Here is a 57,671-nt window from a genome sequence, read left to right as displayed (position 1 = left end):
GCGCCCACCCGGTAAAATCGCCATTTTCACACGGTCAACTGGATGACGTTTGATAGGTTCATCAATAGTACCGCCAGCAATAATATTTCCATAAACAACTAAGTCGTATACGCGGTAAACCGATTTATTTGCCAATTGTTTACTTAAAGAAAATTGTGCCTCAAGACTTTTAGCAACCACTAACAAACCGCTTGTATCTTTATCAATACGATGTACTAAACCAGCGCGAGAAAGTTCCGACAATTTTGGGAAGTGATAAAGCAAGGCATTCACTAAAGTTCCAGAGCTATTGCCCGCCCCTGGATGTACTACCATGCCGACAGGTTTATTGATGACTAAAATGTCGTCATCTTCATAGACAATATTAAGTGGAATATTTTCAGGTTGGCTCGTGGTCTGAGCTTCGAGCTCAACTTCGAGTGTAAGCAGTTCTGTCCCTTCACAACGGTGCTTTGGCTTGACAATGTTACCATTCACCAACAGATGGCCATCCTTCAACCATTGTTTAAGCTTTTCACGTGAAAACTCATTCCACACCAAGGCTGCTACCTGATCGATACGTTGCCCCAGATAGCTTTCATCTAGCTGAACTTGCAACGATAAACGTGTTGCAGTTGTATCAGAAGTATGGTTATCTGCATCCTCAGAATCTTCAAGTAAATTGAAGTCGGTTTCAGATAAGTTTGTGTTTGAAGATTGTGCTGAAGTCATTTGATCATTGAGATAAAAGTGGTTTAATAGCGCAATTGTAGCTCATTGCCCAACATAACAGAGGAGTTTTTATGTCGCTACCACGTTATAAAATTACGATGCTTGCCTTATCTTTAGGTTTAGCGTCTGCATTTGTGGGCTGTAGCAGCAATCCAAGTAAAAAAGAAGTGGTCGATAGTGGCCCACAATCTAGTGAACAAGCTTACTTCGAAAAGGCCCAAAAGTCGCTTGACCGTGGTCAATATCTTGATGCGACCAAGTCTTTAGAAGCAATCGATACTTATTATCCGACTGGACAATACGCACAACAAGCACAACTTGAACTTCTCTATTCGAAATTTAAGCAAAAAGATTATGAAGGCGCGATTGCCTTAGCGGAACGTTTTATTCGTTTAAATCCTCAGCATCCAAATGTGGATTATGCTTATTATGTTCGTGCTGTATCGAATATGGAGCAAAACTACGACAGTTTAATGCGCTATACATCTCTGCAACAATCTCATCGTGATGTGAGTTATTTAAAAGTTGCTTATCAGAACTTTGTTGATTTAATTCGTCGTTTCCCAAGTAGCCAATACTCTGTTGATGCCGCTCAGCGCATGAAATTTATTGGACAAGAACTTGCTGAAAATGAAATGACTGCTGCGCGTTTTAACGTTAAACGTAAAGCGTGGATCGCAGCTGCCGAACGTTCGCAATGGGTAATTGAACACTATCCACAAACTCCTCAAGTTCCAGAAGCATTAGCGACTTTGGCATATAGCTATAACCAATTAGGTGATAAAGCGACTTCACAACAATATATTGAAGTTTTAAAACTTAATTACCCTAACTTGGTGAAAAAAGACGGCACAGTTAACATGCGTGCTGCTCGTAAAGAAGGTAACTGGATTAACCGTGCAACCTTAGGTATTTTTGGTCGTGAATCTACTGCCGCAACACCAGAAAGCACAAGTGAATCAGAAGCTCCAAAACGTGGCTTCCTTAATCGTGTTAGCTTCGGTTTAATTGGCAATTCAGATAAAGAAGAAACTGCTGAACCAGAGAAAACACAAGTTGAAGCACCGAAATCAGAACGTAGTTGGACAAACCGTTTAAGCTTTGGTTTATTAGACAAACCTGAGCCACAAGCAGCAGAAAATACAACTGTTGCTCCTGCTGTTACCTCTACAGATACATCAACTGATTCTCAATCAGATGATGCGAAACAAGGTGCAGATGACGCTGCTCACTAAGTTTAAGCTTTAAAAAACACCAACAAACAGGCAAGTGATATCACTTGCCTGTTTGTTTTTATAAAATATTAAAATATTTATTGGATAGATCTTGCCTCATCATGTCAGAATATTCTGAATCACTCTCTCATCAGTTTTAATACGGTTATCTGAATTATGGCAATTCCACAACATACGATTGATCAAATTTTAGATCGCACAGATATTGTCGATCTGATTGGTCAGCGTGTGAAACTGAAAAAGACGGGACGTACATATTCCGGCTGTTGCCCTTTTCATCAAGAAAAATCTCCATCGTTCCACGTCTATCGAGACAAGCAGTATTATCACTGCTTTGGCTGTCAGGCCAACGGTAACGCGATCCGTTTTCTGATGGACATTGATAACCGAAACTTTATAGATGTAATGAAAGAGTTATCGAGTAGCGCTGGAGTCGAACTGCCCAAAGATAATACCGAAAACAAAAAACTATCTTATACCCGTCAGGTTACCAAGCCACCAGTTGCTAAAGCAAATACGGCGGAGCCCGTGGCTCCTCAGCAACCAATAGATGACAGCTACAACTCGCTTGAACCAGTATTTTTTGACGACCCTTTTGCCCAATTTGAACAGCCTTTCAACTTTGAGGAACCTGTTCAAGAAGGTAATTTATATGACTTACTGGAAAATATTGCCCAGTTCTATGAACACCAATTACCTAACAGTCAAAAAGCAAAAAACTATTTTAAACAACGTGGCTTAACTAATCAGACGATTCAATTTTGGCGCTTAGGCTATGCACCAGAAGATTGGCAACACCTAGAAAAAGCTTTTCCTTATGACATTGATGGTTTAAAGCAGCTTGGACTTATCCGTTCAAGCGATAATGGTCGTGATTTTGACTTATTACGTGACCGTGTGATTTTTCCGATTCGAGACCCGAAAGGCCGCGTCGTTGGTTTTGGTGGACGTGCCTTGAATGATGAAACAAAACCCAAATACATTAACTCGCCTGACTCAGAGGTCTTCCATAAAAATCAGCTACTTTACGGGCTTTATGAAGGTAGAAAACTCAAATCTAGCGACTGGTTAATGGTTGAAGGCTATATGGATGTCATTGCACTTCAGCAATATGGCATTACAGGGGCTGTAGCGACTTTAGGGACTGCAAGTAATACCGAACACCTTAATATTTTATTTAAACAAAATAGCCGTATTACCATTGCTTTTGACGGTGATGCTGCAGGTCAAAAAGCAGCACGCAGAACGTTAGAAATCGCTTTACCACTTCTCAATGATGGACGCGAACTCAAGTTTTTCGTACTACCGAATGACCACGACCCCGACTCTCTGATCCGTCGTGAAGGGCTTGAAAATTTCCAAAAACTATTACAACAGTCCCCTCTTTTGTCTGATTTTGTCTTTGCCCATTTAACAGGTCAACATGACATTAGTACACCTGAAGGCAAAAGCTTGGTCATGGGTGAGCTCAGAGAACTGACTGAACTATTACCCAAACAGGGCTCTTTCCGTTATTTACTCAATCAATCTTTCCGTGAAAAACTTGGACTGGGTAAACGTTTTACACCACAAATCAGTCATGATGCCTCGCTCTCATTTAACATTCATACTAAAGATGAAGACTTTGCGATCGCAATTTTGATGCACCACCCTTTTCTTTATATTCATTTTGAAGGGTTACGTGCTTATATTCATCAAGATGAATTATTAGCAAAAGTACTGGCAATTTTAAATCGTATTTTTGATGACTTACCGGATGATCAAGAGCTGGCAACATATTATGTTTTAGGTGCTTGTAGCAGCTATTGCCATGAAATTGCCGATATTATGCAAAGAACCAATATTCAGGCATTAACTCAGGCACCAGAAGTGGCCGACAAGTTAGCCCAAGAATATGCTTTAGGCTTAAAAGAAAGATATTTACGTCAGAAACTTAAATCACCAATTTCTCTAATTGAATCACGAAATTTAAGACAACAGCTTAATGAATTAACCAAACAAATTAGTTTAAGACTCTTGTCTTAATGTTTTGACTTACGCTCATGATCAAACACATCCTGTAAATGCTGTTGTAACCATTCAAAATAATCAGGATTTTCTGCCTTGGCAGCTTCGCGTAGCAAAATAGATGTTGGATGCATAAGCTTTTGCGTCAAACGATGCGCGAATTGCTGCAATACCTGCTCAGCATTCTCACCGTGATGCAAAGCCTCTAATGCATGCGTCAGCTCTTGTTGACTAACTTCTTCACTATGTTGGCGATAAGCATGAATTGTGCTGCCCGCCTCTTTAACTTTTTGATGAGTAATAAGCTGAGTAGCTAATTGATTCACCATCACTTCCGCTTCAACAGCCGCCTGACGACGTTGAGCTAGGTTTTCCTCAATCACACTTTGTAAATCATCAACACCATACAAATAGACGCCATCAAGCGCTTCAACTTTAGGATCTATATCACGGGGTACAGCTAAATCAACCATTAACATTTGTTGATAGCGACGTTTCTTTAATGCGGCCTTAACATCAGGATAAGCAATCACTTGATATAGACTACCAGTACAGCTAGACACAACATCAGCACGATACAAGTTTTCAGCCAATGCTGAAAAATCAATAATTTCAACTTCAGCCTGATGTGAAATCTCTTGAGCCAGTTGATCAGCACGCTCACGGCTACGATTACAAATAATAATTTTAGCGACGCCCATTTCAGCCAAATGTTTAGCAACCAAGCTATTCATTTCACCCGCAGCAACAACCATCACAGTAAGTTTTTCGGGCTTACTAAAAACCTGTAAAGCTAATTGTGCAACCGCATACCCCATCGAAACGGCATGGCTGCCCACCGCAGTTTCGGAACGTACACGTTTAGCTGCATAAAAAGCATATTCAAAAACACTGTTTAATTCAGGAGAGACCGTTTGGGCTTCTTTAGACAATGCCAAAGCACTTTTAACTTGCCCTAAAATTTGCGGCTCACCGAGCATGAGAGAGTCTAAGCCGCTCGCTACTCGCATTAAATGTGTAATTGCCTGCGTGTTCTCGTAACGATAAACATGATGAATTAAGTGCTGTACATCAATATTATTGGCATCAGCTAACCATTTCAGAAGGCTTTCAGCATTTTCCGCCATGGCATAAACTTCTGTACGGTTACACGTCGAAACGACCACCAAATCCTTTAAGCTTTGGTGATGGCTTTGTTCGGCAAGCAAACGACTTAATCGCTCTGCATTGAAAGCAATTTGTTCGCGGAGTTCGACAGAAGCTGTTTGATGGTTGACACCCAATGCAAAGAAAGACATATCAGATCATCATTTCGCTAAATTTATGCTATTGTGCAACATCGGTGTCATAAAAAGCATTACTTTGGATCAATAAAAATTGCGTCAAATGAATAGCCGTATTAATTTTAACGGTGCTTCGATAAGACAGTATTCTACCACATTCTTATTGTTAGGTAGCATGTCCTCGCATGTCTATGCACGCCCTGTGCAAGAGACCTATGCCGTGCATTCATTTGATCAGGCATTAGAGCAAACTATGGTCGCTGAATTTGCTCTGGCTTATGATGACATTCCTAACGCTTTGCACAATTACACAGTACTCGCAATTAAAAGTAACTCTACTTCAATTAAACAACGAGCTTTAGATGTTGCGCTTGAATATAATGATTTTCAAGCCGCTTTAAACATTGCTACACATTGGGTAGCCCAAGAACCCAAAGATGTACCTGCTTTATTCTATTTGTCACATATTGCTTTAAAAACACATGAATACCAGCTTGCCGCTGAAACATTAGATAAAATTTTAAAAATAGATCCTACTGCCGATTTAGAACAAATTTTAGCGAGTATTGCCCCAGAAAATGCTCAAGATCGAGAAGTATTATTAACAGCTTTACGTTCTAGCTCTGAAAAAAACAACCCTTCTATTTTAGCTCTTATCGCCAACCTAGAAGCCCAAAATGGCCAATTAGAATCTGCTCTAACCAACATTAACAAGGCACTACGCCGACGTCCTAAAGTGACGAGCTTTATTTTAATGAAAGCAAACCTACTCATTGCTCTTAGCGATCAAGAAGGTGCGCTTAAATGGTATGCAAAGTCCAGCCGTAAATATAAGAAAAATTTAGATATTCGTTTAGCTGAAATCCGTTACCTTATACAACTTAATCAATCTCAACTGGCTTTAGAAAAGCTTGAAAACGTTATAGAGGCTAATCCCAAAGCTGAAGAAGCATTGTTTATTGCAGGCTTAACCAGCATTGATTTAAAACAATATGACAAAGCAGAACAATATCTTGTTGACCTACGAAACTCTGCAAAATACCAAAATGAGGCTTATTACTATTTAGCAATTAATGCAGAACGCAAACAACATTATGAATCAGCAAAAGCTTACTATCGCTTAGTTGATGGCAGTTTATACGTTGTTTCAAGACGTAATTTGATTGCGATTTATGATAAGCAGGATAATTTACACGATGCTTTACGGTTCCTCACTCAAGAACGCGTAAATTACCCTCAACATGCAAGCTTCTTATATCAAGCTCAAGCTGAAATTTTAAAGAAAATGGGCAATAAAAAAGCTGCCTTAAATTTATTAGATGAAGCGATAAAGAATTTACAGGATGATCCAGAACTCATTTATGCAGAAGTTTTATTACTTGATCCATATACTGACCGCGATAAACTCGATAAAACATTAAAGCAATTATTACAACTTGAGCCCAATAGCCCAACTTACCTAAATGCGTATGCCTATACACTAGCCCTGCAAAACCGTAGGTTAAAAGAAGCACGTCAATATGCAGAACAAGCATTAGAATATGCGCCGGAACAAGCCTCAATTCTAGATACACTTGGCTATATTGCATTTTTACAGAATGATTATGAAGGTGCAGCAGAAGCTTTAGGCAAGGCTTATGAACTCAGCCATAATGTAAATATTGGCGTTCGTTATGCTAAAGCATTGTATATGCAAGGATCATTAACTCAATTTAGCGCGGTGTTACAACAACTGAAACAAAAACATGCCAATGATCCACAATTACAACAGCTTGATGCGTTAATTTTACCTACATCTGCAAAAAAGAGTTAAACATATGAGCAAATTTGCCCAACTGTGCACAGCGATCTGTGGATCAAGTGTATTATTTCTAACCGGTTGTCAGCATTTTACTCAACCTAAACCCGCGGTTACCCAGCAAGTTCAAGATGAAAAACACTTTAATTTACAAGGTAAGATCGGGGTTCGCACGCCACAGCAAACTGGTAGTGCATTTTTCACGTGGGTTCAACAACAAGATAATTTTGATATTGAATTAAGCGGCATTTTAGGTGTAGGAAAAACCCAAATTCAGGGTAAACCCGGTGAAGTGAAGTTAAATAGTGCTAAAACAGGGTTAATTACTGCGGCCTCTCCAGAAGAACTTTTAGAGCGTGCAACTGGTTGGCAAGCACCAATTACTCACTTAACAAGTTGGATATTGGCCAAACCCGCAACTTTAAGTGCTCAAATCAGTAAAGATAATGAAAATCGTGTAAACCAACTCATTGAAGACGGCTGGACAGTTAATTTCAGTTATGATGGTGAACAAACTTTGCCAAACAAACTGGTTTTAAAGCAAGCTCTTGCTGAAGATAAAGAAAACCGTATTACAATGGTCATCCAAAACCGCTAAGTCTAATTATATAAATCTATGATTCGAGTTCCTTCTCCAGCTAAGCTCAACCTGTTTTTACATATTACAGGACGTCGTGAAAATGGTTATCATGAATTACAAACCATTTTCCAACTCATTGATTTATATGATTGGATGATATTTACACCGACTTTAGATGAACAAATCGAAATTGATGGATTGAGTGAAGTTCAACCTGAAGAAAACCTGATTTATCGGGCTGCTCAAATACTAAGACCGCATGCAAAAAAATTCTGCGGTCTAAACATCAAAATTGAAAAAAATATTCCAATGGGTGCAGGTCTGGGCGGAGGTTCATCCAATGCTGCCACAACCCTGATTGTGTTAAATCAATTATGGAAATGTGGTCTAAATAAAGAACAACTTGCAGACTATGGCGTAAAGCTCGGTGCCGATGTTCCTATTTTTATTTATGGTAAAAATGCATGGGCTGAAGGTATTGGTGAACATTTATCATTCATAGACTTAGATCAAAAACAGTTCATTATTTTAAAACCTGATTGTTTTATCAGCACTCAATTGCTTTTTTCACAAAAAACATTGACAAGAGACTCTAAGACCACTAAATTTTGCGCCTATCAGTTAGAACCTTCTAATTTTGGAAATAACTTTGAGCCATTGGCCCGACAGTTATACCCTGAAGTAGAAGAAGCAATGCAATATTTAGATCAGTTTGGTCAAGCAAAGCTTACAGGTACAGGTGCTTGTGTTTTTATTGAAGTAACGAATGAAATGAATATTGATGAAATTCTTAAACATTCACCATGTAAATCTTACTTGGTAAATAGTTTAAAAGAATCTCCTCTTAATCATTTTAAGGTTACACGTTAGGGGCGTCGCCAAGTGGTAAGGCACCGGGTTTTGATCTCGGCATCCGTTGGTTCGAATCCAGCCGCCCCTGCCAACCTCACCTGTAATGATGATTATATTAGGGGCGTCGCCAAGTGGTAAGGCACCGGGTTTTGATCTCGGCATCCGTTGGTTCGAATCCAGCCGCCCCTGCCATCATATATATCATCGAATTTAGGGGCGTCGCCAAGTGGTAAGGCACCGGGTTTTGATCTCGGCATCCGTTGGTTCGAATCCAGCCGCCCCTGCCATTCTCTTATTTTAAAGACAGACTTAATTGCTATGCTTTTTGTTGATTCATCTTGACATTGCATTGCAAAAATATTAAAGTTCTGCCGCATTAGGGGCGTCGCCAAGTGGTAAGGCACCGGGTTTTGATCTCGGCATCCGTTGGTTCGAATCCAGCCGCCCCTGCCATCTATTTAATTACATACCAACCGCCAAGGGTGCTTCATGCCCAATCTTGTCGTTTTTAGTGGAAATGCTCATCCACAGTTCGCTCAAAAAGTCGTAAGTCACTTACATATCCCTCTAGGTGCGGCATCAGTCGGTCACTTTTCTGATGGAGAAATTTCAGTAGAAATTACTGAAAATGTTCGTGGTAAAGACGTATTTATCGTTCAGCCTACTTGTGCCCCTACCAATGATAACCTTATGGAAATCTTGGTTATGGCAGATGCTTTGCGTCGTGCAAGTGCTGGTCGTATTACAGCCGTTATCCCGTATTTTGGTTATGCTCGCCAAGACCGTCGCCCACGTTCTGCACGTGTGCCGATTACAGCTAAAGTTGTTGCAGACATGCTTACCACTGTTGGTATTGATCGTGTCGTAATGATTGACTTACATGCTGACCAAATTCAGGGTTTCTTCGATATTCCAGTCGACAACATCTATGGTACTCCTGCTTTACTTGCTGACTTACGTCAACAATCGCATGATAACCTTATGGTGGTTTCTCCTGACGTTGGTGGCGTAGTACGTGCTCGTGCCGTTGCCAAACAGATGGGTGACATCGATTTAGCAATTATTGATAAACGTCGTCAAAAAGCCAATGAATCGCAAGTTATGCATTTAATTGGTGACGTAAAAGATCGTGATTGCGTTATCGTAGATGACATGGTTGATACTGCCGGTACATTGTGTAAAGCAGCTGATGCGCTTAAGCAATTTGGTGCACGCCGTGTAGTTGCATACGCAACTCACCCTGTACTTTCTGGCAAGGCTATTGAAAACTTACGTAATTCAGTTATTGATGAATTAGTTGTCACTGACACTATTCCTCTTTCTGAAGAAGCATTAACCTTGGGCAAAATCCGTCAGGTTTCTGTTGCTAGCATGGTTGCTGAAACGATTCGTCGTATTAATAACGAAGAATCTATCAGTGCGATGTTCGATAGTTTATAATATCGCAGCTTTTATGAACCCTGGCCTTGGCTGGGGTTTTCTATCACTAAACTGGTCGCAAGTTTAGTCTATTTAACTTTAATGAGGATTTACTCATGTCAAACTTCGTATTAAACGCTCAAGCGCGTGCTGAAGACAAACAAGGGAAAGGTGCGAGCCGCCGCCTTCGTCACGAAGCATTAATTCCAGCTATCATTTATGGTGGCAATGCTGAGCCTGTAGCTATTACTTTAGAACTTCGTCAGCTTGTAAAAGCTTTAGAAAACAATGCTTTCTTTGAAGAAGTTATAGAAATCCAAGTTGGCGACAAAGTTGAAAACGTTAAAATCCAAGCGTTACAACGTCACCCAGCTAAAAACACTCCTATGCACGCTGACTTCAAACGCGCATAAGTGTTGAAAGGCGTAGATTAGTGTCAAATATTTCGCTAATTGTTGGTTTGGGCAATCCTGGTTCAGAATATGCCCAAACCCGCCATAATGCAGGCTTTTGGTTCATTGAACAGCTTGCTAATAAATATGGCATTACATTAAAAAATGATCCGAAATTTCACGGAATCAGCGGACGTGGTAATATAGAAGGACACGATGTCCGTCTACTTCTACCCACTACATTTATGAACCGTTCTGGACAAAGTGTAGTTCCATTTGCAAAATTTTATCAAATTGCTCCTGAAGCAATTTTGATTGCTCATGATGAACTTGATATGAACCCTGGTGTAATTCGTCTAAAAACAGGCGGAGGACATGGTGGTCATAACGGTTTACGTGACATTGTCCCTCATATTGGTCCAAATTTTCATCGTTTACGTATTGGTATCGGACATCCTGGCTCAAAAGAGCGAGTTTCAGGTCATGTACTTGGGAAAGCACCAAGTAGTGAACAAAGTCTGATGGATGCAGCAATTGATCATGCCCTTTCTAAAGTGAAATTACTTGTTCAAGGACAAGTTCCACAAGCCATGAATCAAATTAATGCGTATAAACCAACTTAAATTGTTGAACAATCAAGCTTGCTATCTTGCTTTTTTAGGAGCAAAATGCGCATCAGCCACTTTGCCAAAAGCTAAAGATTTCACCATAAGATCTTATTCTTAGGTCTACTCAGGAGACGCTAGCCATGCTATCTCGTTTATTAAAATGCAAAATTCACCGCGCAGTTGTAACCCATGCTGAACTTCACTATGAAGGTTCTTGTGCAATTGATGGCGTATTGATGGACTTAGCTGGTATTCGTGAATATGAAGAAATTCATGTTTGGAATGTAACCAATGGCAAACGCTTCACGACCTATGCAATTCGTGGTGAAGATAACTCTGGAATTATTTCAGTAAATGGTGGTGCTGCCCATCAAGCAGATGTCGGTGATTTAGTGATTATTGCTACATTTGGTGATTTTACTGAAGCTGAAGCAAATATTCATAAACCACGTTTGGTCTATGCTAACCCAAATAATACAGTCAACCACACAGCGAATTGTATTCCTGTTCAAGTTGCCTAATTTATTCTTAGAATAAAAAAAGCCCGCATTGACGGGCTTTTATCATTTTATAAATCCTTAATAGTTCCTTCCCACCAATTCTTTTGCTGTTTACAATTCAAAGGCTGAAGCTCCTCTCCTCGCAAATCAAACAGAATCGCCTCTCCTTTTGTATTTACCTTAAATTCAGCATACTTTGCTTTCTGATAGCATTGAGCTAGACCTTCGGCAAATAAGAAACTCCGAGATGCAGGATATAAAGCTTGATATCGGTTTTCAGGATTTTTTAAAATTAAGCTCTGCTCAGCAGATAAATTGTTAGGTTCTAGAGTGGTACGAATTACTTTATTGTGTGAATCCAAAATAACTTTTGTGTAAATAGATGCATGATTAAAGATTCTCTGATTTAGAGTTTCATTTTCAGCAAGAGGTTTAGAAGTTTGCAAATTTAACTCATAAGCCAGTGCCATATAGTCACCTTGTAAAATTGAACGCGGATCAACTGGCTTAAGCTCAATAAAAATACTTTTACTATGATCCAGATGCCATTCATTTTTCGCTATCAATCCCACAAAAAATAATGTGGTAGCTATAGCCAGAATAAGAGAAAAATATTTCTTCATTATTTTTCTCCTTCAATAAGATGGCGTTGATTTTCTTGGTGGAGCAACCAATATAAAGCCCATAGAACAAGACCAGAAATCAAAATCGATGCACTCTTTGCCAAAAAAGTTATTTGTAAGTTGTAATAAAGCTGCCAAAGTACTAAAGCAAATACTGCTAGAGTGACACCATAAACAATATAATCTTTCTTTTTTATCGCCCATGTTAGAATGATAAATAAAATGAAAACTTCAAAATAGCCAAGTGCAATGAGCAATACACCAAAAAGTAAGAATGCGAAAAACACTACTCCATGCAACTGCTTATACAAATAAAAAATACCAAAGCAAAGCAACCAAAGACTAGGTAATAAATAGAAAATCCATATCTGCCGATCTTCCGAACTATCTAGAACCAGTCCCATAAAAGTATCAAAGAAAGAAGCTACCACAACTACCGCAAGCACACATAAATAGATACTACGCTCATATTGAACTATCGATTTAGCCTTCGGCAAGAACACCAAACTAAAAACAAAATAGCTGAGCAGGGTTAAATTTAAATAGGTCTGAGTGGAGTTTACCGACCACAATGAGTGATCCATTTGTAATAAGTAAATAAATGCTATGCCATAAGTAGCAAGCATTTGAATTAAAATAAAGAACCAATGGGGTTTAAAAAAATAACTTATACAGAGAATAAAAATCTGTGCAATTAGCACCCATAACATCTGATCTGTTTCAGACTCTAGATGAAACAAAAAAGCAGTCTGACCACTTATGAATAAACAATAGGCAAATTGCCGAATGAAGTAGTGTTGAGATTTTTTCAATAAAATAGAAGCTATACAAACAAAAACAACTCCTACAATTAAAGAAACAGCTTCCCAGAACACGAGAGTAAAAGCAGCAAGGGCCAATCCAGCAAGCCAAGCTCCAATAGCTAAAGGAATTATATAAAAGCGGCTTTGACGAAAAATTTTTATTAAAAAATAACTAATCAGCGCAAACCAGATAAAAATAATGCTTGCAATGAATAAAAAAATGAACTCATTTGAATCTTTAAATAAGTCATTGATTCTACCTACAAGCCATATTGTTGCAGTCACGCCAAGAACAGCGGCCATTAAGCTGGCACATAATTGATCATCTTTTTTGAAGAAATAATAAAAACCGATTATTCCTGAAAAGAAAGCAGAGATCAGATAAGGAATATTTTCACCAGATAGATATTGGATCATTCCAATGATTGAAATGACTGCAAACCAAGCGATAAAGACGAAACGTAAAGCACGATACTTCTTTATACATACCCAAAATTCTATAAGGCTTAATAAATTTAAAGCAAACAGATATAAATAAGGAAACTTTTCCAACCAAAAAGTCTGCTTAAAAAATAAAAAAAGTGTAAGTTGGCTAGTAATACAAATTAAAGCAAAGATTCCAATATTTGGTCGATATAGCCAAGGTAATAACAGCAATGTCCAAATCAGGAAAAGTAAATAACTGTCTGCCCCAGTTTGATAGACCTGCCCGATTACAGCCAAACTTAAGCCTACCATCAAGCCGCAAATACCATGTAAAGTCTGCCTAACTCCTTCACTTAAAGTATCTTTTATACTGATCCATGCTGTCACAAGTAATATAAGTGGCGGGATGGTTAGCTGGATGCTGTCTGGAAGCATTAGCCAATTAGCAGCAATTAAATAAAGAATACTGACCGCCATAAATACATAACTAAAAATATGGAGATGCTGAATAAATAAAGTATTCCTAAGGGGATAATCATCTCTTATCTGCATGAAACACCTATTTTATTTATAATTTTCTATAAAAAACATAGCATTCCATTTTCATATCAACAAGTAAGCTCTTGTTAAAAAGCCTATTTCGATTTATGAAAATACTTATTCATAAAGAAACTTAGCATTCTACAAAAGCATCTAGCCAATTTTATCAAGCGCGCTATAATAAAACCCATCGCTTCAGGGCGGGGTGTAATTCCCCACCGGTGGTAAAGTTAATTTTTATTGATAAATTAACAAGCCCACGAGCTTAAATTTTATAATTTGAGCAGATTTGGTGAGACTCCAAAGCCGACGGTATAGTCCGGATGAAAGAAGACGACGAACTGGGATAAATCCGTTTTATTTCAGTGCCAGCCTGTTTTTACATCAGTCCTGAAATGTTCAACCGTATTTTTACGAGAGCGTTTCATTATGTCTAGCTTAATTCAACCAGAACTTTTTTTCTCAGCCCTCTCTCCTGCTGAACAACGTATTCAACAAGCATTAGAAGATATCCGTCAAGGCAAACCTGTCTTGGTTATGGATGACTTCGATCGTGAAAATGAAGCAGATTTAATTGTTGCAGCCGAAACTCTAACTGTTGAAACAATGGCACGTATGATTCGTGATGGCTCAGGTATTGTATGTTTATGCCTTACAGAAGAGTTAGCAGATCATTTAGAACTTCCTCCAATGGTTTCTCAAAACTCAAGCCAGTTTCATACGGCTTTCACAGTGACTATTGAAGCAGCCCAAGGTGTTACGACAGGTGTTTCGGCTAAAGACCGTGTAACAACTATTCAAACTGCTATTAAAGATGGTGCTGTTGCAAGTGACTTAAATCGTCCGGGTCACGTTTTCCCATTACGTGCACGTAATGGTGGAGTCCTTACTCGTCGAGGTCATACTGAGGGAACAATTGATCTAGCAAGACTAGCAGGGCTTAAACCTGCTGGCGTGTTATGTGAACTAACCAACCCAGATGGCACGATGGCATCAGGTATTCAAGTTTTGGCATATGCCCAAACTCATCATTTAACCGTGATTACGATTGAAGAACTCGTTCAATACCGCCAACAACACGGTATTTAAATAAAAAAGGTTTGGCTTTAGATCAAAGCCAAACCTTCAAATTAAAATTTACTAATATTTAAGATACTTTCTTTTGTGTTGCCTGATCTTCAACGTATTCCAAAAGTTCAGAAAATTGCTTAATCATTGCTTTAGGTTGTGCTTGCTTAAGTTCCTCTGGTGTTCCGTAACCATAAGTCACAGCGACCGCCTCAATACCATTGTGGCGAGCACCTAAAACATCATATTGACGGTCACCTACCATTAAACATTCTTCTGAGTTTAATTGCTCACGTTCAAGAATATAATGAATAAGTTCAGCTTTATTGGTACGTTCTCCAGTTAACTCACTACCATAAATATTTACAAAATATTGGCTTAAATCAAAATGATCTAAGATACGTTTTGCATAAATAGTTGGTTTAGCGGTTGCGACGAATAAACGATACCCATCTTCTTTCAATGCATTAAGTGTTTGCGCAACTGATGGATATACTTCATTTTCAAATAAACCTGTAACTGAAAAACGCTCACGATAAGCAAGTAAAGCTTGTTCAGCCAAAGCATCATCATGAGTGGCTAATAGTTTTGCTAATGAGGCTTTTAAAGGAGGCCCAATTGTCCAGTCAATATTTAAATCGGCAGCCAATGGAAAGCCCAACTTATCCATTGCATAACGAATTGAAGTATGAATACCAACTTTTGGGTCTGTTAGTGTTCCATCCAAATCAATCAAAATATGTTTTATAGCCATTCAATCATTAACCCAGTAAAGTATTTAATTCAATTAGTCGAGAGTTTAATCAAACTCTCTTATACTAACGTAAATTTAAATTGAAAAGGAAATAACCGTGCGTCCAACCGTACTTTGTTTCTCGGGTTTAGACCCTTCAGGTGGTGCAGGTTTACAAGCTGATATTGAAGCGATTGGACAAAGTGGTGCTCATGCAGCCATTGCATGTACAGCCCTCACCATACAAAACTCACAACAAGTATTTGGCTTCGAAGCAACCTCAAAAGAACTATTATTAGCTCAAGCAAATGCAGTTGTAGGTGATTTACCGATTAAATGCGTTAAGTCAGGCATGCTTGGCACCACAGATAACATTGCTGCTTTAGCGAAGTTTCTTCGTGCCCATCCAGAATATCAATATGTACTCGATCCTGTTTTAGTGGCAAACAGCGGGGGTTCTTTAGGTGATCAAGCAACTCTTGTCAAAGCTTTCGTTGAGCTTATTCCCCTAGCCACTATTATTACTCCAAATACAGTCGAATTACGTGCTCTCACGGGCATCGATGACTTAGAACAAGCAACGCAAAAGCTATTTGAAATGGGCGCAAAAGCTGTCTTAGTCAAAGGTGGACACGAAGATACACCAGATTATATTAAAAATAGTTTATATATTAATGGTGAACTTGCGGCGAGCAGTAGTTGCCCCCGCTTAGACGGTGAGTATCACGGATCAGGATGTTCTTTAGCCAGTTTTATTGCTGGTCGTTTGGCTTTAGGTGATTCTTTAAAAATTGCGGTACAGCATGCCGAAACATGGTTATTTGGTGTCTTAAAGAACGCCGAGACTCCTGTAGCAAATGGGCAAAAAATACCAAAAAGATTCTAGAAAAAGAAAAAGGCGCTAAAAGCGCCTTTTTTATTACCCTCGATTATTGAGGAATACGTAAAACCTGTCCTGGGAAGATTTCATCTGGATCTTTAAGCATTGGTTTGTTTGCTTCAAAGATTTTTTGGTATTGATTCGCATCACCATAAAATTCTTTCGCAATTTTTGAAAGGTTATCACCAGATTTTACTGTGTAGAATTTACTTTCTGGTTCAGGAGTTGCAACGGTCATTTGATCATCTACCTGTGCAACATGATCAATATTCCCAACAATAAGAATAATTTTCTCTTTATCCGCTTGGCTTTTTACCTGTCCTTTAATGATTGCGGTATCAGTTGCACCGTTATACGTTACAGATAAACCCTCCACCCCTAGGCCCAAACTTTTAATTAATCCTAATAATTTATTTGCGATTTCTTGTGCAGAAGGTTCTGCTGGTGTTGCCGGAGCTGGTTGTGGTTCTGCTGGTGCGGTATTTTTCTTACCAATACCTTTTACAAAATCAAAAAGACCCATCTTTTAGTCCTCATATTATTGTTTATAGTAAAGTCATTAAACTGACCTTTATTGTTATACTTCAAAAAAGACAAGCCTCTGCTATCAATTGAGGTTGATCTTGTAAAAATATGTATCTCTTTTATTTTACTCAAATAAAAAAAGCCACCTTACGGTGGCCTTCTTTTTATTCAGCAATATGCGAATTAACCAAGTTTTTTAGTTACATAGTCAATTGCAGATTGAACTGTAGTGATTTCGTTTGAATCTTCATCAGGGATAGTGATGTCGAAGTCGTTTTCGAAAGACATTACAAGTTCAACTAAATCTAAAGAGTCAGCACCTAAGTCATCCATAAAAGATGCTTCGTTTTTAATCTCTTCAGCTTTAAGACCAAGTTGTTCTGCAACTGCTTGCTTAACGCGTAGTTCGATATCGCTCACAGGAATTCTCCTCATTGCTCGTGGCGTTTGATTTGCCACTAGTTTAATTGAATATAAAAATTTTTAAAAGTTATACATCAGCCCTAGGCCATGTATAAACCACCATTTACATGTAATACCGTACCGGTAATGTAACCTGCTTTATCACTTGCAAGGAAACTCACCGCATTTGCGATATCTTGTGGCTCGCCTAAGCGATTTAAAGCCACTTGATCACTCATTTTTTTGCGAATTTCTTCACTAAGTGCATCTGTCATTTCTGTTGCAATGAAGCCTGGTGCCACACTGTTCACAGTGATTTGGCGGCTACCCATCTCTTTTGCAAGACTACGGCTAAACGCTTCAATACCTGCTTTTGCAGCAGAGTAGTTCGCCTGACCTGGGTTTGCAAAATGTGCAACAACAGAACTAATATTAATAATGCGGCCAAAGCGCGCTTTTGTCATACCTTTAAGCACACGTTTAGATAAACGATATACGGCTTTAAGGTGAATGTTGAGAATGTCATCCCAATCATCTTCTGACATACGTAGCAATAAATTGTCTTTCGTGATACCCGCATTATTAACCAAAACAAGCACAGGGCCATAGTTCTGTTCAATATGAGAAACGACTGCTTCAATCTCATCGAGATTACGCACATCGAGAGCTAAACCTGCACCTTGCTCACCAAAGCTTTCACTTAACTTTTGTGCACCAGATTCAGATGTCGCAGTACCTACAACAAAATAACCGTCTTGAATAAGTTGCTGGGCAATTGCAGCGCCAATGCCCCGACTCGCGCCCGTTACTAATGCAACTTTGCGTTCTTGTGTCATGCAATTTTTCCTTCTGCCACTAAAACAGCATTTAGGGCATCTTCCATTTTACTCTTGCTATCAATAGCAAAAGCTTTTTCTATATTTGGTAAACGCTTCGCGAGATTACTCAATACTGTACCAGGCCCACACTCAACAACGTAGTGAATACCTTGGTCTTGTAAAAACTGCATCGTGTCTGTCCATTGTACAGATTGGTACAATTGAGCAGTTAACGCCTGACGCAATTGAGCAACATCGGTAGCTATTCCCGCGTTGACATTTTGTATTACAGGTATGGTAGGCAGCTCAATGGCAGTTTGTTCCAAAGCTTCTGCAAATTTTTCAGCAGCAGGTTTCATCAATGAACAATGCGAAGGAACCGACACAGGTAAAGCAATTGCTTTAGCAGACTGCTCTTTTGCCAAAGCCATCACTTGTTGTACAGATGCTGTACTTCCAGCAATCACGACTTGGCCTTGTGAATTATAGTTTGCAGCTTCTACTGAACCTTGACCTTCTGCATTCACGATTTGGCAAAGTTCAACCACTTTTTCATCAGCCAAACCAAGGATTGCAGCCATAGCCCCTTCCCCTTGAGGAACAGCACTTTGCATGAGTTTGCCACGCAAATTCACTAGTTTCACTGCATCTGCCAAGCTCATAGATTCTGCAGCAACCAAAGCACTGTATTCACCTAGAGAATGTCCTGCAAGATACTTAGGTGCCAGACCGCCTAAATCAAGCCATACACGCCATAGAGCGATACTGGCAGTTAATAACACAGGTTGGGTATTTTCTGTTTGGTTGAGGCCTTCACCACTTTGCGCGATATGCCACAGATCGAATCCAAGCGCATCTGAAGCTTCAGCAAAGGTTTGCCCAACCCCACTAAACTGTTCTGCTAGTTCAGCAAGCATACCGACTTTTTGTGAACCTTGACCAGGAAACACAAACGCAGTTTTTGTGGCTAAAGCTACTTGTTCAAGACGTTTAGCAGACATAAGAAATCCTTTTTTGGGTTTTCACTCATTTCTGGAGCGGAAATTTAACATGTTATTTATATTTTTATAATTGCGAAAAACAACAAAAAAAGGGAGCTTTCGCTCCCATTTTTTCTATACTTAAGCATCACGCTTAATGCATATCATACAATTATTCAGCATCAGCTGCTTTAGCGAATAATTGACGACCACGGTAGAAACCGTCTTTAGTCACGTGGTGACGACGATGAGTTTCACCAGTTGCTTGGTCTACTGTTAATGCATTCTCGGTTAAAGCGTCATGTGAACGGCGCATGTCACGGCGAGAGCGACTTTTACGGTTTTGCTGAACGGCCATGATGGCTCCTTACAAAGATCGAAAAAATGGATCAGAACAAATTCAGTTGTCTTATCTCACAATTATATCACAAATTATGAGTTAAGTTTACCCTTCAAACCTGCCAAAACATCAAACGGATTATCCCGTTTTTCTTCAACAACATTTTGAATGGTAGGTTGATGTTTATTTTCACAAGCATCATGCTTGGGAGATAAAGGCACCAACAATAACAGTTCATCTTCTAGTAGTGCGAGCAAGTTAATCGAGGCTGGCGTATCATAATCACCTTTCGTCGTAAACTCACTTTCACCTAAAACGATGAAATCAGCATCCTCATCCAAGCGCTCTATCAGTGACTTATCATCCATTAATGCAATATGGAAGTCTAAGACAAGAGGCATTTCAACAGGTTCCAAACAACGTTGGCACTCCATTGGAACTTTCGTGTCCATATGACCATCCATCCACACAATGTGATGATATGCATCCATTGATAGCTTACAGTCTATGTTGATCAATTGGTTATCAATTGATCCAACAGCTTCACGAGCGATACGAGCAAAGCGAGACAAGGGCAGTTTACCTGACCATGTAAAGCCTTGTTCAGCCCATTTAAACGGCTCAATCTGTGCCGGAAAGGTATTTGCTGACATAATTAAGGCGGCAATTCTACAAATTCATCGGTACTCTGTCAAAGATTAAGATACAATTTTGCACTTCTTTAGACAGAACTCGGGGTAAATTAAGCAATGCACCTGTTGCAGCCGCAACCTGAAGTTAACTCTTCATTACTCGTTTGCACCCATTCAACTCATCAGAACACTCTTGTACCTGACACGGTGCAACTCTCACCATGGTCAAGCTCAAAATCAGAGTCTGAGCAAGTCGATTGGCTTATTTTACACTTTAATCACTGGTTTTCCCACCATAATGTGACATTAGTTCGTGGAGATTTTGAACCAGAATATTTCCCGGCAACAAATCAGGGTCCGGCTAAAATCCAATTCGCCCATGGTTTTTTTAACAGCGCCCTTCACGAAATCAGTCATTGGTCGATTGCTGGTGAAAAACGCCGCCTATTACCTGATTTAGGATATTGGTATGCACCTGATGGTCGAACTAAAGAGCAACAAAGTTTATTTGAACAAGTAGAAATTAAGCCGCAAGCAATTGAATGGTTGTTCTCTCAGTCTTTTGGTAGAAAGTTTAGAGTTTCGCTTGATAACCTGACAGGTGATGGCGGAGATGGCAAAATATTTAAAGATAATGTTTATGCTCAAGTACAACGTTACTTTTTAGGTGAAGCTAAGTTGCCACGTGATGCAGCATCATTTATTGGTTTTATTTGCCAATGTACACGTTCGGGTACACCATTACAATTAAATGAATTCAAACGTGAACTCCTTGATTAATTGACAAAAAAACTACGTTCAATACTTGTCTAGTTCATTTAAAAAGCCTAATAATTATTTTTAACACTGGCGTGATGGAGTCTCCAAAATATGATGCATTTACATGTACATCCTGAAAATCCACAGCAACGCCTCATTAGCCAAGCGGTTGAACGCATTCGTGCCGGAGATGTTGTGGTTTACCCTACCGATGCTGCCTACGCAATTGGCTGTCAAATCGGTAATAAAAATGCCATGGAACGTATTGCGCAGATTCGCGGTTTAGGACCTAAGCACCAATATGCAATTATGTGCTGTGATTTATCTGATATTGCAACTTATGCAAAAGTTGATAATGCAACTTATCGTTTATTGAAAGCGAACACCCCAGCCATTACGACTTTCATTTTACCTGCAACCAGTGAAGTTCCTCGTAGGTTGATGCACCCTAAAAAGAAAACCATTGGCTTACGTATTCCAAGTAACCCAATTTGTCAGGCTCTATTAAAAGAACTTGGTGAACCGCTACTCACCAGTACATTAATTTTACCAGGACAAGAAGATCCTCTAGACGATCCATACGATATTGAAAATCAGTTAGATAAAAGAATTGATGTGTTTATTGATGGCGGTTTCGGCACTTTAACAAGCACAAGTATTGTTGATTTATCGGGTGAACATCCTGAAATTATTCGCCGTGGTATTGGCGATGTAAGTGCTTTTGAATAAGCACTTACAATTTTTACCAATAGTTTTAAAAAAAGTATTATCACTCAAAAAAATACTCTTTATTTATTTTGGATTTTTTTTACACTTTAGTCGTTAAGTAATTTATTAAAAGGCACAATTCATTTAGAATGATTTCCACTATCTGCTGTTCTTCTATTTACAGCTCTCTTTGACTTGAATAACAAGTCTCATGCTTTTGAAAATTCGCGTGGCTTATAATCGTAATGAATCAATCACTTCATCAATCCATGGAAGACGCTCCACACATCCGTGTTTTAGATGAGTGGCATGACAAAATTCCTGAAGATCTCTATATACCTCCTGCTGCATTTGAGATTTTGCTCGAACAGTTTGAAGGTCCACTAGATTTTTTAATTTATCTGATTCAAAAAAACGGTTTTGATTTAATTCAAGTCGATATTGCTCCCATAGCAACTCAATATTTAACCTATATGGATAGTATGAAGTCGTTAAATATTGAGCTAACCGCTGATTATATGGTGATGGCAGCTTTATTGGCTGACCTGAAATCTCGTCTACTTTTGCCAAAACCTACGGTTATAAGTATTGAAAAAGATCCTAAACAGGAACTTATTGATCGACTTGAAACTTATCTACGCATTAAGCAAGCGGCTGAGCGTTTAGGTCAAATGCCAATTCTTGAGCGTGATACATTCAGTGCAAATGTAAGCTTAGGTCATATCGCTCCTGTTTATGAAGGCTATGATATTTCAGCATTACATGATGCGTTGTTCTGTGTGTTTAATCGCCCAGAACCCGTTATTCATGTCGTGGCTCAAGAGCCTGTATTACTAGAAGAACGCATTGCATATATTGAAGAGAAATTAGAGTCTGGTGACGTGTTAAGTTTTAAAGAATTACTCAATCCTTTGCAAGGTCGCATGGGAATGGTTGTGACTTTTATGGCTGTTTTAGAGTTAACCCGACAACAGCGAGTTAAAATTATTGCCTCTGGTATTGAAGCTCCTTTAGCAATTCAAGGATCTTCAATATGAGCTTTGAACAAAATAATAGTGATTTGTCATTAGCTGACATTCATCACGAAGTCTTATTACAACTTGAAGCAATTATTTTTGCCAGTGAAGCGCCCGTTTCAATTGCCCGTTTAAAAGAAGCATTTAATAATCAGTATAATAAACAACAGCTTCGTCAACTTTTACAACAGCTCGCGCTATTACAACATGGCCGATCTATTGAGTTGATTGAAACAGCGCAAGGGTTTCGCTTTCAGGTAAGATCTAAATATCGTAGTATTATTGCGCAAATATGGCCAGAGCGACCAACAAAACTGTCGCCTTCATTACTAGAAACACTGGCTGTCATTGCTTATCATCAACCGGTTACCCGTGCTGATATTGAACAAATTCGTGGTGTGTCTAATAATAGTCAGATTCTTAGAACACTATTTGACTGGAACTGGATTAAAGAAGCCGGTTTTAGAGATTTACCCGGAAGACCTGCGTTGCTAATTACAACGCCTCAGTTTCTGAATGCTTTTGGTCTAGCTTCGCTAGGCCAATTGCCTCCCCTACAGAACGCCAAGGAAGCCTTTATGGCCCTCGATGCAAATGCACCGAAATCATAAAGAGGTGGACTGTTGATCATTATGTCTAAGGTTGTGCTGTCATGAGTGAAAAATTGCAAAAAGTATTAGCGCGGATCGGATTAGGTTCCCGCCGATATATGGAAGAGGTTATTGCCGCAGGACGCGTGAGTGTGAACGGCCGTGTTGCCCAAGTGGGTGAGCGCATTGAACCAGGCGATGAATTACGCATTGATGGCCGTAAAGTTCAGTTTCAAATTGAAGACGAAATTCGTCGTCGTGTATTGATTTACTATAAGCCAGAGGGCGAAATCTGTTCACGTAATGACCCTGAAAAACGCCCAACCGTATTTGATCATTTACCACAAATTGCAAATGACCGCTGGGTAATGGTAGGTCGTCTAGATATTAACAGTACTGGTTTATTGTTGTTCACAAATGATGGTGAGCTTGCTAACCGCTTAATGCACCCATCAAATGAAATTGAACGTGAATATGCTGTTCGAGTTATGGGTGAAGTAACACCTAAAATACGCCAAAAAATGGTAACTGGCGTAGAGCTTGAAGATGGTCCAGCTAAATTTGAGTCTTTCTCGGAAATTGGTGGTGAAGGTATTAACCGCTGGTACCAAGTAGTGGTGAAAGAAGGTCGTAACCGTGAGGTTCGTCGTATTTTTGAATCACAAGAACTTAAAGTAAGCCGCTTATTGCGTACACGCTACGGTACAGTTATTTTACCACGCGAATTACGTACTGGCCGCTGGATGGAACTCGATAAAACTGATATCGATAATCTAGCAAAATCTGTTGAGTTAAAACCACGTCAAGGCACAGGTTTATTTGGTATGGCAAAACGTCGTACTGACCGTATGACTGAAAAACCAATGGCAGCTCGTCGCGGCGGTTTCTTACGTCAACAACGTCGCGATGATGAAAAAGAAGCTCCTGTGAATACTGGTAACCAACGCAAATCGACTGGTTTTAACCGTGGTTCTAAGAAATTCTAAAATATTAAATAATGCATAAAAAAACCGCTCTTATAAGAGCGGTTTTTTATAGCCTATTTTAAATTAATTCATTTTTGCCAACTCAATCCACTCAGCTTCAGGGAAATGAATTGCTAAATAGTCTTTCAAATAATTTGACGTATCTTGAGAAATTAATGGATCTTTTGATTCATCTTTTAAGTTATATACCAAAGCTTGCAACTTCAGTCCACGAGACTTGAGCGCTTCAAGACTAAGTAAAGTATGGTTAATGCTTCCTAAACGACCCGATGTTACTAAAATAACGGGGAACTGGTGCTGAGCAATATAATCAATGGTGAGTAAACTTGTAGTTAATGGCACCATTAATCCACCAGCACCTTCGAGTAAAACAATCTCAAAACGCTCAGCTAATGTTTGTGTTGCATTTTCAATTTTTTGAAAGTCAATTTCTCGGTTATCTAGGCGTGTTGCCAGATGAGGCGAAGCAGGATAACTAAAAATTTCCGGCATGGTGAGCTTTTCATGATCTTCTTGAAACCAACCCTGCCCCATAATTTCACGATGCTTTTCAATATCTTCAGAAATATCAGCATTACCCGTCTGAATGAGTTTTTGGGTAATCACTTTTTTACCCTGTTCAGTCCATAATTTTGCTAAAAAGCCTGTCGCGTAGGTCTTACCAATTTCGGTATCAATCCCACTCACAAAATAGATCTGACCACTCATTTACTTCATTCTCCGGGCAATACAATAGATCGGATGATATGTTAAGGAATATCCCTCAGCATGCTTAAACCGATCATAATCTTGATAAAACTGTTGTAAAGTTTGCTTAGTCCAACGATGCTGAGCAGTTGCAGTCACACCTGTTGCTTTTAAATGCTGCAATACAGCTTTAGGCGAATCGAAATAGAGTTGTGCTTCTGACTCAGACAAATGCAGAACTTCAAAACCCGCCTGAGTTAAGGCATTGTTCCAATTTTCAATAGACCAATAACTTAAACCTTGCCCTGTTAATTCTTTAATCTCGATTAAGTTTCTTGGGCCAAAAGTTGAAAAACATAACCAGCCTTTTTCATTTAAAGCAGTATGACAATGTTGAAGTACACGAGGTAAATCTTGCATCCATTGCAAAGCCGAACCAGAAACGATCATGTCGAGCTGCTGCGGAAATGCTAAAGTTTCAACATCCCCAATCAACCATTTCAAATTTTCTTGATGGTTAAAGTGCTGCTGCACATCTGCATACAAGTCATTCAAAATTAACTCTTCAATCTGAAAAGATGCAGCAATAAGACGAGTTAAATTGCCAGAACCACAACCAATTTCAAAGACACGTGACATCGTTGTAGGGCAAAACTGTTGGAGTAAAACCGTTAAATTTTGGCAAATTTGTTTTTGAACAATTGCATGCTCTGAATAGCTTTGCCCTGCTTTGGCAAAACGCTGGGCAACCAAGTTTTTATTCAGACTCACAGAAAACTCACCAATTCTTCAAGCTCATGTTGCTGTACCATTGACGTTAAAGAAATACGCAAACGCGAACTATTTTTAGGTACGGTCGGTGGACGCACAGGCATGGCATAAAAACCACTTTGCTGAACCTGCTTTGCCTTATCGATAGCAGCCTGACTTTCTCCCACAATGACTGGAATAATATGGCTGGTCGATGGACTTACATAACCCTTTTGCACAACAGCGTGTTGAAGATATTGGCTAATATTTTTTAAATGTTCACGCTGAGATTGAGCAACTAATACTTTTTGAAAAACAAAGTTTGCCCATGCCATCACAATCGGCGGTTGAGCAGTACTGAAAATAAGTGGGCGCATTTTATTAATTAAATAATCTTTAATAATTGGGTGACAAATAATGTATCCACCGACTGCTGCCAAAGCCTTACCTAATGTTCCCACCAAAAAATCGATATCTTGAATGACATTGTATTGTTCAGCACACCCTAAACCTTGTTCGCCACGCACACCAATTGAATGCGCTTCATCAACATAGAGCATAGTTTTGGCAAAGCGTTTTTTTAGCTGCACTAAAGCAGCTAAATCAGTTTCATCACCGTCCATACTAAATATACTTTCAGTCACTACAATGATTCGCTCAATCTTTTCATCATCATGATACTTTTGCAGAAGTTGTTCTAAGTGCTGTAAATCATTATGTCGATAACGCACATATTGCGCACCCGATAAACGCATACCGTCGATCATGCTCGCATGGACTAACTTATCTGCCAAAATTAAAGTTTTGCTATCAGCAACAGCAGGCAAAATACCAATATTCATGTGGTAACCACTATTAAATAATAGTGCTGCCCGACCACCAAATGCTTGGCTTAGGCTATTTTCTAATTTTTCATATTCTTCAAAATTACCCGTTAATAAACGGGATGACGAAGAACTAAAATAGCTACGTTCGACTGGAAAATTTTCTAAAAACTCTTCACGAAGTTTTACATCCGCGGCTAAGCCAAGATAATCGTTTGAAGCCAAGTTCAGCATCGTTTTATTTTGAATCGTAATAAAACGCTCATGCTGTACATTTTGAGTGAACTGTCTGAAATTGCCGTGTTGTTTTAGTTCATCTAATTGGATAGCAAAATGATCAAGCAACGACATTTCAATGCACTCCCTGCATGGTTTTAACAACTTCAACCAACTGCTCAAGCAAATAGCTTAATTCCTGACTGGTAATCACATAAGGTGGCATTACATACACCAATTTACCAAAAGGACGAATCCAAATTCCACGATCAACAAACTGTTGCTGCAATGTTTTCATATCAATATTAACAGTGAGTTCAACCACCCCTATTGCCCCCAATACTCTCACATCAGCAACATAATCAAGCTGATTGAGTGGTGTTAAGTATTGAGTAAGTTGTTGTTCAATTCGCTCAATATTGGCTTGCCAATCTTGCTCAATTAATAATTGCGTACTTTTTAAGGCAACAGCACAAGCAAGTGGGTTAGCCATAAAGGTTGGACCATGCATAAATACGCCAGCCTCACCGCGACTAATGGTCTCGGCAACATGCTTCGTCGTTAAGGTAGCAGACAATGTCATATAACCGCCTGTTAGCCCTTTACCAATGCACATAATATCCGGCTCGACTTGTGCATGTTCCCACGCAAAGAGCTTACCGGTACGCCCAAAGCCTGTCGCAATTTCGTCAAAAATTAATAACAGATTATATTGTTCACAAAGCGCTTTGGCTTGACGTAGATATTCAGGATGATAAAAACGCATGCCACCTGCACCCTGTACAATCGGCTCAATAATTAAGGCTGCAAGATGCTCATGATTTTGCTGAATCGCTTGTTCTAATTCTGCAATATCTTGTGGATTCCATTCTTCATGAAATTTGGTTTGCGGTGCTGCAACAAAAAGACGATTTGGTAAGCTTGTACCAAAAATCTGATGCATGCCTGTAACTGGATCACACACCGACATCGCATTCCATGTATCCCCATGGTAGCCAGAACGCGTTGTAATAAAATTTGTTTTTTGCGGTTTATCTTGAGCGGTCCAAAACTGCACTGCCATTTTCAAAGCAACTTCAACAGCAACAGAACCTGAATCTGCATAGAAAATTTTATCGAGACTTGGCGGGGTAATTTTTAAAAGAATTTTTCCAAGTTCAATTGCAGGGTCATGCGTTAAACCACCAAACATGATGTGAGACATGTTTTGTAATTGATCGGTCACTGCCTGATTGAGTTCAGGATGGTTATAACCGTGAATCGCACACCACCAAGATGACATACCATCAATTAAAGTTCTACCATCATCTAACTCAATAGTCGCGCCAAAAGCACGTTTGACTTTAAATGTTGGTAAAGGTTGGGTCATTGAAGTATAAGGATGCCAAATATGTTCCAAATCAAAATTATCGGTCATCCTATTTACCCTTTTACAGCGTTCAAATCTTTCATTGAACACATGTTAAACCTGTTAAGAATGAAAGAAAATTGCGATATCAATCAAAGCTGATTAACTTTGCTGATGAATTGTTAAAAATTGGCAGATTTCTTCAATTGTTCGTTCTACTTGTAGATATGGAAAAGCATGAGTAGCTTCATTTAATACTTTGTATTTCATCTTATCTGTCGCGATATGTGCAAAATTTTCCTCAATTTTGCAAGGAATGACACCATCTTGCTCTGCAAATAAATGAAGCTGTGGGCCTGAGTAATTTTTTAAGTTATCTACCAAGTTTAAATGCTCTAACATTTCTAACCCTTGTAATAACAACTCATAAGGGGGCGGATTTGCTATATTTTGCATGTTTAGCCAATCTTTTTTAGCTTGTGCTGATCCTTGAGTAATTAAATAATAAAAGCGCTTTAAAGTGACTTGTTGGTTTTGCAAAAAAGAAGCTTTAAATTGACTGAACACATCAGCAGGCATTGCAGTCTGCCAATTAGTGTTAGCAACAAAACATGGATTAGAAGCAAGTGTAATTAAAGTTTTAGTTAGACCAGTGCTCTTATAAAAAGAATCAACTAAGTGAGTTGCTAACTGACCTCCTAAAGACCACCCAATTACAGTATCGACATCATTCAATAAATTAAGCTGTTTCTGGAAACTTTCAGTTAAAACATCAAATATATTAATAAGTTGTACATCAAAACCCTTTTGCTGCAAATGCAATTTCAATGATTCCAAAGGTTCAATTCCTACTCCCCATCCTGTAATCAATAAAATTTTATTTTGTAACGTCATATTCTTACCCAAAGCTCATTTAGTGCAAATTATATATTAATATTTTAAGAAAATATCTTTTAAAATCAGCCTTAAAATTTAAAATATTGATTTTAAATCACGCATTAAAACCCATTAATATTCTGAAATATATTGATAAACAAGACCTTCATTATTAATAGGAAACATACAAAAATTTAATTATCTAAACATTGAAGCCCATCAAAAAACAACATACTCCACACTTCGCCTATAAATCCATTATGCAATGTAATTAATGTTAATACTTATGTTTTTTTATTAAAAAAAATGACTCATCAATTCATTTTAATGTTAGAAGATTAATTATTGATCAAAAAATATTGGGAAGGCTAATATGAACAGTCAAAGCAAAATATCTAATAGGAGAGAGGAAAACACATATTTTGTTACATCCAATGATATTATAAATACTTTATCCTTAGATAAAAATTACTGCTTATTTTTAGATATTGATGGAACATTAGCACCATTTCAAATTAATCCTGAGCAAAGTTTTATTCCAATAAGCACATTAGAAATTATAAAAGAAATTATTGAATTAAATATTCCCGTTATTGCTGTAACAGGTCGTGATATAGATACAGCAGGCAAGCTGCTACACCCTATTGAAGTTCCTATCGCGGGCTTACATGGTTTAGATATTTATTTTGGTTCAGATAATTATATTCGACCAGATTTAAGCAGTATTAATTTTAAAAAATTAAAAAAAGATATTATAGAATCTTGCGAGAAATATCCTGAACTATTAATTGAAGATAAAGGATATTCTATTGCTTTACATTATCGCAAAAATCCCAACTTAGAAAATCATGCATTTAATATAATGCAGCAAATTAAATCCTTTTACCCACAATTAAAAATAAATAAGGGAAAATTTGTTGTTGAATTAATTCCTAACCAAGCTGATAAAGGTAAAGCAATTCAAACTATATTAAATCATCTTAATTTACCCTCAGTGTTACCTATTTTTATAGGAGATGATTTAACAGATGAATCTGGTTTTATTTGTATTAATCAGCAATCTGGCCTCACCATTAAAGTAGGTTCTGGTGAAACACATGCCAAATATAGATTAAAAGATATCGATGATGTCGCTAATTTTCTTTTTTTATTTCAAAACAGAATAAAAAACTTATATGTCAAAAATAGCCGAAATCAGAATGGAGAAAAAATATGTCTAAATTAATCGTATTATCGAACCGAATAAGTATGCCATCTGGTAAGGCTTCAGCAGGTGGCCTTGCTGTAGCTGTACAAGATGCATTGAATGATAGCAATGGTATTTGGTTAGGCTGGAATGGTCAGCAAATTACCGATAGCAAAGCGCCAGAATTTGAGCAGGCCTATTCTCAGGGAATTGACTACATTACCTGCCCTCTCACCCATCAACAATACGCTCAATATTACTGTGGTTTTGCAAATAAGGTTCTGTGGCCAGCGATGCATGACCGAGAGGATCTTATTGAATATGATTCGCAAGAATATAATACCTATCAAAAGGTTAATCGATTATTCGCTGAAAAGTTAAAACAGCTTGCTCAGCCTGAAGATATCATCTGGATACATGATTATCATTTTTTTAGTGTAGCCCGTTACTGCCGTGAATTAGGCATGCAAAATAAAATTGGCTTCTTTCTACATATCCCTTTTGCTAGTCTGAACATCTGGCTCAAAATCCCCGTGGCCCGAGAGTTAATTCAAGACTTGAGCCAATATGATGTCATTGGCTTACAAACTCAGATTGACCAAAATGCATGTATGCAAACATGTTTAAGTTTACTTGAAGCTCAAAAAATTCGCCGTGACAGTATCAGCTACAAAAAACGTCAAATACTAATTAAATCGTACCCGATTGGTGTTCAGCCGGAGCTTATTCAAAAACAAGCGCAACAAGATTTGCCAAGCCCTTGTGTGTTTAATTTTGAAGAAATACCTCGTCAAAAAACAATCATTGGGGTTGACCGAATTGATTATTCAAAAGGTTTACTTGAGCGTTTTAATGCATTTGCAACCTTCTTAGAAACTAATCCTGAATATCATGGCTTAGTCCGACATCTGCAAGTTGCAACACCGTCACGTACTGATATTGCAGTTTATCAACGTTTATACGAACGTTTTAAGACCAAGTTGGAATTGATCAATGAAGAGTTTGCACATGAAGACTGGAGACCTGTAGATTGTTGCTATGATCCAGTTCAACACCATAATCTCATGCATATTTATCGTCACTCCGATATTTGCTGGATTAGTTCACTACGCGATGGTATGAACCTAGTCGCTAAAGAATATATTGCAGCTCAAGATCCAGAGAATCCTGGCGTACTAATTTTATCTAAATATGCTGGTGCTGCTGAGCAGATGTCTCAAGCCTTGATTGTTGATCCGCAAGATAGAGCGGCAATGATGGATGCTTTAAAAATGGCTTTAGAAATGTCTAAAGCTGAGCGTATCAATCGTTATCAACAATTGATAGAGGGTTTATCAACATCTGATCTTACTCATTGGAGAAACGATTTCTTAGATGATTTGGAAAAAACACCAACTTTACTGATGAAACCTCAACGCTTATTACAAGACAATTATCAATCTATCTATCAGGTTTTATAAATCTAAATAAAAGAACATCGAGAAATTAAATTTCTCGATGTTCTTTAGATTGTTTCTATTATTTATAAATTAATTCGCCTTTGCGAGTGTAAAGCGATTAAGTAAAGCAATAATAAATAGCAATACAGCCACACCTGTTAAAACTGTGCTTAAACCAGTCCATTCACCAATTAAACCAATTAAAGCTGGCCCACTTAAGGAACCTGTATAGGCAATCGTTGATACTAAAGAAAGTGCCGCTGCTTTAGGCATATCGTTTTGTCGACCTACGCGAGAAAACATAACGGGCACAATATTGGAACAGCCTAATCCTAAAAGTGCATAGCCTAATACAACCACTTGCCATACGGGTGCGGTCACAATAACAGCCATACCAATTGCTGCACCAATGGCACTATAAGTTACAACATTTTTTTCACCCCATTGCTTTAGTAAGATATGGCCCGTAAAACGTCCAGTCGTCATGCTCAGAGCAAAAAAGGTATAAGCAAGACCAGCAAAGGCTGGATTAAGTTCATACTTACTTGTTAAATAAATACCCCCCCAATCCATTGCCGCACCTTCTGATAAAAAGGCAATAAAACACATCATGCCAATAAGCAGAATAATGCCGTTAGGTCGATAGAGTTTTTTAGGTGTATCGGCTTCTTGATGTGGCTTTTCATCCTGTTCAAAAGACGTTAAACAAGGAGGAATGGCAACAGCACCAATGACGAGCAAAATCATTACAACAGACAAAGTACTCATTAATGGAGAAAGACCTACTGCCAATAATGCAGTCACCAGCATAGCCCCAGTTAAGCCGCCAAGGCTGCACATTCCATGGAAGCTAGACATCAGAGCTCGCAGGCTATGTTTTTCAACAACCACTGCCTGTAAATTTATAGCTACCCCAAGACAGCCTGCTGCCGACCCAAACACAAATAATGCTACAGCCATCATCACAATGCTGTTCCACATCGTTAGGCTAGGTAATAACACCATCAACAGCATCAATGCCAACGCAATTAATGGACGACATCCCCAACGCTTGACTAAAGCGCCAGTCGCAGGCATCGCAATCATTGAGCCGATACCCATACACAAGAGCAGCAAACCAAAATCGGCATGATTGAGGTTTAAACGCTGCAGGGCAAAAGGAATCAGTGGTGCCCAAGCTGCGGTCGCAAAACCTAAGCTAAAAAAGCTTAGTCGCGTTGCAAGACGCTGCGTGCTTAAGAGAGTAGCTGTATCTAAAACAGCAGGTTTGGTAAATAACATATTTCGCGAACTCACCATAAAATCATTGGCGATCCATACCAACCGATTTTCCATAGAAAAACCCTTGCCTCATGAAGTTTCTAGGCAAGGGTTTTGTTGGCGAAATTATATCCAATTCCATAAAAAAAACAGGGGGTGTGATACAATTTTTCTGACTTTTTTGTAACTACCAAAGCCTTATATACTAAGGCTTTGAATATATTAAATTTGAGAAAAATACTTTTTTATTTCTATTTTATTAAAGCTAAAAATCAGGCGATAAAAAACCCAGCATCAGCTGGGTTTTTTTATTAAATTTGAGATTGAATATAGTTTTGTAAGCCAATCAACTCAATTAAACGTAATTGCTTTTCTAACCAGTAGGTATGGTCTTCTTCAGTATCAGATAATTGTTGACGTAACATATCACGGCTAATGTAATCGCCTTTCTCTTCACAGAGTTTGATACCTGTCGCTAACTTTTCACGAACATGATATTCAAGCGCCAAATCAGCTTTTAAACAAGAAACAACGTCTGTACCAACATTGATATCTTCACGGTGCATGTTTGGTTTAGCACCTAAAAACAATACACGGCGAATGATCGCATCAGCATGAGAAGCTTCTTCTTGCATCTCATGATCAATACGTTCATAAATTTTATTTAAACCCCAATCTTCGTACATACGAGAATGGATTAGATATTGATCACGGGCAGCCAATTCTCCGCCAATGAGCATATTTAAATAGTCTATGACTTCTGGATTGCCACGCATAATAAATCTCCTATCGTATGAGAACTATTATGGGCAATCTTAAAAATGATTGCAAAGTAAAAAATAGTTAAGTTTATGATTTTTATAAAATTAAAATGAGAAACATACGCATTTGCAGTTTAAGTTAATTAAATTTTCTCTGTAAAAAGAAACGCTTGTCCGATTTGTAAGCTCAGACAAGCGTTAAAATATGACATAAACCATCAATTTATAAATTTGTAACTAAAATCAATGGTTCTTATTTCGGTAGGCTTATTCGCTTAAGGTCTGCCCATAGCTCGCCATAAGAGATAAGAAATCAGTCTCATTCATAACGACAATACCAAGTTTTGCTGCTTTTTCTAACTTAGAACCAGCCTTCTCACCCGCGACAACACATTTCGTTTTGCTCGATACACTACCGCTCACACGCGCACCTAAGGCTTGTAGCATTTGAGTCGCTTGATCACGGGTCATTTGCTCTAATGTACCTGTTAAAACCCAACTCTCGCCATTTAATGGCTGGCGTGTTGGTGCAGTCGGTGCATCCCAATGAATTCCAGCTGCAATTAAGCGATCAAGCACTTCAAGGTTGTGAGGTGCCAAGAAAAAGTCAGCAATCCATTCTGCGGTAATATCGCCGACATCCGGTGTTTTCTTTAAAGCTTCAACATCGGCAGCTTTTAGGGCTTCTAAAGTTTGGAATGTATTGGCTAACATTCTGGCAGTAGTTTCACCTACCCCACGAATTCCTAAAGCATAAATAAAACGTGCAAGCGTTGTCTTTTTACTGGCTTCGATGGCATCAATCAGATTTTGTACCGACTTCTCGCCCATTTTCTCAATACCAAGTAAAGTTTCTCGGTGCTCATGTAAATGATAGATATCGGCAACATCTTTAAGCAAATCGAGATGTAATAAAGACTCTACCCAACGATCGCCCAGACCCTCAATATCAAGCGCCTTACGTGACACGAAATGACGAATGGCTTCAATTCGCTGAGCAGCACAATAAAGACCACCTGAACAACGCGCTAAGGCTTCCCCTTCAGGCATTACAACGGGTGAGGCACAAACAGGACAGCTTTCAGGTAAATGTACAATTTCAGCATCAGGTGAGCGGAACTCTGGCCAAACTTTTTCTACTTTAGGAATAACATCGCCGGTACGGTAAACACTAACCGTATCGCCAACTCGTACATCCAGACGATGGATTTCACCAATGTTGTGTAAAGTCACATTGGAAACCGTAACACCACCCACAAATACAGGGTTTAAGCGTGCTACAGGAGTCAAAGTACCTGTACGCCCCACTTGCCAATCAATCTGATCCACCGTAGTTAATGCAGCTTGTGCAGGGAATTTATAAGCAGTCGCCCAACGTGGTTCACGACTTAAAAAACCAAGTTGTTGCTGTTGTTTTAAGTCATCAACCTTTACGACCATTCCATCAATTTCAACTTGTAGATCTGGACGTTCTTGCTGAATTTGCTCGTAGCGTTGTTGTACTTCTTGAATTGAATTACACAGATATTGACGTTCAGCAATTTCAAATCCAAGTTGTGTTAGCCATTGCAGGCTATCATGCATGGTGGTTAAGCCATGATTTGGTTCGCACTGTGCAATACCATACGCATAAAATGCTAAAGGTCTGCCAGCAGCAATATTTGGATCGAGCTGTCTTAAACTACCAGCTGCGGCATTACGTGGGTTCGCAAACGTTTTATCGCCTTTTGCTTCTTGATCAGCATTGAGTTTTTCAAAGCCAGACTTTGGCATGAGCACTTCACCACGTACTTCAAGCAGTCGTGGAATTTCAAAATGATCCGAATGCAACACTTTAGGCAAGTTGCGAATCGTTTTAACGTTCTGGGTAATGTCTTCTCCGGTTTCTCCGTCACCACGTGTAACCCCACGTATTAACACACCGTTTTCATACCAAAGCGAAATCGCAAGACCATCGAGTTTTAGTTCTACTTCATATTGTACTTTTTGATTGGGCAAACGCTCTTCGACACGGCGTGCAAATGCAAACAAGTCTTCCTGATTAAAAACATTCCCCAAAGAAAGCATAGGAACTACATGGGTCACACTTTGAAATTTAGAGAGTGCTTGTCCGCCTACCTTTGTAGTTGGAGAATCTGATTGAACCTGTTCTGGATATTGCTCTTCTAAAGCTTTTAACTGGTGAAATAAATGATCATATTCACTGTCCGAGATTGTCGGCTGATCCATCACATAATATGCATGGTTATGCTTTGCAATCAGTTGAATAAGCTGACGCATCTGTTCGATCACGGAAGTTGTTGCCATTATGTTATTCACCATAAAAAAGGGTGGAAATTTCTCCACCCTGAACTGCGACTAGATATGTTGCAATTATCGCAACGAATGTAAAAAATTAAAACTAGGCGGTCGCCTGTGCCGGACGATAATCAATCACATGATGACGCCAGTGCTCTTTTAACTGTGGTGTAAATTCAAGATTATTCTCATCATAAACTTTGCCGTCAATTTCACGAGCAATTAAACCTGCAATACTCGCCATCATGTCAAAACCAGTTACAGCTTTACTGTTTGGAAGTGCAAGGAAAAATGCCAACCCTTGGACTTGTTCAGTAGATAAGGTTTCAAGATCAAACCCAGCTGGTCCATTGTCCGTCATACGCAATACTGAAAACATAAGTACGCTTGGCTCATCAGTATTTTCATAGCGATGGAAACATGACATTTCGCCATAACGTAAACCGTATTTCAGCAGCACTTTAAGTGCTTTATCGCCAGACAACGCGCGACGAGGGTTTGGATAGACATTTAATGCAATAATCTGTTCAGCCATCGCTAATGCACTTTCATCATCATAGCGTTGCTGTTCATGCAAGTGCACATCCAGAATATTACTCTCGCCTTCAAATTCAGCAATTTCGGCAGTTTCAATATTTGGGTTCAAACTCAACTCAGGCTCAGCCTTTTCGCTTTCAGGTTCCAAGTTTTCTTCTGGTTTAACAGAAACCGTATCAACCAACTCAACTGAACTATCTGTGTTAATGGTAGAGCTTTTTAAAGTGTCTTCAGATTTAATTTCATCTGAAGAAGTTTCAACAACTGGTTGAATTTGTTCGGCCGAAATTGATTTAGTAGGTTCTACAGCCAAAGTTTCCGTTTGTTTTGTTTCACTGACTTGTGACACCGCATTTAAAGTCGGCTCAACTCGCTCTGCGCTAGTCGCCGATACACCCTCAGCTTCAGCTTGCTCAAGCTGATCTCTCACATGCCTAGGTATAACTGGCTGATTACTATCAGGATTAATATGTAAATCACTGTCTAATGAGGGTTCAGCATGGTTTGACTTTTTTAAAATCATTTTTAAGCCAATTAGCATAATAATAATGGCGACAACGATGCCAATAATCGTATTGATTTCCATTCTATGACTCCGAAACTAACCCGTATTCTTTTGCCTGTTCTAAATCGACAGTGACTAATTTTGATGTACCCGGTTCAGGCATGGTCACACCCAACAAATCAGTTGCCATGGTCATCGCCAGCTTATTATGTGTAATGTAAATGAATTGTACATGTTCAGAAAGCTCTTTTACCAAATTACAATATCTCTGAACATTCGCATCATCAAGTGGTGCGTCCACTTCATCTAACACACAAAACGGTGCCGGATTCAATCTAAAAATCGCAAATACTAATGCTAAAGCTGTTAAAGCCTTTTCTCCACCGGAAAGTAATGCTAAAGAACTATTTTTCTTACCTGGTGGTCTAGCCATCAGTTTAACACCAGATTGCCAGTCATCTTCAAGACTTAAACTTGCTTCACCACCATTAAAGACCTTTGGAAACAAATTTTGCAACTCTTGATTAATCTGATCAAAGGTTGTCATAAACAACTTACGGGTTTCCTGATCAATGCTTTTCATTGCATCTTTTAGTTGAGTTACCGTATTTTCCAGATCTTGAATCTGGTGACTCAACTCATCAAAACGTTGGGAAACTTCTTCAAACTCTTGTGAAGCGGCAAGGTTAACCGCACCGATTTTTTCAAACTGTTTCTGTACTTTTTCCAGTTTTTGCTGGTGCTCGGTTAAGTCGATTTGTAAGCCCTTTTGGAGCTCGGCATTTAGCTCTTTAAGCTGTTCTTGGTAATGTTCACGATCTGACTTAGCTGCTTGCCATGCCAAACGTTTCTCTTCAAGTTGTTCTCTGAGCTGCTCATCTTTTTGTTGATATTGATGACGCTGATCTGTCAGGGTTTGTTGTTTTTCCTGCACACTATTTAATTCAAGCTGCCATTCGTTCCAGTTCTTTTGCAACTTTTCAGTTTGAGCAAATTGTTGCTGAAATTCGGACTCAAGATTTGGCAACTCTAACTGAATTGGATCAACAAATTTTTTCGCCTGTTCCATTTGAGCATTAATTTGCTGAAATTGGCTCTGCAAGAACGAAATATCTTTTTCAAGCAACTCTATCTGTTGAGTCGTTTGCGTGCTGTTACGACGCAAAATTTCACGTTCTTGTTGTTGCTGATGCAGAGCTTGTTGTTGTTCTTCTAGTTGCTCTGTTAACTCTTCTACCCGAAATTGCAAAGTTTTATAGTCAGGTAAAATGGTTTCAAGTTTGCTTGCTAGCGCATGTAAATCAATCTCCAGATCATCTTTTTGCATTGCATCTTCTTCAAGTTGCATATCTAACTGACTGAGTTGATCTTTCAATTGCTGTTTTTGCAGTAAAAATGCTTGTGCAGCAGTTTGCTGTTTAGCAATTTGCACATCAAGCTGTTGTAAGTCTTTTTGTTTTTGTTTAACAACTTGCTGTTTCTGTTGCACATCAGACTGCAACTGCCCTAGCTCATCTTTTTGCTGAACTACAATTTGATCTAATGCTTGTAATTCGGGTTGTTGCTTTTCAAGAACTTGTTCAATTTCATCTAGGCGAATACGATGACTGAGCATCCCTTGTGCACTTTGACTCTCGTCATCATACATAAGAGCAATGACCCAATCCTGCCCGACATGATAACCATCTAAAGTCAAAATAGACTGCCCATGTTGCAGTTGCTTTTGCTCATTTAAAGCATGAGTCAAATCTTGTGCAATCGCTACATTCGAAAAGATTGATAGCTGTGGAGATGCAATCCAATCATTTAAACAAGCTAAGTTTTGCTTAAATTGATTTGTTTGCTCTGAAGGTTTTAACTGGCGAGCAACCCCTTCTTGAAAAGTTTGTTCGGTCTCAAGAATATGAGCTTGTAACCATTTTGCTAAAAACTTTTCAATAATCTGCGCATGTGGTTTGCCTTGCTCTGTTAATTGCAAAGCTTGCATTAAACGTAGTGCATCTTGATGTTGCTTCGGGCTTTGCTTAGCAACAAGCTGGCTTAAGTTTTTCTGCTCTGATAATAAAACTTGTATTTCTGTTTTCAGCGTTTGCTGTTGATTTTTACTTGCCTGATGTTGCTGTTGAGACTGCTCTAAACGCTGTGAGAGCTGCTCAATTTCAGTCTCAATTGTCGCAATTTCACGACGAAGCTGCTGTTGCAGTTGCTCAAGCTCACCCTGTTCATCTTCATGAACGTGCGATTGAATCTGACTTGCTTGATGTTGCAACGTTTCTTTTTGTTGCTCAATTCTTAGAACATTTTTGCCTAACTGCTCAATTTGGGCAGACATTTGCATTTTTTGCTGCTGTTGTTTTTCAACCTGAGCTTTTACTTGTTCAAACTGTTGTTGTGCTTGTTTTTGCTGGGATTGTAAATCAGCAAAGTTTTGTTCAGCTTCCGTTGCAGTATGCTCAATTGCAGTTAAGGCTTCAGTTTGTTCATCTAACTGATTATTCAACGTTTCAAGTTGCAATTCAGAAAGCTGTAAACGTTCTTTAGTTTGGAATCTTTGCTGTTCTAATTGAACGAGAGTTGTACTGTTTTGCTGGTATAAACTCTGTTTTTGTTCCAGAGTCATTTTCAGTTCAGAGAGTTTTTTTTCAGCTTGCTGCCATTCGTGTTGTAGTGGTGAAGATTGCTGAATGAGTCGCTGAAATAAAGCACTGGTTGCTTCTAAATCATGTTCAATCGTACTTAACTCTGAGCGAACCAATTTAAAAGTTTCGCCCAGCTCATTCATTTGAACCGTATATTCTTCTTGTAAGCGTACGCTTTTATCTGCTTGAAAAGATAAAATTTCAATTTTTAGGGTACGAATCTGACCTTCTAATGTTTTATATTGAACGGCTGCTTCTGATTGGCGTTTAAGCGTCTTAAGCTGCGATTTTAACTCTAGGGCAATATCTTCTAAACGTGAAAGGTTTTGCTCAGTATGCTCAAGATGTTGCAAAGTTTCGCGTCGACGAGCTTGATAGCGTGAAACACCTGCTGCCTCTTCAATAAAGATACGCATTTCTTCTGGCTTGGCATCAACCAGACGGTTAATCATTCCTTGCTCAATCACCGCATAAGAACGTGGTCCCAACCCTGTTCCCAAGAAAATATCGGTAATATCACGACGGCGACAACGTGTGCCATTTAAGAAATATTCGGACTTGCCTTCACGGGTGACCTGACGGCGAACAGCTAGCTCATTATAAGCATTATAGGATCCACCTAACTTGCCATACGTATTATCAAAACGTAGCTCAACACTCGCCACACCAACTGGCTTACGTTTGGAAGTTCCTGTAAAAATAACATCTTGCATGCTACCACCACGCAGTTGACGAGCATTTGATTCACCCATCACCCAACGAATGGCATCAATTACATTTGATTTGCCACAACCATTTGGACCAACCACTGCTGTGCGGTTAGCCTTAAAATTTAAAGTTGTACTATCTGCAAAAGATTTAAAGCCGGAAAGTTTTAAACTGCTTAAACGCATAATGCCCTAACTAGCGGCGTGAGCGTCTTGCCCAGGCCAATTCAATCTGTTTCATTCGTGTCAGCGATTCCAACACAAGGTTACGTAAGTGTCGACAAAAATCTTCCATAAATAAAGCGGCTTGTTGTGATTTTCGGATCAAAATTGCATCAATCACGAGTTTAAATAATGCAAATGCTTCTTGTAGTTCTCGCTTAGAGGTATTTAAGGTCAAAAAATAACTACGACGTAATGAAGGCAATAACTCTTTATAGAATTTCATTAGATAAGGATTTCCGACCATATCTTGCTGTTCAGCCAGATATTGGAAAACACCATCATAAAATTTCTCGATATCTCCTGCTTTTACATGCTCAAGAAGTTGTTCTAACAATAACTGCAATTGATCTGCTTCATGTGCCCGCCATGTTTCACTTATTCGCTGAACAATATGCCCCAATAACATCATATTTGTGTCAAACAGTGCTTTAACCTGCTGTGCAGACATTTCTGAAACAATTGCCCCACGGCGTGGAAATATCTCAATTAAATGAGTACGCTCTAATAATAACAATGCTTCACGAACTGACCCTCGGCTCACGTCAAGTTCTTTAGCAATACGTAGTTCTTGAATACGTTCGCCTTCAACCAGCTCGCCACTAATGATCTGTTCGCTAATATATTTGACAATTTGCTCAGAAAGACTTTCTGTCTCTTCGAGATTCATAAATCACCCGCTACTTTTTATATGCATTAATCCATGCTTTTCTTTCGCATCCTTGTTTTTAACTGATCCCATCGATTAAAAACTATGTCATTGTCTGACAATTTCATTGCATTTTAAGCCAACCCATTTAAAAACAACACCAAAATCAGATGAATAAAAGCCCCGAATGTTCGTATATTCTTTAATAAAAAAAGCTCGAATTTCTAAAAATTCAAGCTCTTAGATCATAGTCTTCTTAAGGTTAATATTTTATTCTCTAGTGCATAATGCCTTTATAAATAAAATAACTACCTACCACCACTAACAAACAGGCAAAGCATTTTTTTAACATTTGTGGTGACAATGCATGAGCGACTTTTGCTCCAAACTTGGCTGTAATAAAACTCATAACACTAATGCCAATAAAAGCATAGATATGTACATAACCAATCGTGTTAGGTACAGAGATGTGTTCTTTAGCACCAAACCACATGAAGCCAATTGCGCCTGCAACAGCAATTGGTAAACCACAAGCAGCAGAAGTTGCGACTGCTTTTTGCATAACGACGCCATGACGGTTTAAATACGGAACAGTTAAGCTACCGCCCCCAATTCCAAAAATTGCAGAGGCAACACCAATTCCCCCACCAGCCATCACTTGCATAGATGCTGAAGGAAGTTGACGTGTTGGATCAACTACAACATGGGCGCCTTTAAACATGCGATAAGCCATGGAAACAGCAAAAATACCAATAAGAAGCTGCAAATGTTGACCAGACATCAGGTCAGCAATACCAGCACCTAAAAATGAACCAATAATGAGCCCGGGCGCTAAATTACGAAAAACTGGCCAAAGTACAGCTCCTTTTTTATGGTGAGCCGACACCGAACTAAAAGACGTTACGATAATCGTTGCTAGTGATGTTCCTACTGCAATATGCATGATTACCGCAGGGTCATAGTGTAACTGGGTAAAAACGACATAGAGGATTGGTACAATAATTAATCCACCACCAACCCCAAACAATCCGGCAGTAAAACCAGCAATTGCGCCAATGAGTAAATATATGATTAACTCCATAAATGTTTTACCACTCTGCTCATATTCAACATGGATTTAGAGACTCGCCAACTACAACAACTTTTAAGTGCAAAAAACCAGCTTCCAGAAGTGGTTTTATTAAAAGCAACCACAACTTCGACCAATGATGATATTCGTGAAATTGCCCAAAAAGGCATTACAACAGGCTTGGTTTGCAGTGCTCAACAAACTCAAGGGCGAGGTCAACATCAACGGCAATGGATTTCACCTGAAGGAAACATTTATTTAAGCACATTGGTGCAAACTCGAACACCCTTAGATGGTCGCTTAGCACTTGAAGTTGCTCTAAATATTTTGCAAATCCCGCAATTACAGCCTCTAAGCTTACAAGTGAAATGGCCAAATGATTTGTATAGTGCTCAAGGAAAATGGGGTGGAATTTTAGTTGAACCCCTTTCGCAACATCAGGCTATAGTAGGTGTGGGCATTAATTTAAAAACGCCACCCGTAACCGACAGTGATCAGCCGATTACCTCTTTAGAAGATTTAGGTCTAGAGCAAAACAACCGTCTTGAGTTAGTTTCAGAGCTGTATATGGCTATTCAAAACGCAGCTCGCTGGTTCGATCATGGCTGCTACAACTTAGCTGGCCGTTTTAATCATCATGCTGCATGGATTAATCAATTCGTGCAGTTTGAGCATAGCCAAGGACTAGTAGAAGGCCGTTTTGTTGGAATTTCCAATGATGGAGCTGTCATACTTGAAACTCCTGAACCTAAGCAGTTTTATCAAGGTCGCTTAAGACCACAGATCAATCAATAAACAGGTGTTTCTCCATGAAAAGTTTATGGCTCGATATCGGGAACACTCGTTTAAAATACTGGATTACTGAAAATCACCAAACTATTGAGCATGCCGCAGAACTGCATTTGCAATCCCCTGCCGATTTATTACTTGGGTTAATTCAACATTTTAAGCATCAAGGTCTACATCGGATTGGGGTGTCATCCGTCTTAGATACTGAGAATAATCAACGCATTCAACAAATTCTAAAATGGCTTGAAATTCCAGTTGTTTTTGCAAAAGTTCATGCTGAATATGCTGAGTTAAAGTGTGGCTATGAGGTACCAAGCCAGCTCGGGATTGACCGCTGGTTACAAGTACTCGCTGTGGCTCAAGCAGATGAAAACTATTGTATTATTGGTTGTGGAACAGCCTTAACAATTGATTTAACTCAAGGCAAACAACATTTAGGCGGGTATATTTTACCCAACCTTTATTTGCAACGCGATGCACTTATTCAAAATACAAAAGGCATTAAAATTCCTGACTCAGCTTTTGATAATCTAAACCCTGGTAATAACACCGTAGATGCAGTCCATCACGGTATTTTGTTAGGCCTTATTAGTACTATCGAAAATATTATGCAGCAATCTCCGAAAAAACTGCTCCTTACCGGTGGAGATGCACAACTATTTGCCAAGTTCTTGAAAAAATATAATCCAGTCGTAGAAACTGATCTTTTGCTCAAAGGATTACAACAATATATTGCTCATTATCCTAAAGACTAAAATACAGAACAAAATAAAAGGCGCTATATGCGCCTTTTATTTTACGAACTTATTTCTTTTGGTCATTGTTACCAAAGAGTGGTCCCATTCCGCCGCCACCGCCGCCGCCAAATTGTTTTTGCATATTGCCTAATGAACGCATCATTTTGCTCATACCAGATGGATTCGCAAACTTCTTCATCATTTTAGCCATTTGTGCTTGTTGCTTAATGAGTTTATTCACTTCAGCAACATCCATACCACAACCAGCTGCAATACGTTTTTTACGGCTTGGGTTCATCAAGTCTGGATTACGGCGTTCTTTAACGGTCATCGACTGGATAATAGCTTCCATTTTCTTGACCTGTTTTTCAGGATTCGCTTGCTCAATCGCCTGCTGAATTCCTGCACCGCTCATGCCAGGCAACTTATCTAAGAAGCCCATCATGCCGCCCATACTTTTCATTTGCTCAAATTGCATCAGCATATCTTCAAAGTTGAAGCTGCCTCCTTTTTGCAATTTTTTAGCCATTTTTTCGGCTTTTTCTTTGTCGATTTTACGTTCAACTTCCTCGACTAAAGAAAGTACGTCACCCATGCCTAAAATACGTTGAGCAACACGATCTGGATGGAATGGTTCTAAAGCATCAAGCTTCTCACCCATACCCAAGAACTTGATTGGCTTACCTGTAATTGCACGCACAGAAAGCGCTGCACCACCACGTGCATCACCATCAGTTTTAGTGAGAATCACACCTGTAAGTGCCAATGCATCATTAAAAGCTTTAGCTGTATTTGCAGCATCCTGACCTGTCATGGCATCAACCACGAACAAAGTTTCAGTTGGCTTAACAGCAGCATGTAATTCTTTAATTTCGTCCATCATGTCTGCATCGACATGTAAACGACCAGCGGTATCGACAATCAATACATCAGCAAACTGGATTTTTGCCTGTTCAATTGCACGATTAACGATATCAATTGGCTTTTCAGAAGCGTCTGATGGAATAAAACCAGCACCAACTTCGTTAGAGACAGTTTCTAATTGCTTAATCGCTGCTGGACGGTAAACGTCCGCAGAAACCGTCATTACTTTTTTCTTTTGACGCTCTTTTAAGAAACGTGCCAACTTAGCGGCAGTTGTCGTTTTACCCGCACCTTGTAAACCAGCAAGTAATACAACAACGGGAGGCTTAGCACTTAAATCAAGTGTTTCATTCGCCTCACCCATCATCTTGGTGAGTTCGTCATAGACGATTTTTACAAATGCCTGGCCTGGCGATAACTGAGTCATCACTTCCTGGCCCAATGCCTCTTCCTTAACTTTCGCGATAAATTCACGAGTTACAGGTAACGCGACATCGGCTTCAAGAAGTGCCATACGTACTTCACGTAAGGTATCTTTGATATTGTCTTCGGTCAGCTGCCCTGAGCCAGTAACATTTCTTAAACTCTGTGTGAGTCGTTCTGTTAAGGTATCAAACATTGCAAAATCCGCTTAAAATGGCTAGTTGCAAAAAAATCTTTCTCGAAATAGAAAATTTATGCATAGAATGCTATAGGATACTTTAGTTCGCAGCGAATTTATATCTTATATAGATGAATTAATCCTGAAAAAGGTTTGACATGATTAGCCTCCCCTTGGTTTACACAATTTTGGCACTCATTGCATATACCACTTCTTTCTGGTATCTGTTTATTCGTTTAATGTCAAAACGTGAACCAAACCCATGGTTATTTGCTGTTGTTGCAACTTTGGCACTCCTGTTGCACGGCACAGTTTTATGCCACGCCATGCTGACACCAGCTGGAATTAACTACGATGTTTTTAATTTAGTATCTTTTACATCGTGGCTTATGCTGTTGTTAAGTTTAATTTTTAGTATTTTTCGCCCCATTGTACCGTTAAACTTGTTAGGCATTCCTGTAGCGGCTATTGGCCTGATTTTAGGTTTTGCATTCAGCCGACCCGATCAATTTATTGAACAGCATTCCCTAGGCCTTGATGTCCATATCATTCTGTCTTTATCTGCCTATGCAGTTTTACTGATGGCAACCATTCACGCTATTTTGCTTTGGTTCCAAAATCGTGAACTCAAAAAGAAACAAAAAAAACGCTTTTGGGTCAATTTACTCCCGTCAATTCAGGCGATGGAGTCTTTGTTATTTGACCTTATCATTACTGGTTTTATTCTATTAACAATTGCACTCGCGTTTGGTTTCTTGACTATCGATAGCTTCTTTGCCCAACATCTCGCTCATAAAACCGTATTTAGTATTATTTCGTGGTTTATCTATGGATCATTATTGATTGGCCATTACAAACTCGGATGGCGAGGACAAAAGGCCATTCGTTTTACATTAATCGGTTTTGTGCTTTTAGCCATTGGTTTTATTGGTAGTAAATTTGTGCTTGAAATGATTTTAGGTCTCTAAATTAATTAAAATTTAATCGATACTAGACAGCGTTATACATATCCCGTATAACGCTGTTTTCTTTTTGCTCAGGTGACACAGACTGTGAAACTCATACTCGCTCCAATGGAAGGTTTAACTGACCCGATCATGCGGGATACACTCACATCTGTTGGTCATTTTGACTGGTGTGTGACCGAGTTTATTCGAGTTACAGACAGCATTTTGCCAGACCATATCTACTATAGTTTTTGTCCAGAATTAAAAAATGACGGTAAAACAGCTGCGGGAACGCCTGTTCATGTCCAGTTCTTAGGTAACAACCCAGATATGCTGGCAGCAAATGCTGCAAAAGTGGTTGAACTAGGTGCTCCTGCAATTGATCTAAATTTCGGTTGTCCCGCAAAAACTGTAAACAGACACCGAGGCGGCTCTGTTCTTCTAGATGAACCTGATGTTGTACATATGCTCATTAAAGCAGTAAGAGATGCTGTGCCTGCACACATTCCTGTTTCAGCAAAAATGCGTTTAGGTTATCTAGATGAAAATCACACCATGGAAAATGCCCATGCTGTTGAAGATGCTGGTGCAAGTTGGTTGACAGTTCACGCTCGTACTAAAGCAGATGGTTACACGCCACCTGCTTATTGGGAAAAAATTCTTCCCATTAAAGAAGCTTTAAAAATTAATGTAATTGCCAACGGTGAAATCTGGACCAATGCTGACGCTAGAGCCTGTCAGCAACAATCTGGCTGTGAAGATTTAATGATTGGCCGTGGTGCTGTGACTACCCCAGATTTAACACAATGCATTCGTGAAAATATGAATGAGGCATTATTCAGTTGGGAACAACTTGTTGATTTGCAAATTCGCTTTTTAAACGGTCAAGCAAAAACAGAAATTGGTATGGTTGGTCGTTATAAACAATGGTTAGGGATGATGACTAAAGCCTACCCACAAGCTAAAAACTTATGGGATCAAGTTAAGCGTATTAAAGCTTTGGATGAAATTGTTCAACAGTTAGAACACACCAGATCAGAAAACATTTAACTCAATATAGTTATAAAAAGAGGGCGATTGTTTTCACAACCGCCCTCTTTCATATTTCAGGTTAAGTTATTATTTTTTCTAAAAGCCACTTACTTTCATTTTTAAGTCAGTCACTGATGCTCCTGTAATACCAAAACTGCCCATAGAACCATTAGGTAAGTTATTAAATGTCGTTGTACTTTGGGTTCCCATATTTCCTAAAGTGACATTGTTAAGTGAAGCATCGAACTTACTCGACACGCCGTTATTACCAAAAGTTAATCCCGTTGGATCAACTCCCGCATAAAAACCATCAAGCACAAAACCTGTCGAGGTATTTGTTCCAGCAAATTTAAATCCAAATGTAGCTCCCGTATTATCCGAGACTAAAGTAATTGGACAACCCGCAACAGCAGAACAAATTGATTGAATTGCCCCACCAAATTTAACCATCACTGATTGAGCAGCATGGCCAAGCTGGATATTTAAACGAGGTTTATTGGTTTGTACAAAGTTAATATCTAGATTTCCAGTAGAACGGATCAGTTCTTTTACACCCGTATTCACTGTCGTTCCCGAACTAAAAATTGATTTTGGTGCATAACTTGTTAATGCATAATCGGATGGACTAGATAAAGATGCACTTGGGGCTAAATAAACTGAAAAAGGTAAAAGTCGAATACCGTTTACATCATTGCCCATAGACACAGCTAAATTTAAAAAAGGATTTCCACCACCTGCATCAGTATCCATTACGATATTAAAAGAAGGATTACTAGATACCGCAGCTTTAATAAATTCTATGCCAGGAACTGGATTAGTAGAATTCCCTGCAATAACAAAGCCAGCCTTACTATTATACGAAGTTGAAGCAATACCATTTGTATCAATCAGAGCAACTTGGTTGAATTGGACTTTATCTGCCTGAATACCTAAGGTTAAACCATTTTGACCCGTTGCTGCCGCAAGACTTTGATCATCTAAAGGCTGCATTGCAAAAACACTTGAACTACTGGCAAGTAGCAACCAGCACCCTATATTTTTATTCTTCATGTCGCTCTAATCCTTAAGAGACAAACGCTTATTATTTGTTCAGACTATCAGAATAATATTCAAGCACAAAGCAATTATCCCTATAACCCGACGAATGCAAATCCAATCACACTAAAATAAAATTTATATAAAAAAGTGACGATAACCGTCACTTTAATTGATTAATTAAAAGCACCATTTCTAGGCACAATACTAAAGCTACTATTTAAACGTCCACCAGTAATGGCAAGCTCGCCTAATCGTGCACCTGCACCAGTTGATGGCGGATAGAAGTTAATATCTTTAACACGTAATGCACCGTCAATACTCTTATCAGGATTAAAATAAACCGCCGTATTTACGCCAACTTTACCTAAACCACTTGCGGTGTCTTTGCCCACAACTAAAGCAGTATTAAACGCTAGCTTTCCAGTAATATTATCAAAGCCAATTGCAGAACCATCGATAGGATCACTAATCTGAACTGTATTTCCAGTTGCTGTGGCAGGCATGGTGAAATCACCGAGTACAGTTAGAGCACTACCATCAGCAATTGAACTGTTTGGCACGATCGATAAGTTAAGATCGCCACCTAAACGTAGTTTTAAACCAAATAAGACATCATTATTTTTGGCAAAATTATCAATAGGTGAAGTACATGAACCTGTCGCTGGACAAGTTTTATATTTTGCCCCCGGTAAATAACCTGCTGCAATTTCAGTTGATAAAGCAAGTAGCATCTCTTTTAAACTAATATTAAGACTGCCATTTTCTAAGCCAATGCTTCCATTGCCTTTGAGGAACATATCGATATTACGTAAGCCCATGTAATAATCAGTAGGACTACCACCATTATTAGCATTTGGAGAGCCATCAATTAATAAAATTGAGGTTGTTTTGGTTCCAGTCGCATCACGTCCTGTAGTTCCAGCTGCAACACCAAAACCTAAACGAGAAGTCGTTCCGGATGTAGCCACGACATTTCGAACAGGCTTACCATTTGCATCTTTTGTATAGTAATAAGCACTATTTGCCGGTGCATCTAAACCATATACAGCAGCATTAGCATTTAAGTTATAAAAAGGTAATGCTAAGCCCCACTGGTTGTTTGCACCATTGTCTGCAAACTGATTTGCAGGAGCGACATTCGCACTTGTCGTAAAACGACCACGTCTTGAAAATGCTTGAAACTCTGCTCCACGCATCGCAAGAATTAAGCTAAACGGATTAGTAACCGTATCACGGTGAATATTATGCTGATAATCAGCAGCTGTTGTTAAAGTACCACTACCTAAACGAATTGCATTTAAAGTCGCGTTGTTTGGCATCAATAACGTTTTTGTATCAGCAAGATTTAAATAAATATTTCCGCTGTCGAAATAACCACGTGTAGCAGAGTTAAGTCCTGTTAAATTGCCAAACTCGAAACCGTAAGCATTCAGACCTGCCCCACCAATTTCTAAAGTGGTTGCTTTACCATCTGCGCCTAGCATTGAATCATTATCTTTAGTAAATTCACCTTTCATACGAAAGGCAATGCCAGAATTACCTAAAATACTATTACTTGAACCTGTACCAGCAGCTGTATTTGCAGTGCCTAAAGTGGTGGTATCTGACGAACCATCCATACCACGGACTTGTAAATAGCTATTTACCATACGTCCGCTAGCACCTAAACGAATCAAACCTTTCGCATTTTGTGGACTATTAGTTGCATCTAAAGCATAAGGGTTAGTTTTATCTACATTCGAGCTGAGCATTACCTCAATATTCAGGCCTGAATTGGTTACTTTGCCGCTACTATCAACATACGTACCCGCAGTTAAACCAGAAGCTGAATCTGCTACACGGTTAAAATCAACATAGCCATAGGTACTATTTGGAGTTTGCCCTACACCAGCAACATTAGTTCCAGTATTTGTCTGTAAAACTAAGCCACGAGTTGGGTCAATCAACATGGCCCCTTTACCAACAAAATTAAAGTTAAAATTTCTTAAAATTAGCTGGTTTAACTGACTACGAGCATCCAATTGCCCTAGATAAATATTGGCATTATTAATACCAAGTGTCATGCTTGACTGGCTATTTGCATTAAATAGCCCATCTTGGGTTGTAAGTGCCAAATTTAAAGGAGAGGTCGTTTGAATAGCCAACTGCCCTAAAGTTGGCGAGCAGCTAGCTGAACTATTACAAACTTTAACGCTATTTACGGTAATAAGTGATGGACTACTTTGCATAGAAAAGTCTAGTCCAGTTTTACCCGTAGTTGGGTTACTCCCAACATCTAAACGGTAATTAGTGCTTAAAGATTGACTAGATGCATTACTTTTTTGGACTTTTACACCACTCGCTTGAGCTCTTAATACCTGATCAGCACTTGTTGGTGTGCCTGCATGGTCATCCCAATATGCATTATCAATATTAATTTCGTTAAATGTAGTTTGTATCGAGATTCCATCTTGTCCATTGACGGCACTCAAATCAGCATCTGTTAAGGCTTCTAAAGCATAAATTTGTCCACTCACTAACAACATGCCGGTTGTTAATGTATTTAAAATAAACTTTGAGCTGTGATTTTCTTTATTTTTTTTCATCACTTCAGTTCCTTTGAAATCTACATTAACGCTTAACAACGAGGATGGCTGCCATCACAGCTAAAGACCATGACTTTTCCTTGAATAGCCAAGTTTCCGTTCATCATTAAGCCCATAAAACCAGTTTCACGCCCATAGTCATAAGCAGACGGAGTTGCTGTAGCAACTTGCTGTGCTGCACTATTGGCAGTCGCAGCATATGTCGGTTTTTTGAAATATGCATAATCATACATATTTGCACTCGACCCTTGCGTTGTTGTCGAGCTGGTAAAGTTATCTTGTTCAATCGATAAAGCATTAAAACCAAAATTACGAATTAAAATTGGCTGCGCTGCACTAAAACTGAGCTGAATGGCGGGCTTAATAATTTCTGTATTGTTTTTATCCAGATATTTTAAATCAGCACCATCTAAACCCATTTTTTGAATATTCAAAGTTCCTTGTACGCCTTTAAATACTAGCCAAAGTTTATTACCACTATCGCTATTTTCAGCCCAACCACTCGGTTTTGTCGCATCAGCCTGTACAAAACGCTTGTTAATTGCCAAACCAATATGGCAGAACTCTACGTTCTCACAGACACCACCAGTACCATTATCAAATATGCCGTTACTCGTTTGGTTTAAATTAAGCATTAAAGATAAATCAGCACCAGCTTGGCCATTAACCGCCTGCAATGCTTCATTATCTAAAGTTTGCAGCTCCGCATGAGTAACCGTTGCACAAAGAGCGAGGATTAAGGTACTTAATTTTTTCATATCATTATCCTCCTCTTATAAGCCTTTAGTTGTCAGTTTCAAATGTTGGATTAATACACCATCAATTACAGCTGAACCCATGTTATTAGTAATGGCTGAGCTAATTTGTGCGCCAGATAGCTTGTAGGTGTTCAAATCTGCATTTGGCGTAGTGGTAGACCAACGTCCATTGTTATAAAGTGCATCTGGTAAAGGCGTACCATTAGGCACAGTGTACTGAGCTCCATTCCCCGCATCGGCTAAGGTATAACCAGTATTATTTACTGTTGGATTATAATAAGAGGTACTGTCAATACTCGCCCAGTTAGCGCCTTGAGAATCAAATTTTAAACCTGAGCCCGCATTTCCAGTCCAACCCGTTGCTGTACGGTACTGCCATGTATCATAACAAGTACTTAAGTTCAAAAATCCGCAACTATAACTGCCTGCACGACGCTCCTGATTTTGCAATTGGTAGAAGTTTTTAGTTTGCGTTATCGCCGCCACAGTGCCCGTAGGTAATTTACCAAATGAAATACCGACCGCATCTTGTGTACTGTTCCCTTTAAATGCCTCTAAAGTATTATTCGTTGCATTATAAACTGTGGAACCAATTGAGATACTGCTGTGTGTTGCACTAGAACCTTGGTAAGTTTTACCACCTAATGTTACATTCGTACCACATTGGTAAATATTACAAGTAGAACCTAAATAGCTAGTATCTGCACCACTATAATCTGTATAAATTTTCTTATAAATTTCTGGTTTATTCGGAATACGAGCAAGTTCTAAACTAAAGTTTTTACCATCTGAGCTTAAAACTAGCGGTTGATATAGAGATCCCAACACAAGGTTAATGTTTGGGTTATAGAGATATAAACCTTCATTCGCATCAAAAGTTGGAGCAAGCCCACCATTAATTGCAGGTGTTACCAAATTACCTTGGGTAGTTCCAGATTCACGTGTACTCAAACGTAATACGTTATTCATAGCGCTATCCGTTGGCGCGGTCCATGAACCCGTTGAAGTAACAGTCGTAGTCTGACTACGAACCCGATATAACCAGTCCGAGCTTGGAGAGTTATTACTTGGTGCACCAGTATATTGGGTGCTATAGCGATTTACCCATGGCCCTACCGAAGACGTTGGAGTATTTGAAGTAATTGTTGCTCTTAAATTAGATGCATCACCACTGTTTAAACGAATAACCCCAGCAAATCCTAAAGTATCATTATAAAAAGGACTCATTCCACCTGCAGATGTTGCGCCACCTAATGTTTGGAAAAGCTGTAAACGACTGCCATTTAAGCTAAAGTTATTCCAAACACCTTGTAAACGAAGACGATTTGCACGGCTTGCATCAATACTTGTACCAATCAAGCCATTCGAGTCGCCATAATTAAATTGGTCTGCTGCACCATTTATTTTATTTGGATTTCGGACAAAAATATCTGACCATAAACCTAATTTCAGCTTATAAGCATCTATACCGGCAGAGTCCTTCGTTCCAACCTCATATAAAGGGGCTTCCAAAGCTAAATAAGTTACTTGGCAAGAAGGGTCACTCGCACCACTACAAGTAGCCGCACTAAAATTAGGTACTGAATTTGCTGTCGCAACTTTAAAAATCCATGGGTTGACGGCAGTACCCCAACTCGAGATTGCAGCGGCTGCATCAGTAGAAGCAATACGGGTATTTGTATCATTATCAGATTTGGAAAGCGCTAAACCATAAAGAAAAATATCTGCTTTACCAACTGCACGGTCACCCGAATCAATCGAGCCATTTTTATTGGTATCTGCTGCGGTCATACTCAAAGGACCAACAGGTACATAATTGATATAACCCGTGTCTTTAGTACGATCAGTTAATATCTGACTTGAGGTTTCATTAGCACCCGCACCACGAAATACCATATAGGCATTCTGTGGCAAGATAGCAATACCTTCACCTGTAGTTTCACTTAAGCCCGCATCAGAAAGTTCTTCGAGTGCGAAACTAGCTTGGCTTATACAAAGCCCGATTAAACTTGCCAAAACGGTTTTTTGAAACCTTACCGTATAATTAAGTGTAGTCATCTTGACCTTCCTGTTTTATACGATGCCGTGCACCATATTTATTTTTCTTTAACAATCCTTGATGCCAGGTGAATCTATCCTTTTCACCTTAAACAAAGAGGCAAATCTAAAAGATATTGCCAACCTTTCCACATTTCTATTATGCGGAATATTTGCACAAATGCAAAAAAAAGCATGTAAAAAATTACTTTTCCGATGAATGTAAAAACAACCTAAGCTGCCTTTTCGCCATTTAACAAAAAGTTAAACCTGAACCATGGCAGTTTGGCTTAAAGTTTTGATTCGTTAACTGCAAGTTGCTTAAATTTAATGTAAGCGGACTATTTTTCAAATCAACTGTACCAATATTTACATCTAGATCACCCAGCTTTAATAATCCTCCTAAATCAGAAGTTTGTGCTGGGTTAGCTTGTAAATAGGCAGAAACAGCCGTCGAAATTTGCGGAAATAGTGGTGAAATATCAATTGCATCTTGCGGAATAATGTTACCAACGTTAACTGGATTTGCAAAAGACATCCACCAACCCTTTTGAGCTACGTCATCTGCTTTAGCACCTGGCCATTGAAGCATTTGATTTTGTAGAGCAAGGTACATTGGTGAGTTAATTGGTAAATTATGAATAAGGCCCAATGACTGGGTTAAATTTAAATTTGCAGTAATATTTGAAATTGTACCATTCATATATACGTTAGAGAATTTAGAACCTTGGCCTGCAATGAGACATGCTAATACACTACAGCTTGTTACTGTGGCTTCAACTTTACCACCCTGAGTATAAATACCTGTTGGTTCAGGATAAGCTGGATCGTGTGGACCTGCTGCATTATATTGCACCGTACCATCTACTGGGTATGAACTACTATGTCCTACATAAATATTAGGGACTTTCACAGGAGCAGATAAAACTTTGGAGCTAACTCTGTTGCCATTGACTTGAATGGGAGCAATTTCAAAATAGTTATTTTGAATGCCTGGAATATTAAATCCACCATCTGAAGTAACAAAACTTACCTCAGCGGCCCCTCCTAAACCCAAAGCCTGTAAACGACCTGTAACTGCATTTGTTCCATATAAATTGTCCCGCGTAGCAGAAGTTGTCGCATAACCCTTAATTAAACCACTACTATCTGATTGAACCTGCATATAACCAGAAATCGAGTTAATGCCATTTGGCCTAGTTGTGTTTTCAGTACCTGCTGTAAGCAAGCCGATAAATTTTTCAGCACTTAATCTTAAACCGGCGACTTCACGGGTTGATGCAGAATTAGGGTTTTTAATTGCAAACTCTATGAACGGATTTGTTAAAACCGCAGAAGACGAAGCCCGCTCTTCGCTAGTCATGGCCAAAGGATTACCATTCGCATCGAACTTTTGTCCACTTAAGCTCAGATTATCAATATCAATATCACAGCCACCAGCACCATTAACACCGCCACAACCTAACTGTAATTTACGAATATTGGTATTAATTTCTAGTTCAGCTTCCAAACCTAATTTATAGAAACCAATATTACTACTGTTGTCGCGTAGTTTTTCTAAATTTGCAGAGTCCGTAGGCGCAATATAAGACATACTCATTAAAGCTTGGCCACGAGTTGCGGATAGTTCCGAATCTGACATAGGGACTAATGTAGAGGCAGCATACGCTGAAGAAAAGCATAAGCTTCCAAGCGCTATCGCTACATGAAGAGACGTAAACTGTCGCATGGCCGACCTCCGTATCCTTGGGGGCATAATCCTGTTTAATTTCTTTTTATTTGGCCTGTCTGAATTTAGTAGATATCTAAGTAATTACTACTAAAAAGACAACCTATATCCAATACATTTACTTTTAAATTCTGTGATGCAGAACAAAAAAACAAATCAATTATTGATCATATTATATTATTTTTTACAAAAGGAAACTGTCATTTATCACTATTCCGATAAACGCACCTCACGTAAATTTTTTTCATAAAATTGGGCCACCTAAGCGACCCATTATTTTAAAACTCTTCTTTACCTAAGAAAAATTATGTTTTCGGAAGTGTAACGCCTGTTTGACCTTGGTATTTACCACCACGATCTTTATAAGATGTTTCACATACTTCATCACTTTCAAAGAATAGCATTTGTGCTACACCTTCCCCTGCATAAATACGGGCAGGTAAATTAGTGGTGTTTGAAAATTCTAAAGTTACGTGACCTTCCCATTCAGGTTCTAATGGAGTCACATTCACAATAATACCGCAGCGAGCATAAGTCGACTTGCCTAGACATACGGTCAACACATTACGAGGAATACGGAAATATTCAATCGTACGTGCTAGAGCAAATGAGTTTGGCGGAATAATACAAACGTCAGATTCAATATCGATAAAGCTTTTGTCATCAAAATTCTTTGGATCGACAATTGCAGAATGTACGTTAGTAAAAACCTTGAATTCACGGGCACAGCGTACATCATAACCATAGCTAGAGACCCCGTATGAGATCAACTTTTCACCATTTTCATCAAAACGGACTTGATTCTCTGCATAAGGTTCAATCATGCCGTGTTTTTCGCTCATTTCGCGAATCCAACGATCAGACTTAATAGCCATGTATTTTCTATCCAAAAGGTAATTTCATTGATTTCGACGTACTTTAACTTAAAAAAGCAATTATGAAAACAACGCAAAGCTACTCAAACAAATAAGAATAGCTCAGCGGTACCTTTAAAGGCTCAGTAAAGCAGAATAGCTAATAGGAATTGAAAAGCTGACTAAAACGAGTGAAGCTGTTTTTTGCAAATTAGTCTGATTTAGCCATGCAACTTTCTTAGAAGCTAAAAGTGATCCTAAGAAAATCCAGAATAAGGCAATTGGCGTAATAAGCGCTAAGTAAGCCATCATATGAATTAAATAGATGTGAAAATTACTCCATGCGGCCACAGGGAAAATTGCCGAAGCAAAGAGCAAGGCTTTAGGATTCAATAAGGTTGCACAAAATAATTCACGAGTACGGATCGTAGGCTGATTTAATTCAATTTCTTGATTTGCCGTATGCCATAACTTAATGGCTAAGAAAATAATATAGCAAGCACTCAACAGCTTAAGAATAGGCGGTAGCAATGGCAATGTGGTTGACACTTTCCCAATCAGCATTCCCCATGCAGAAATAGAGATCACGTAACCCAAAACTTCTGCCGGAATAAGTTTTACTGACTTCCGTAGTCCTACTTGCACGCCTGAAGAAGCGAGTAAAGTGTTAGTCGGACCAGGTGTAAGTAAAATTGTGGCTACTAAGCCAATAAAAAGCCATGAAATCATTGAATGACCTCATAATATAGTCATCTCAGATTAATAGATATCCTGTCACATGGCAAAAGGTAATTGTAAGACAAAATTTTTTAGATCACTTTTAATTTTTATATAAAAACATTAAAAACATACACTTATAAAATTACTACAAAAAGTGATAAAGAAAACTTTACGGTCAGTTGTTATGCTTTTCAAATAATTTCGTACTTAAATAACATAAGTATTTTTATTTTAAGTCTATTTTTCCATCAAAAGCCTTTATAATAAAAAATATATAGTGATGGTAAGTTTAAATTTTAAGCTTTTAATAAGTTTCAATTCATATATTGTTTCTGATTTTTTTTATTTAGAGCACCGCGCTCTACTACCTTAATGATTATGGCAAAGCACTTTTTTCAATCTTGGCTTCCCTCACCCGAGAAAGTTTCAAATATGAAATTTCTAAGGATTTTTGGTAAAAAGACCCTGAATCCTGTGCTTTGGTATGTCAATCGAAAATCAATTACCCAAGCTGTTTTTGTCGGAACCTTTTTTGGTTTACTGCCTATCCCTTTTCACAGTGTATTTATTGTGATGGCAGTCTTACTATTTGAAGTAAATTTACCAATTAGCTTAATGCTAGCTTGGCTAAGTAATCCTCTCACTTTGGTTCCTATTCTATATATTGGTTTTTGGTTTGGTGCACATATTTTTCATGTGCATATGATCAACAAAGAAATGCTGCTGGGTGTATTGCACCAGATTTCCCGCTGGATTACTAATTTCGGCCATGGGCACATTGATTTTAGTCTTG

General features: G+C 38.8%; 54 protein-coding genes, 4 tRNA genes and 1 riboswitch (2 of these 59 cut by a window edge). Of the genes, 27 read left to right on the top strand and 31 right to left on the bottom strand.

Annotated elements, in window-relative coordinates; all coding sequences use genetic code 11:
• A protein-coding gene (gene rluD / locus MKL38_RS15805) for a 23S rRNA pseudouridine(1911/1915/1917) synthase RluD (protein ID WP_045436676.1) crosses the window boundary here: on the bottom strand, positions 1–711 show its 5' portion. Its footprint begins 342 nt before the window's first position; only the first 711 of its 1,053 coding nucleotides appear in the window; the start codon lies at positions 709–711; the stop codon falls past the left edge of the window.
• Between the two features lie 71 nt (positions 712–782).
• Here rluD and MKL38_RS15800 point away from each other — a divergent pair, with 71 nt between their 5' ends.
• Both MKL38_RS15800 and MKL38_RS15795 read left to right on the top strand, forming a co-directional pair.
• Positions 783–1,946 carry an outer membrane protein assembly factor BamD gene (locus tag MKL38_RS15800; protein ID WP_270903728.1) on the top strand — a complete coding sequence of 388 codons (1,164 nt, stop codon included), beginning with the start codon at positions 783–785 and terminating at the stop codon, positions 1,944–1,946.
• A 156-nt stretch (positions 1,947–2,102) separates the two neighbouring features.
• Entirely contained in the window at positions 2,103–3,971 is a 1,869-nt protein-coding gene (locus tag MKL38_RS15795; RefSeq protein ID WP_270903727.1) for a DNA primase, read from the top strand.
• Here MKL38_RS15795 and hemA read toward each other — a convergent pair.
• On the bottom strand, positions 3,968–5,251 hold the full coding sequence (gene hemA, locus MKL38_RS15790; protein ID WP_270903726.1) for a glutamyl-tRNA reductase: 1,284 nt from the start codon (positions 5,249–5,251) through the stop codon (positions 3,968–3,970). The genes MKL38_RS15795 and hemA overlap by 4 nt on opposite strands.
• 88 nt (positions 5,252–5,339) lie before the next feature.
• On the opposite strand from hemA, the gene MKL38_RS15785 reads away from it, so the two are divergent.
• From MKL38_RS15785 to panD, 11 genes are all read left to right on the top strand, one after another.
• Positions 5,340–7,049, top strand: coding sequence for a tetratricopeptide repeat protein (locus MKL38_RS15785; protein WP_270903725.1), 1,710 nt, complete (start codon positions 5,340–5,342; stop codon positions 7,047–7,049).
• A gap of 4 nt (positions 7,050–7,053) precedes the next feature.
• Entirely contained in the window at positions 7,054–7,632 is a 579-nt protein-coding gene (lolB, locus tag MKL38_RS15780; protein WP_003653326.1) for a lipoprotein insertase outer membrane protein LolB, read from the top strand.
• 18 nt (positions 7,633–7,650) lie between these two features.
• Entirely contained in the window at positions 7,651–8,484 is an 834-nt protein-coding gene (gene ispE, locus MKL38_RS15775; RefSeq protein ID WP_270903724.1) for a 4-(cytidine 5'-diphospho)-2-C-methyl-D-erythritol kinase, read from the top strand.
• Positions 8,483–8,557 (top strand) — tRNA-Gln (locus MKL38_RS15770). The genes ispE and MKL38_RS15770 overlap by 2 nt, the downstream gene beginning before the upstream one ends.
• Before the next feature lie 26 nt (positions 8,558–8,583).
• Positions 8,584–8,658 (top strand) — tRNA-Gln (locus MKL38_RS15765).
• A 20-nt stretch (positions 8,659–8,678) separates the two neighbouring features.
• Positions 8,679–8,753, top strand: a tRNA-Gln gene (locus MKL38_RS15760).
• 91 nt (positions 8,754–8,844) lie between these two features.
• A tRNA-Gln gene (locus tag MKL38_RS15755) sits at positions 8,845–8,919 on the top strand.
• A gap of 36 nt (positions 8,920–8,955) precedes the next feature.
• Positions 8,956–9,906 carry a ribose-phosphate pyrophosphokinase gene (locus MKL38_RS15750; RefSeq protein WP_003653329.1) on the top strand — a complete coding sequence of 317 codons (951 nt, stop codon included), beginning with the start codon at positions 8,956–8,958 and terminating at the stop codon, positions 9,904–9,906.
• Between the two features lie 95 nt (positions 9,907–10,001).
• A complete protein-coding gene (gene rplY, locus MKL38_RS15745) occupies positions 10,002–10,298 on the top strand; it encodes a 50S ribosomal protein L25 (protein ID WP_004641581.1) in 297 nt (98 codons plus the stop codon).
• A gap of 20 nt (positions 10,299–10,318) precedes the next feature.
• Entirely contained in the window at positions 10,319–10,900 is a 582-nt protein-coding gene (gene pth, locus MKL38_RS15740; protein WP_003653332.1) for an aminoacyl-tRNA hydrolase, read from the top strand.
• Positions 10,901–11,025: 125 nt separating this feature from the next.
• A complete protein-coding gene (gene panD, locus MKL38_RS15735; RefSeq protein ID WP_002120296.1) occupies positions 11,026–11,406 on the top strand; it encodes an aspartate 1-decarboxylase in 381 nt (126 codons plus the stop codon).
• Positions 11,407–11,453: 47 nt separating this feature from the next.
• Here the strand turns inward: panD and MKL38_RS15730 are convergent, their stop codons facing one another.
• The gene (locus MKL38_RS15730) at positions 11,454–12,008 is read right to left on the bottom strand and encodes a GDYXXLXY domain-containing protein (protein WP_270903723.1); all 555 of its coding nucleotides are present in this window, start codon (positions 12,006–12,008) and stop codon (positions 11,454–11,456) included.
• Positions 12,008–13,789: a DUF2157 domain-containing protein gene (locus MKL38_RS15725; protein ID WP_270903722.1), complete on the bottom strand. Its 1,782-nt coding sequence runs from the start codon at positions 13,787–13,789 to the stop codon at positions 12,008–12,010. The genes MKL38_RS15730 and MKL38_RS15725 overlap by 1 nt, the downstream gene beginning before the upstream one ends.
• 176 nt (positions 13,790–13,965) lie before the next feature.
• Positions 13,966–14,116: riboswitch (FMN riboswitch) on the top strand.
• 90 nt (positions 14,117–14,206) lie between these two features.
• Here MKL38_RS15725 and ribB point away from each other — a divergent pair.
• Positions 14,207–14,866, top strand: coding sequence for a 3,4-dihydroxy-2-butanone-4-phosphate synthase (gene ribB, locus MKL38_RS15720; protein WP_005070969.1), 660 nt, complete (start codon positions 14,207–14,209; stop codon positions 14,864–14,866).
• A gap of 58 nt (positions 14,867–14,924) precedes the next feature.
• Here ribB and MKL38_RS15715 read toward each other — a convergent pair whose 3' ends face one another.
• Positions 14,925–15,599 (bottom strand): HAD-IA family hydrolase, encoded by a 675-nt coding sequence (locus tag MKL38_RS15715; RefSeq protein WP_270903721.1) that lies wholly within the window; start codon positions 15,597–15,599, stop codon positions 14,925–14,927.
• A 97-nt stretch (positions 15,600–15,696) separates the two neighbouring features.
• On the opposite strand from MKL38_RS15715, the gene MKL38_RS15710 reads away from it, so the two are divergent.
• The gene (locus MKL38_RS15710; RefSeq protein ID WP_270903720.1) at positions 15,697–16,464 is read left to right on the top strand and encodes a hydroxymethylpyrimidine/phosphomethylpyrimidine kinase; all 768 of its coding nucleotides are present in this window, start codon (positions 15,697–15,699) and stop codon (positions 16,462–16,464) included.
• Between the two features lie 43 nt (positions 16,465–16,507).
• Here MKL38_RS15710 and lysM read toward each other — a convergent pair whose 3' ends face one another.
• The 6 genes from lysM to MKL38_RS15680 all read right to left on the bottom strand — a co-directional run bounded on the left by lysM (position 16,508) and on the right by MKL38_RS15680 (position 20,176).
• Positions 16,508–16,981: a peptidoglycan-binding protein LysM gene (gene lysM / locus MKL38_RS15705; RefSeq protein ID WP_004641572.1), complete on the bottom strand. Its 474-nt coding sequence runs from the start codon at positions 16,979–16,981 to the stop codon at positions 16,508–16,510.
• A 185-nt stretch (positions 16,982–17,166) separates the two neighbouring features.
• Complete coding sequence (gene acpP / locus MKL38_RS15700; protein WP_004641570.1) at positions 17,167–17,403, bottom strand: acyl carrier protein; 237 nt, start codon at positions 17,401–17,403, stop codon at positions 17,167–17,169.
• A gap of 83 nt (positions 17,404–17,486) precedes the next feature.
• Positions 17,487–18,221, bottom strand: a complete 735-nt coding sequence (fabG, locus tag MKL38_RS15695) for a 3-oxoacyl-ACP reductase FabG (protein ID WP_092709241.1) — start codon at positions 18,219–18,221, stop codon at positions 17,487–17,489.
• Positions 18,218–19,204: an ACP S-malonyltransferase gene (gene fabD / locus MKL38_RS15690; RefSeq protein ID WP_005042715.1), complete on the bottom strand. Its 987-nt coding sequence runs from the start codon at positions 19,202–19,204 to the stop codon at positions 18,218–18,220. Before fabD ends, fabG begins: the two co-directional genes overlap by 4 nt.
• A 151-nt stretch (positions 19,205–19,355) precedes the next feature.
• The gene (gene rpmF / locus MKL38_RS15685; RefSeq protein ID WP_000290730.1) at positions 19,356–19,541 is read right to left on the bottom strand and encodes a 50S ribosomal protein L32; all 186 of its coding nucleotides are present in this window, start codon (positions 19,539–19,541) and stop codon (positions 19,356–19,358) included.
• Between the two features lie 74 nt (positions 19,542–19,615).
• Positions 19,616–20,176 carry a YceD family protein gene (locus MKL38_RS15680; RefSeq protein ID WP_270903719.1) on the bottom strand — a complete coding sequence of 187 codons (561 nt, stop codon included), beginning with the start codon at positions 20,174–20,176 and terminating at the stop codon, positions 19,616–19,618.
• Positions 20,177–20,272: 96 nt separating this feature from the next.
• On the opposite strand from MKL38_RS15680, the gene MKL38_RS15675 reads away from it, so the two are divergent.
• The 5 genes from MKL38_RS15675 to rluB all read left to right on the top strand — a co-directional run bounded on the left by MKL38_RS15675 (position 20,273) and on the right by rluB (position 24,214).
• On the top strand, positions 20,273–20,935 hold the full coding sequence (locus tag MKL38_RS15675; RefSeq protein WP_270903718.1) for an elongation factor P hydroxylase: 663 nt from the start codon (positions 20,273–20,275) through the stop codon (positions 20,933–20,935).
• A gap of 90 nt (positions 20,936–21,025) precedes the next feature.
• Complete coding sequence (locus MKL38_RS15670) at positions 21,026–21,643, top strand: L-threonylcarbamoyladenylate synthase (protein ID WP_003653356.1); 618 nt, start codon at positions 21,026–21,028, stop codon at positions 21,641–21,643.
• 224 nt (positions 21,644–21,867) lie between these two features.
• Positions 21,868–22,659, top strand: coding sequence for a segregation and condensation protein A (locus MKL38_RS15665; RefSeq protein WP_016802315.1), 792 nt, complete (start codon positions 21,868–21,870; stop codon positions 22,657–22,659).
• The gene (scpB, locus tag MKL38_RS15660) at positions 22,656–23,249 is read left to right on the top strand and encodes an SMC-Scp complex subunit ScpB (RefSeq protein ID WP_004641560.1); all 594 of its coding nucleotides are present in this window, start codon (positions 22,656–22,658) and stop codon (positions 23,247–23,249) included. The genes MKL38_RS15665 and scpB overlap by 4 nt, the downstream gene beginning before the upstream one ends.
• Positions 23,250–23,290: 41 nt before the next feature.
• Complete coding sequence (rluB, locus tag MKL38_RS15655) at positions 23,291–24,214, top strand: 23S rRNA pseudouridine(2605) synthase RluB (RefSeq protein WP_003653361.1); 924 nt, start codon at positions 23,291–23,293, stop codon at positions 24,212–24,214.
• Between the two features lie 63 nt (positions 24,215–24,277).
• Here rluB and bioD read toward each other — a convergent pair whose 3' ends face one another.
• The 5 genes from bioD to MKL38_RS15630 form a co-directional block, all read right to left on the bottom strand.
• On the bottom strand, positions 24,278–24,922 hold the full coding sequence (gene bioD / locus MKL38_RS15650) for a dethiobiotin synthase (protein ID WP_045436624.1): 645 nt from the start codon (positions 24,920–24,922) through the stop codon (positions 24,278–24,280).
• Complete coding sequence (gene bioC, locus MKL38_RS15645) at positions 24,923–25,672, bottom strand: malonyl-ACP O-methyltransferase BioC (RefSeq protein ID WP_270903717.1); 750 nt, start codon at positions 25,670–25,672, stop codon at positions 24,923–24,925.
• Entirely contained in the window at positions 25,669–26,826 is a 1,158-nt protein-coding gene (locus tag MKL38_RS15640) for an 8-amino-7-oxononanoate synthase (RefSeq protein ID WP_270903716.1), read from the bottom strand. Before MKL38_RS15640 ends, bioC begins: the two co-directional genes overlap by 4 nt.
• A 1-nt stretch (position 26,827) precedes the next feature.
• Positions 26,828–28,108, bottom strand: a complete 1,281-nt coding sequence (gene bioA, locus MKL38_RS15635) for an adenosylmethionine--8-amino-7-oxononanoate transaminase (RefSeq protein WP_270903715.1) — start codon at positions 28,106–28,108, stop codon at positions 26,828–26,830.
• A 93-nt stretch (positions 28,109–28,201) separates the two neighbouring features.
• On the bottom strand, positions 28,202–28,933 hold the full coding sequence (locus MKL38_RS15630) for a hydrolase (protein WP_270903714.1): 732 nt from the start codon (positions 28,931–28,933) through the stop codon (positions 28,202–28,204).
• 355 nt (positions 28,934–29,288) lie between these two features.
• Here MKL38_RS15630 and otsB point away from each other — a divergent pair, with 355 nt between their 5' ends.
• A complete protein-coding gene (otsB, locus tag MKL38_RS15625) occupies positions 29,289–30,140 on the top strand; it encodes a trehalose-phosphatase (protein WP_270903713.1) in 852 nt (283 codons plus the stop codon).
• On the top strand, positions 30,128–31,561 hold the full coding sequence (locus MKL38_RS15620; protein WP_270903712.1) for an alpha,alpha-trehalose-phosphate synthase (UDP-forming): 1,434 nt from the start codon (positions 30,128–30,130) through the stop codon (positions 31,559–31,561). Before otsB ends, MKL38_RS15620 begins: the two co-directional genes overlap by 13 nt.
• A 69-nt stretch (positions 31,562–31,630) precedes the next feature.
• Here the strand turns inward: MKL38_RS15620 and MKL38_RS15615 are convergent, their stop codons facing one another.
• The 7 genes from MKL38_RS15615 to MKL38_RS15585 form a co-directional block, all read right to left on the bottom strand.
• Complete coding sequence (locus MKL38_RS15615; protein ID WP_270903735.1) at positions 31,631–32,821, bottom strand: MFS transporter; 1,191 nt, start codon at positions 32,819–32,821, stop codon at positions 31,631–31,633.
• 290 nt (positions 32,822–33,111) lie between these two features.
• Entirely contained in the window at positions 33,112–33,576 is a 465-nt protein-coding gene (gene ftn / locus MKL38_RS15610) for a heteropolymeric bacterioferritin subunit Ftn (RefSeq protein WP_001214863.1), read from the bottom strand.
• 252 nt (positions 33,577–33,828) lie between these two features.
• Complete coding sequence (gene ligA / locus MKL38_RS15605) at positions 33,829–35,868, bottom strand: NAD-dependent DNA ligase LigA (protein WP_005042769.1); 2,040 nt, start codon at positions 35,866–35,868, stop codon at positions 33,829–33,831.
• A 94-nt stretch (positions 35,869–35,962) separates the two neighbouring features.
• Entirely contained in the window at positions 35,963–36,982 is a 1,020-nt protein-coding gene (locus tag MKL38_RS15600) for a cell division protein ZipA C-terminal FtsZ-binding domain-containing protein (protein WP_270903711.1), read from the bottom strand.
• Between the two features lies 1 nt (position 36,983).
• Complete coding sequence (gene smc, locus MKL38_RS15595) at positions 36,984–40,433, bottom strand: chromosome segregation protein SMC (RefSeq protein ID WP_270903710.1); 3,450 nt, start codon at positions 40,431–40,433, stop codon at positions 36,984–36,986.
• A gap of 10 nt (positions 40,434–40,443) precedes the next feature.
• Positions 40,444–41,139, bottom strand: a complete 696-nt coding sequence (locus MKL38_RS15590) for a GntR family transcriptional regulator (protein ID WP_003653383.1) — start codon at positions 41,137–41,139, stop codon at positions 40,444–40,446.
• A gap of 256 nt (positions 41,140–41,395) precedes the next feature.
• Positions 41,396–42,199, bottom strand: coding sequence for a sulfite exporter TauE/SafE family protein (locus tag MKL38_RS15585; RefSeq protein ID WP_003653386.1), 804 nt, complete (start codon positions 42,197–42,199; stop codon positions 41,396–41,398).
• A 30-nt stretch (positions 42,200–42,229) separates the two neighbouring features.
• On the opposite strand from MKL38_RS15585, the gene MKL38_RS15580 reads away from it, so the two are divergent.
• Both MKL38_RS15580 and MKL38_RS15575 read left to right on the top strand, forming a co-directional pair.
• Positions 42,230–42,982 carry a biotin--[acetyl-CoA-carboxylase] ligase gene (locus MKL38_RS15580; protein WP_004641534.1) on the top strand — a complete coding sequence of 251 codons (753 nt, stop codon included), beginning with the start codon at positions 42,230–42,232 and terminating at the stop codon, positions 42,980–42,982.
• A gap of 14 nt (positions 42,983–42,996) precedes the next feature.
• Positions 42,997–43,731 (top strand): pantothenate kinase, encoded by a 735-nt coding sequence (locus tag MKL38_RS15575; RefSeq protein WP_270903709.1) that lies wholly within the window; start codon positions 42,997–42,999, stop codon positions 43,729–43,731.
• Between the two features lie 49 nt (positions 43,732–43,780).
• Here MKL38_RS15575 and ffh read toward each other — a convergent pair whose 3' ends face one another.
• A complete protein-coding gene (gene ffh, locus MKL38_RS15570; RefSeq protein ID WP_017392298.1) occupies positions 43,781–45,196 on the bottom strand; it encodes a signal recognition particle protein in 1,416 nt (471 codons plus the stop codon).
• Positions 45,197–45,336: 140 nt separating this feature from the next.
• On the opposite strand from ffh, the gene MKL38_RS15565 reads away from it, so the two are divergent.
• Together MKL38_RS15565 and MKL38_RS15560 are read left to right on the top strand one after the other, a co-directional pair.
• A complete protein-coding gene (locus MKL38_RS15565) occupies positions 45,337–46,146 on the top strand; it encodes a cytochrome C assembly family protein (protein WP_004641527.1) in 810 nt (269 codons plus the stop codon).
• Positions 46,147–46,230: 84 nt separating this feature from the next.
• Positions 46,231–47,175: a tRNA dihydrouridine synthase gene (locus MKL38_RS15560; protein WP_270903708.1), complete on the top strand. Its 945-nt coding sequence runs from the start codon at positions 46,231–46,233 to the stop codon at positions 47,173–47,175.
• A gap of 78 nt (positions 47,176–47,253) precedes the next feature.
• Here the strand turns inward: MKL38_RS15560 and MKL38_RS15555 are convergent, their stop codons facing one another.
• From MKL38_RS15555 to MKL38_RS15525, 7 genes are all read right to left on the bottom strand, one after another.
• Positions 47,254–48,207, bottom strand: coding sequence for a DUF6160 family protein (locus MKL38_RS15555; protein WP_270903707.1), 954 nt, complete (start codon positions 48,205–48,207; stop codon positions 47,254–47,256).
• A 161-nt stretch (positions 48,208–48,368) separates the two neighbouring features.
• Entirely contained in the window at positions 48,369–50,780 is a 2,412-nt protein-coding gene (locus MKL38_RS15550; RefSeq protein WP_270903706.1) for a DUF6160 family protein, read from the bottom strand.
• Positions 50,781–50,812: 32 nt separating this feature from the next.
• Positions 50,813–51,538 (bottom strand): DUF6160 family protein, encoded by a 726-nt coding sequence (locus MKL38_RS15545; protein WP_270903705.1) that lies wholly within the window; start codon positions 51,536–51,538, stop codon positions 50,813–50,815.
• 15 nt (positions 51,539–51,553) lie between these two features.
• The gene (locus MKL38_RS15540; protein WP_270903704.1) at positions 51,554–53,596 is read right to left on the bottom strand and encodes a hypothetical protein; all 2,043 of its coding nucleotides are present in this window, start codon (positions 53,594–53,596) and stop codon (positions 51,554–51,556) included.
• 232 nt (positions 53,597–53,828) lie between these two features.
• Positions 53,829–55,304: a hypothetical protein gene (locus MKL38_RS15535; protein ID WP_270903703.1), complete on the bottom strand. Its 1,476-nt coding sequence runs from the start codon at positions 55,302–55,304 to the stop codon at positions 53,829–53,831.
• A gap of 305 nt (positions 55,305–55,609) precedes the next feature.
• Positions 55,610–56,179 carry a dCTP deaminase gene (gene dcd, locus MKL38_RS15530; RefSeq protein ID WP_003653416.1) on the bottom strand — a complete coding sequence of 190 codons (570 nt, stop codon included), beginning with the start codon at positions 56,177–56,179 and terminating at the stop codon, positions 55,610–55,612.
• 114 nt (positions 56,180–56,293) lie between these two features.
• On the bottom strand, positions 56,294–56,887 hold the full coding sequence (locus MKL38_RS15525; RefSeq protein ID WP_270903702.1) for a LysE family translocator: 594 nt from the start codon (positions 56,885–56,887) through the stop codon (positions 56,294–56,296).
• 363 nt (positions 56,888–57,250) lie between these two features.
• On the opposite strand from MKL38_RS15525, the gene MKL38_RS15520 reads away from it, so the two are divergent.
• Positions 57,251–57,671 carry the 5' portion of a DUF2062 domain-containing protein gene (locus MKL38_RS15520; RefSeq protein ID WP_270903701.1) on the top strand. It continues 149 nt past the right edge of the window, so 421 of the gene's 570 nt are visible here — the first part of the coding sequence; the start codon lies at positions 57,251–57,253; its stop codon lies off the right edge, out of view.

The organism is Acinetobacter sp. AOR14_HL, from assembly GCF_027855175.1.
Taxonomy (GTDB): Bacteria; Pseudomonadota; Gammaproteobacteria; order Pseudomonadales; family Moraxellaceae; genus Acinetobacter; species Acinetobacter calcoaceticus.
The sequence above is the reverse complement of the archived record's forward strand: the minus strand, read 5'-3'. Positions and strand labels throughout refer to the sequence as shown.

What these genes read in the sequence shown, in the direction of transcription:
- MKL38_RS15800 (WP_270903728.1), top strand. Translation starts at nt 783, where the DNA reads ATGTCGCTACCACGTTATAAAATTACGATGCTTGCCTTATCTTTAGGT.
- MKL38_RS15795 (WP_270903727.1), top strand. Translation starts at nt 2,103, where the DNA reads ATGGCAATTCCACAACATACGATTGATCAAATTTTAGATCGCACAGAT.
- hemA (WP_270903726.1), bottom strand. Translation starts at nt 5,251, where the DNA reads ATGTCTTTCTTTGCATTGGGTGTCAACCATCAAACAGCTTCTGTCGAA.
- MKL38_RS15785 (WP_270903725.1), top strand. Translation starts at nt 5,340, where the DNA reads ATGAATAGCCGTATTAATTTTAACGGTGCTTCGATAAGACAGTATTCT.
- lolB (WP_003653326.1), top strand. Translation starts at nt 7,054, where the DNA reads ATGAGCAAATTTGCCCAACTGTGCACAGCGATCTGTGGATCAAGTGTA.
- ispE (WP_270903724.1), top strand. Translation starts at nt 7,651, where the DNA reads ATGATTCGAGTTCCTTCTCCAGCTAAGCTCAACCTGTTTTTACATATT.
- MKL38_RS15750 (WP_003653329.1), top strand. Translation starts at nt 8,956, where the DNA reads ATGCCCAATCTTGTCGTTTTTAGTGGAAATGCTCATCCACAGTTCGCT.
- rplY (WP_004641581.1), top strand. Translation starts at nt 10,002, where the DNA reads ATGTCAAACTTCGTATTAAACGCTCAAGCGCGTGCTGAAGACAAACAA.
- panD (WP_002120296.1), top strand. Translation starts at nt 11,026, where the DNA reads ATGCTATCTCGTTTATTAAAATGCAAAATTCACCGCGCAGTTGTAACC.
- MKL38_RS15730 (WP_270903723.1), bottom strand. Translation starts at nt 12,008, where the DNA reads ATGAAGAAATATTTTTCTCTTATTCTGGCTATAGCTACCACATTATTT.
- MKL38_RS15725 (WP_270903722.1), bottom strand. Translation starts at nt 13,789, where the DNA reads ATGCAGATAAGAGATGATTATCCCCTTAGGAATACTTTATTTATTCAG.
- ribB (WP_005070969.1), top strand. Translation starts at nt 14,207, where the DNA reads ATGTCTAGCTTAATTCAACCAGAACTTTTTTTCTCAGCCCTCTCTCCT.
- MKL38_RS15715 (WP_270903721.1), bottom strand. Translation starts at nt 15,599, where the DNA reads ATGGCTATAAAACATATTTTGATTGATTTGGATGGAACACTAACAGAC.
- lysM (WP_004641572.1), bottom strand. Translation starts at nt 16,981, where the DNA reads ATGGGTCTTTTTGATTTTGTAAAAGGTATTGGTAAGAAAAATACCGCA.
- fabG (WP_092709241.1), bottom strand. Translation starts at nt 18,221, where the DNA reads ATGACACAAGAACGCAAAGTTGCATTAGTAACGGGCGCGAGTCGGGGC.
- fabD (WP_005042715.1), bottom strand. Translation starts at nt 19,204, where the DNA reads ATGTCTGCTAAACGTCTTGAACAAGTAGCTTTAGCCACAAAAACTGCG.
- rpmF (WP_000290730.1), bottom strand. Translation starts at nt 19,541, where the DNA reads ATGGCCGTTCAGCAAAACCGTAAAAGTCGCTCTCGCCGTGACATGCGC.
- MKL38_RS15680 (WP_270903719.1), bottom strand. Translation starts at nt 20,176, where the DNA reads ATGTCAGCAAATACCTTTCCGGCACAGATTGAGCCGTTTAAATGGGCT.
- MKL38_RS15675 (WP_270903718.1), top strand. Translation starts at nt 20,273, where the DNA reads ATGCACCTGTTGCAGCCGCAACCTGAAGTTAACTCTTCATTACTCGTT.
- MKL38_RS15670 (WP_003653356.1), top strand. Translation starts at nt 21,026, where the DNA reads ATGATGCATTTACATGTACATCCTGAAAATCCACAGCAACGCCTCATT.
- MKL38_RS15665 (WP_016802315.1), top strand. Translation starts at nt 21,868, where the DNA reads ATGAATCAATCACTTCATCAATCCATGGAAGACGCTCCACACATCCGT.
- scpB (WP_004641560.1), top strand. Translation starts at nt 22,656, where the DNA reads ATGAGCTTTGAACAAAATAATAGTGATTTGTCATTAGCTGACATTCAT.
- rluB (WP_003653361.1), top strand. Translation starts at nt 23,291, where the DNA reads ATGAGTGAAAAATTGCAAAAAGTATTAGCGCGGATCGGATTAGGTTCC.
- bioD (WP_045436624.1), bottom strand. Translation starts at nt 24,922, where the DNA reads ATGAGTGGTCAGATCTATTTTGTGAGTGGGATTGATACCGAAATTGGT.
- MKL38_RS15640 (WP_270903716.1), bottom strand. Translation starts at nt 26,826, where the DNA reads ATGTCGTTGCTTGATCATTTTGCTATCCAATTAGATGAACTAAAACAA.
- bioA (WP_270903715.1), bottom strand. Translation starts at nt 28,108, where the DNA reads ATGACCGATAATTTTGATTTGGAACATATTTGGCATCCTTATACTTCA.
- MKL38_RS15630 (WP_270903714.1), bottom strand. Translation starts at nt 28,933, where the DNA reads ATGACGTTACAAAATAAAATTTTATTGATTACAGGATGGGGAGTAGGA.
- otsB (WP_270903713.1), top strand. Translation starts at nt 29,289, where the DNA reads ATGAACAGTCAAAGCAAAATATCTAATAGGAGAGAGGAAAACACATAT.
- MKL38_RS15620 (WP_270903712.1), top strand. Translation starts at nt 30,128, where the DNA reads ATGTCTAAATTAATCGTATTATCGAACCGAATAAGTATGCCATCTGGT.
- MKL38_RS15615 (WP_270903735.1), bottom strand. Translation starts at nt 32,821, where the DNA reads ATGTTATTTACCAAACCTGCTGTTTTAGATACAGCTACTCTCTTAAGC.
- ftn (WP_001214863.1), bottom strand. Translation starts at nt 33,576, where the DNA reads ATGCGTGGCAATCCAGAAGTCATAGACTATTTAAATATGCTCATTGGC.
- ligA (WP_005042769.1), bottom strand. Translation starts at nt 35,868, where the DNA reads ATGGCAACAACTTCCGTGATCGAACAGATGCGTCAGCTTATTCAACTG.
- MKL38_RS15600 (WP_270903711.1), bottom strand. Translation starts at nt 36,982, where the DNA reads ATGGAAATCAATACGATTATTGGCATCGTTGTCGCCATTATTATTATG.
- smc (WP_270903710.1), bottom strand. Translation starts at nt 40,433, where the DNA reads ATGCGTTTAAGCAGTTTAAAACTTTCCGGCTTTAAATCTTTTGCAGAT.
- MKL38_RS15590 (WP_003653383.1), bottom strand. Translation starts at nt 41,139, where the DNA reads ATGAATCTCGAAGAGACAGAAAGTCTTTCTGAGCAAATTGTCAAATAT.
- MKL38_RS15585 (WP_003653386.1), bottom strand. Translation starts at nt 42,199, where the DNA reads ATGGAGTTAATCATATATTTACTCATTGGCGCAATTGCTGGTTTTACT.
- MKL38_RS15580 (WP_004641534.1), top strand. Translation starts at nt 42,230, where the DNA reads ATGGATTTAGAGACTCGCCAACTACAACAACTTTTAAGTGCAAAAAAC.
- MKL38_RS15575 (WP_270903709.1), top strand. Translation starts at nt 42,997, where the DNA reads ATGAAAAGTTTATGGCTCGATATCGGGAACACTCGTTTAAAATACTGG.
- ffh (WP_017392298.1), bottom strand. Translation starts at nt 45,196, where the DNA reads ATGTTTGATACCTTAACAGAACGACTCACACAGAGTTTAAGAAATGTT.
- MKL38_RS15565 (WP_004641527.1), top strand. Translation starts at nt 45,337, where the DNA reads ATGATTAGCCTCCCCTTGGTTTACACAATTTTGGCACTCATTGCATAT.
- MKL38_RS15555 (WP_270903707.1), bottom strand. Translation starts at nt 48,207, where the DNA reads ATGAAGAATAAAAATATAGGGTGCTGGTTGCTACTTGCCAGTAGTTCA.
- MKL38_RS15550 (WP_270903706.1), bottom strand. Translation starts at nt 50,780, where the DNA reads ATGAAAAAAAATAAAGAAAATCACAGCTCAAAGTTTATTTTAAATACA.
- MKL38_RS15545 (WP_270903705.1), bottom strand. Translation starts at nt 51,538, where the DNA reads ATGAAAAAATTAAGTACCTTAATCCTCGCTCTTTGTGCAACGGTTACT.
- MKL38_RS15540 (WP_270903704.1), bottom strand. Translation starts at nt 53,596, where the DNA reads ATGACTACACTTAATTATACGGTAAGGTTTCAAAAAACCGTTTTGGCA.
- MKL38_RS15535 (WP_270903703.1), bottom strand. Translation starts at nt 55,304, where the DNA reads ATGCGACAGTTTACGTCTCTTCATGTAGCGATAGCGCTTGGAAGCTTA.
- dcd (WP_003653416.1), bottom strand. Translation starts at nt 56,179, where the DNA reads ATGGCTATTAAGTCTGATCGTTGGATTCGCGAAATGAGCGAAAAACAC.
- MKL38_RS15525 (WP_270903702.1), bottom strand. Translation starts at nt 56,887, where the DNA reads ATGATTTCATGGCTTTTTATTGGCTTAGTAGCCACAATTTTACTTACA.